52 protein-coding genes, 1 tRNA gene and 2 pseudogenes (1 of these 55 running past the window's edge) are annotated in these 57,671 nt (G+C 52.4%); 20 read left to right on the top strand and 35 right to left on the bottom strand.

Features of this window, described 5'->3' with window-relative positions; all coding sequences use genetic code 11:
* Positions 1-165 precede the first annotated feature (165 nt).
* The 4 genes from PYR66_06900 to pdxB all read right to left on the bottom strand — a co-directional run bounded on the left by PYR66_06900 (position 166) and on the right by pdxB (position 3,901).
* Positions 166-825 (bottom strand): DedA family protein, encoded by a 660-nt coding sequence (locus tag PYR66_06900; GenBank protein WEF29432.1) that lies wholly within the window; start codon positions 823-825, stop codon positions 166-168.
* A gap of 51 nt (positions 826-876) precedes the next feature.
* Complete coding sequence (truA, locus tag PYR66_06895; protein ID WEF29431.1) at positions 877-1,689, bottom strand: tRNA pseudouridine(38-40) synthase TruA; 813 nt, start codon at positions 1,687-1,689, stop codon at positions 877-879.
* A complete protein-coding gene (locus tag PYR66_06890) occupies positions 1,689-2,702 on the bottom strand; it encodes an aspartate-semialdehyde dehydrogenase (GenBank protein WEF29430.1) in 1,014 nt (337 codons plus the stop codon). The genes truA and PYR66_06890 overlap by 1 nt, the downstream gene beginning before the upstream one ends.
* 62 nt (positions 2,703-2,764) lie before the next feature.
* Positions 2,765-3,901, bottom strand: coding sequence for a 4-phosphoerythronate dehydrogenase PdxB (pdxB, locus tag PYR66_06885; protein WEF29429.1), 1,137 nt, complete (start codon positions 3,899-3,901; stop codon positions 2,765-2,767).
* A gap of 109 nt (positions 3,902-4,010) precedes the next feature.
* Here pdxB and flk point away from each other — a divergent pair, with 109 nt between their 5' ends.
* On the top strand, positions 4,011-4,994 hold the full coding sequence (flk, locus tag PYR66_06880; protein WEF29428.1) for a flagella biosynthesis regulator Flk: 984 nt from the start codon (positions 4,011-4,013) through the stop codon (positions 4,992-4,994).
* Between the two features lie 42 nt (positions 4,995-5,036).
* Here the strand turns inward: flk and PYR66_06875 are convergent, their stop codons facing one another.
* Both PYR66_06875 and fabB read right to left on the bottom strand, forming a co-directional pair.
* A complete protein-coding gene (locus tag PYR66_06875) occupies positions 5,037-6,212 on the bottom strand; it encodes an MFS transporter (protein WEF29427.1) in 1,176 nt (391 codons plus the stop codon).
* A gap of 132 nt (positions 6,213-6,344) precedes the next feature.
* Positions 6,345-7,562 carry a beta-ketoacyl-ACP synthase I gene (fabB, locus tag PYR66_06870; protein WEF29426.1) on the bottom strand — a complete coding sequence of 406 codons (1,218 nt, stop codon included), beginning with the start codon at positions 7,560-7,562 and terminating at the stop codon, positions 6,345-6,347.
* 160 nt (positions 7,563-7,722) lie between these two features.
* On the opposite strand from fabB, the gene mnmC reads away from it, so the two are divergent.
* Positions 7,723-9,711: a bifunctional tRNA (5-methylaminomethyl-2-thiouridine)(34)-methyltransferase MnmD/FAD-dependent 5-carboxymethylaminomethyl-2-thiouridine(34) oxidoreductase MnmC gene (mnmC, locus tag PYR66_06865; GenBank protein WEF29425.1), complete on the top strand. Its 1,989-nt coding sequence runs from the start codon at positions 7,723-7,725 to the stop codon at positions 9,709-9,711.
* 136 nt (positions 9,712-9,847) lie between these two features.
* Here mnmC and PYR66_06860 read toward each other — a convergent pair whose 3' ends face one another.
* From PYR66_06860 to prmB, 6 genes are read right to left on the bottom strand one after another with little or no spacing between them, the layout of a single operon-like run.
* Positions 9,848-10,129, bottom strand: a complete 282-nt coding sequence (locus PYR66_06860; GenBank protein WEF29424.1) for a YfcL family protein — start codon at positions 10,127-10,129, stop codon at positions 9,848-9,850.
* A gap of 32 nt (positions 10,130-10,161) precedes the next feature.
* Positions 10,162-10,710, bottom strand: a complete 549-nt coding sequence (locus tag PYR66_06855) for an elongation factor P hydroxylase (protein WEF29423.1) — start codon at positions 10,708-10,710, stop codon at positions 10,162-10,164.
* On the bottom strand, positions 10,710-11,519 hold the full coding sequence (locus PYR66_06850) for a sulfite exporter TauE/SafE family protein (GenBank protein ID WEF29422.1): 810 nt from the start codon (positions 11,517-11,519) through the stop codon (positions 10,710-10,712). The genes PYR66_06855 and PYR66_06850 overlap by 1 nt, the downstream gene beginning before the upstream one ends.
* Positions 11,519-12,343 (bottom strand): penicillin-insensitive murein endopeptidase, encoded by an 825-nt coding sequence (gene mepA / locus PYR66_06845; GenBank protein WEF29421.1) that lies wholly within the window; start codon positions 12,341-12,343, stop codon positions 11,519-11,521. Before mepA ends, PYR66_06850 begins: the two co-directional genes overlap by 1 nt.
* A 3-nt stretch (positions 12,344-12,346) precedes the next feature.
* Positions 12,347-13,432 carry a chorismate synthase gene (gene aroC / locus PYR66_06840; GenBank protein ID WEF29420.1) on the bottom strand — a complete coding sequence of 362 codons (1,086 nt, stop codon included), beginning with the start codon at positions 13,430-13,432 and terminating at the stop codon, positions 12,347-12,349.
* Between the two features lie 39 nt (positions 13,433-13,471).
* Positions 13,472-14,404 (bottom strand): 50S ribosomal protein L3 N(5)-glutamine methyltransferase, encoded by a 933-nt coding sequence (prmB, locus tag PYR66_06835; GenBank protein WEF29419.1) that lies wholly within the window; start codon positions 14,402-14,404, stop codon positions 13,472-13,474.
* 166 nt (positions 14,405-14,570) lie between these two features.
* Here prmB and smrB point away from each other — a divergent pair, with 166 nt between their 5' ends.
* A complete protein-coding gene (gene smrB / locus PYR66_06830) occupies positions 14,571-15,122 on the top strand; it encodes an endonuclease SmrB (GenBank protein WEF29418.1) in 552 nt (183 codons plus the stop codon).
* Positions 15,123-15,147: 25 nt separating this feature from the next.
* On the opposite strand, the gene sixA is transcribed toward smrB, so the two are convergent.
* The 4 genes from sixA to PYR66_06810 all read right to left on the bottom strand — a co-directional run bounded on the left by sixA (position 15,148) and on the right by PYR66_06810 (position 19,741).
* Positions 15,148-15,633: a phosphohistidine phosphatase SixA gene (sixA, locus tag PYR66_06825; GenBank protein ID WEF29417.1), complete on the bottom strand. Its 486-nt coding sequence runs from the start codon at positions 15,631-15,633 to the stop codon at positions 15,148-15,150.
* A 209-nt stretch (positions 15,634-15,842) separates the two neighbouring features.
* A complete protein-coding gene (fadJ, locus tag PYR66_06820) occupies positions 15,843-17,987 on the bottom strand; it encodes a fatty acid oxidation complex subunit alpha FadJ (GenBank protein WEF29416.1) in 2,145 nt (714 codons plus the stop codon).
* Positions 17,987-19,297, bottom strand: a complete 1,311-nt coding sequence (fadI, locus tag PYR66_06815) for an acetyl-CoA C-acyltransferase FadI (protein ID WEF29415.1) — start codon at positions 19,295-19,297, stop codon at positions 17,987-17,989. The genes fadJ and fadI overlap by 1 nt, the downstream gene beginning before the upstream one ends.
* Before the next feature lie 159 nt (positions 19,298-19,456).
* Positions 19,457-19,741, bottom strand: a complete 285-nt coding sequence (locus tag PYR66_06810; protein ID WEF29414.1) for a YfcZ/YiiS family protein — start codon at positions 19,739-19,741, stop codon at positions 19,457-19,459.
* A 371-nt stretch (positions 19,742-20,112) separates the two neighbouring features.
* Here PYR66_06810 and fadL point away from each other — a divergent pair, with 371 nt between their 5' ends.
* Positions 20,113-21,435: a long-chain fatty acid transporter FadL gene (gene fadL / locus PYR66_06805; protein WEF29413.1), complete on the top strand. Its 1,323-nt coding sequence runs from the start codon at positions 20,113-20,115 to the stop codon at positions 21,433-21,435.
* 63 nt (positions 21,436-21,498) lie between these two features.
* On the opposite strand, the gene mlaA is transcribed toward fadL, so the two are convergent.
* Positions 21,499-22,260, bottom strand: coding sequence for a phospholipid-binding lipoprotein MlaA (mlaA, locus tag PYR66_06800; protein WEF29412.1), 762 nt, complete (start codon positions 22,258-22,260; stop codon positions 21,499-21,501).
* A 360-nt stretch (positions 22,261-22,620) separates the two neighbouring features.
* Between mlaA and PYR66_06795 the strand changes: the two genes are divergently transcribed.
* Both PYR66_06795 and PYR66_06790 read left to right on the top strand, forming a co-directional pair.
* Positions 22,621-22,695: transfer RNA gene (locus PYR66_06795), tRNA-Arg, on the top strand.
* Positions 22,696-22,846: 151 nt separating this feature from the next.
* Positions 22,847-23,377: pseudogene (locus PYR66_06790) on the top strand (transposase).
* A 115-nt stretch (positions 23,378-23,492) separates the two neighbouring features.
* Here PYR66_06790 and PYR66_06785 read toward each other — a convergent pair.
* Positions 23,493-23,891, bottom strand: coding sequence for a hypothetical protein (locus tag PYR66_06785; GenBank protein WEF29411.1), 399 nt, complete (start codon positions 23,889-23,891; stop codon positions 23,493-23,495).
* A gap of 445 nt (positions 23,892-24,336) precedes the next feature.
* Positions 24,337-24,726 (bottom strand): Rap1a/Tai family immunity protein, encoded by a 390-nt coding sequence (locus PYR66_06780; protein WEF29410.1) that lies wholly within the window; start codon positions 24,724-24,726, stop codon positions 24,337-24,339.
* 117 nt (positions 24,727-24,843) lie between these two features.
* Here PYR66_06780 and PYR66_06775 point away from each other — a divergent pair.
* Positions 24,844-24,951, top strand: a pseudogene (locus PYR66_06775) (IS3 family transposase).
* 143 nt (positions 24,952-25,094) lie between these two features.
* Here PYR66_06775 and PYR66_06770 read toward each other — a convergent pair.
* The 6 genes from PYR66_06770 to PYR66_06745 form a co-directional block, all read right to left on the bottom strand.
* Positions 25,095-26,198: a fimbrial protein gene (locus tag PYR66_06770; GenBank protein ID WEF29409.1), complete on the bottom strand. Its 1,104-nt coding sequence runs from the start codon at positions 26,196-26,198 to the stop codon at positions 25,095-25,097.
* Positions 26,199-26,262: 64 nt separating this feature from the next.
* A complete protein-coding gene (locus tag PYR66_06765) occupies positions 26,263-28,908 on the bottom strand; it encodes a fimbrial biogenesis outer membrane usher protein (protein ID WEF29408.1) in 2,646 nt (881 codons plus the stop codon).
* A 32-nt stretch (positions 28,909-28,940) separates the two neighbouring features.
* Positions 28,941-29,624, bottom strand: coding sequence for a fimbria/pilus periplasmic chaperone (locus PYR66_06760; protein ID WEF29407.1), 684 nt, complete (start codon positions 29,622-29,624; stop codon positions 28,941-28,943).
* 68 nt (positions 29,625-29,692) lie between these two features.
* Complete coding sequence (locus PYR66_06755; protein WEF29406.1) at positions 29,693-30,259, bottom strand: fimbrial protein; 567 nt, start codon at positions 30,257-30,259, stop codon at positions 29,693-29,695.
* 91 nt (positions 30,260-30,350) lie between these two features.
* Complete coding sequence (locus tag PYR66_06750; GenBank protein WEF29405.1) at positions 30,351-30,923, bottom strand: hypothetical protein; 573 nt, start codon at positions 30,921-30,923, stop codon at positions 30,351-30,353.
* A 59-nt stretch (positions 30,924-30,982) separates the two neighbouring features.
* A complete protein-coding gene (locus tag PYR66_06745) occupies positions 30,983-31,348 on the bottom strand; it encodes a winged helix-turn-helix domain-containing protein (GenBank protein WEF29404.1) in 366 nt (121 codons plus the stop codon).
* 720 nt (positions 31,349-32,068) lie between these two features.
* Here PYR66_06745 and PYR66_06740 point away from each other — a divergent pair.
* The 3 genes from PYR66_06740 to PYR66_06730 all read left to right on the top strand — a co-directional run bounded on the left by PYR66_06740 (position 32,069) and on the right by PYR66_06730 (position 34,600).
* Positions 32,069-32,866: a winged helix-turn-helix domain-containing protein gene (locus tag PYR66_06740; protein ID WEF29403.1), complete on the top strand. Its 798-nt coding sequence runs from the start codon at positions 32,069-32,071 to the stop codon at positions 32,864-32,866.
* Positions 32,866-33,324, top strand: coding sequence for a hypothetical protein (locus PYR66_06735; protein ID WEF29402.1), 459 nt, complete (start codon positions 32,866-32,868; stop codon positions 33,322-33,324). The genes PYR66_06740 and PYR66_06735 overlap by 1 nt, the downstream gene beginning before the upstream one ends.
* A gap of 784 nt (positions 33,325-34,108) precedes the next feature.
* Positions 34,109-34,600, top strand: a complete 492-nt coding sequence (locus PYR66_06730; GenBank protein WEF29401.1) for a WbuC family cupin fold metalloprotein — start codon at positions 34,109-34,111, stop codon at positions 34,598-34,600.
* A 192-nt stretch (positions 34,601-34,792) separates the two neighbouring features.
* Here the strand turns inward: PYR66_06730 and cynR are convergent, their stop codons facing one another.
* Positions 34,793-35,680 carry a transcriptional regulator CynR gene (cynR, locus tag PYR66_06725; protein ID WEF29400.1) on the bottom strand — a complete coding sequence of 296 codons (888 nt, stop codon included), beginning with the start codon at positions 35,678-35,680 and terminating at the stop codon, positions 34,793-34,795.
* A 146-nt stretch (positions 35,681-35,826) separates the two neighbouring features.
* On the opposite strand from cynR, the gene PYR66_06720 reads away from it, so the two are divergent.
* The 3 genes from PYR66_06720 (at position 35,827) to ypdK (ending at position 37,916) form a co-directional block, all read left to right on the top strand.
* Positions 35,827-36,282, top strand: a complete 456-nt coding sequence (locus PYR66_06720; protein ID WEF29399.1) for a nucleoside deaminase — start codon at positions 35,827-35,829, stop codon at positions 36,280-36,282.
* Complete coding sequence (locus tag PYR66_06715) at positions 36,282-37,478, top strand: cyanate transporter (protein WEF29398.1); 1,197 nt, start codon at positions 36,282-36,284, stop codon at positions 37,476-37,478. Before PYR66_06720 ends, PYR66_06715 begins: the two co-directional genes overlap by 1 nt.
* Before the next feature lie 366 nt (positions 37,479-37,844).
* Positions 37,845-37,916: a membrane protein YpdK gene (gene ypdK, locus PYR66_06710; protein ID WEF30374.1), complete on the top strand. Its 72-nt coding sequence runs from the start codon at positions 37,845-37,847 to the stop codon at positions 37,914-37,916.
* A 44-nt stretch (positions 37,917-37,960) separates the two neighbouring features.
* On the opposite strand, the gene alaC is transcribed toward ypdK, so the two are convergent.
* A complete protein-coding gene (alaC, locus tag PYR66_06705; GenBank protein WEF29397.1) occupies positions 37,961-39,199 on the bottom strand; it encodes an alanine transaminase in 1,239 nt (412 codons plus the stop codon).
* Positions 39,200-39,580: 381 nt separating this feature from the next.
* Between alaC and PYR66_06700 the strand changes: the two genes are divergently transcribed.
* Genes PYR66_06700 through PYR66_06690 form a run of 3 tightly spaced genes read left to right on the top strand, consistent with a single transcriptional unit; the run spans position 39,581 to position 42,901 of the window.
* Positions 39,581-41,278: a sensor histidine kinase gene (locus PYR66_06700; GenBank protein WEF29396.1), complete on the top strand. Its 1,698-nt coding sequence runs from the start codon at positions 39,581-39,583 to the stop codon at positions 41,276-41,278.
* 11 nt (positions 41,279-41,289) lie between these two features.
* Positions 41,290-42,030: a LytTR family DNA-binding domain-containing protein gene (locus PYR66_06695; GenBank protein ID WEF29395.1), complete on the top strand. Its 741-nt coding sequence runs from the start codon at positions 41,290-41,292 to the stop codon at positions 42,028-42,030.
* A 13-nt stretch (positions 42,031-42,043) separates the two neighbouring features.
* Entirely contained in the window at positions 42,044-42,901 is an 858-nt protein-coding gene (locus PYR66_06690) for a helix-turn-helix transcriptional regulator (GenBank protein WEF29394.1), read from the top strand.
* A gap of 175 nt (positions 42,902-43,076) precedes the next feature.
* On the opposite strand, the gene ptsP is transcribed toward PYR66_06690, so the two are convergent.
* The 6 genes from ptsP to glk form a co-directional block, all read right to left on the bottom strand.
* Complete coding sequence (ptsP, locus tag PYR66_06685; GenBank protein ID WEF29393.1) at positions 43,077-45,572, bottom strand: phosphoenolpyruvate--protein phosphotransferase; 2,496 nt, start codon at positions 45,570-45,572, stop codon at positions 43,077-43,079.
* A gap of 22 nt (positions 45,573-45,594) precedes the next feature.
* The gene (gene ypdE, locus PYR66_06680; GenBank protein ID WEF30373.1) at positions 45,595-46,635 is read right to left on the bottom strand and encodes an aminopeptidase; all 1,041 of its coding nucleotides are present in this window, start codon (positions 46,633-46,635) and stop codon (positions 45,595-45,597) included.
* Positions 46,635-47,717: an aminopeptidase gene (ypdF, locus tag PYR66_06675; protein ID WEF29392.1), complete on the bottom strand. Its 1,083-nt coding sequence runs from the start codon at positions 47,715-47,717 to the stop codon at positions 46,635-46,637. The genes ypdE and ypdF overlap by 1 nt, the downstream gene beginning before the upstream one ends.
* A gap of 17 nt (positions 47,718-47,734) precedes the next feature.
* A complete protein-coding gene (locus tag PYR66_06670) occupies positions 47,735-48,979 on the bottom strand; it encodes a PTS fructose transporter subunit IIC (GenBank protein ID WEF29391.1) in 1,245 nt (414 codons plus the stop codon).
* 20 nt (positions 48,980-48,999) lie between these two features.
* Positions 49,000-49,326, bottom strand: coding sequence for a PTS fructose transporter subunit IIB (locus PYR66_06665; GenBank protein ID WEF29390.1), 327 nt, complete (start codon positions 49,324-49,326; stop codon positions 49,000-49,002).
* A gap of 231 nt (positions 49,327-49,557) precedes the next feature.
* Positions 49,558-50,523 carry a glucokinase gene (glk, locus tag PYR66_06660; GenBank protein WEF29389.1) on the bottom strand — a complete coding sequence of 322 codons (966 nt, stop codon included), beginning with the start codon at positions 50,521-50,523 and terminating at the stop codon, positions 49,558-49,560.
* A 264-nt stretch (positions 50,524-50,787) separates the two neighbouring features.
* On the opposite strand from glk, the gene PYR66_06655 reads away from it, so the two are divergent.
* Positions 50,788-52,023, top strand: coding sequence for an ion channel protein (locus tag PYR66_06655; GenBank protein ID WEF29388.1), 1,236 nt, complete (start codon positions 50,788-50,790; stop codon positions 52,021-52,023).
* On the opposite strand, the gene PYR66_06650 is transcribed toward PYR66_06655, so the two are convergent.
* Positions 52,020-53,681, bottom strand: coding sequence for a thiamine pyrophosphate-binding protein (locus tag PYR66_06650; GenBank protein ID WEF29387.1), 1,662 nt, complete (start codon positions 53,679-53,681; stop codon positions 52,020-52,022). The two genes, PYR66_06655 and PYR66_06650, sit on opposite strands and share 4 nt — an antisense overlap.
* A 177-nt stretch (positions 53,682-53,858) precedes the next feature.
* Here PYR66_06650 and mgrA point away from each other — a divergent pair, with 177 nt between their 5' ends.
* Both mgrA and PYR66_06640 read left to right on the top strand, forming a co-directional pair.
* Positions 53,859-54,851, top strand: a complete 993-nt coding sequence (gene mgrA / locus PYR66_06645) for an L-glyceraldehyde 3-phosphate reductase (GenBank protein WEF29386.1) — start codon at positions 53,859-53,861, stop codon at positions 54,849-54,851.
* 127 nt (positions 54,852-54,978) lie between these two features.
* Positions 54,979-55,335: a DUF2502 domain-containing protein gene (locus PYR66_06640; GenBank protein ID WEF29385.1), complete on the top strand. Its 357-nt coding sequence runs from the start codon at positions 54,979-54,981 to the stop codon at positions 55,333-55,335.
* A 40-nt stretch (positions 55,336-55,375) separates the two neighbouring features.
* Here the strand turns inward: PYR66_06640 and PYR66_06635 are convergent, their stop codons facing one another.
* Positions 55,376-56,608, bottom strand: coding sequence for an Nramp family divalent metal transporter (locus PYR66_06635; protein ID WEF29384.1), 1,233 nt, complete (start codon positions 56,606-56,608; stop codon positions 55,376-55,378).
* 346 nt (positions 56,609-56,954) lie between these two features.
* Here PYR66_06635 and nupC point away from each other — a divergent pair, with 346 nt between their 5' ends.
* Positions 56,955-57,671, top strand: the 5' portion of a protein-coding gene (nupC, locus tag PYR66_06630; protein ID WEF29383.1) for a nucleoside permease NupC. Its footprint extends 486 nt past the window's final position; 717 of the gene's 1,203 nt are visible here — the first part of the coding sequence; its start codon is at positions 56,955-56,957; its stop codon lies beyond the right edge, outside the window.

Here is a 57,671-nt window from a genome sequence, read left to right as displayed (position 1 = left end):
GTTTTGTCGCAAGGGGCGCATAATGCCACTTTTGCCCCTTACAGACCATGAATGTGACACATTAAATCATAACATCCCGTAACATGGGATAAAAAAGTGGTCGAACCGCTCACACTTTGCGCGCCGGACGCCACATTGACGCCCGGCAAACATGCCGCCGAGGGCTTATTTAGCCTGTTTTGCCGCCGCACGACGGTGGCGGATCACTTCGATGACGCCTGGCAGCACAGACAGGACGATAATCGCCACGATCAGCAGCTTCAGGTTTTCCTGAACAATCGGTAAATCACCGAACAGATACCCGGCGTAGGTGAACAGCAGCACCCACAGCAGCGCGCCAACCACGTTGTACGCTGCAAAATGACGATAGGACATATGGCCCATTCCCGCCACAAACGGCGCGAAGGTTCTGACGATCGGTACAAAACGGGCCAGGATAATGGTCTTGCCGCCGTGACGTTCATAGAAGGTGTGGGTTTTGTCGAGATAGCTGCGACGGAAAATCTTCGAGTTCGGATTACTGAACAGCTTCTCGCCAAACACTCTACCGATGGTGTAGTTCAGAGCATCGCCGACAATTGCAGCAATGGCCATCAACGTGACCATCAGGTGTACGTTGAGATCGTTAGTCGGCAGCGCGGAGAGCGCACCGGCAACGAACAGCAGAGAATCTCCGGGCAGGAACGGCGTCACCACCAGGCCGGTTTCACAGAACAGAATCAGGAACAGAATGGCATAAACCCAGACGCCGTACTGCGCGACCAGCTCCGCAAGGTGCACATCAATATGCAGGATGAAATCAATCAAAAAATGAATCAGGTCCATATTTATCTTAGCCTTTAGTGACAACCGCCCCCAGACGCGAGAGCGCTGATATTAGTCCGCCAAAAACAGCGGGCCCATCGGCATCACCGGCAGGTCGAAATGGGCCGGATAATCCACCGACACCAGGTACAATCCTTCCGCTTTTGCCGTCGCGGCAGCCAGAGTCCGATCCTTAGCCGCCAGCAGTTCTGCAATCCAGCTCTCTGGCTGGTTTCCGGCGCCTACTTCCATCAGGCTGCCAACGATGTTCCTTACCATATGATGAACAAAAGCATTCGCTTTGATATCCACCACCACATAAGCCCCATGGCGAGTCACGTGAATGTGCATCACGTTGCGCCACGGCGTGCGCGACTGACATTGCACCGCGCGAAACGAGGTGAAGTCATTCTCGCCAATCAAACACTGAGCGGCGCGATCCATCCGCTCAGCATCCAGAGGATGGTAATAGTGCGTCACCCCCTGGCTTAACACCGCCGGTCGCAGGCGGTGATTATAGATAACGTAGCGATAGCGGCGAGCTGTCGCGCTGAAGCGGGCGTGAAAATCGTCCGCTACATGCTTCACCCAACGCACGGCGATGTCACCAGGCAAATTCGCATTTACGCCCAGCGTCCAGGCAGCGTCTTTGCGCTGAGCGCGAGTTTCAAAGTGCACCACCTGGCCGGTACCGTGAACGCCGGCATCGGTACGCCCGGCGCAGAACACGTGCACCGGTTCGGCAGCCACCTGCGACAACGCCTTTTCCAGCTTTTCCTGCACGCTGCGTACTTCGTTCTGCCGCTGCCAGCCGTAATACTTGCTGCCGTCGTACTCGATGCCCAACGCGATTTTATAAACCGGCTGTTGCTCTACCTCAGACATCAGTACAGATACTCCTGGACCAGCTTCTCCGCGATCTTCACCGCCATCAACGCACCGCCGAAGCGGACGTTATCGGCGACCGACCAGAACTGAATCTGTTCCGGCATCCCGTAATCGTTGTGTACGCAGCCGATGGACAGCCGCGCGTTGCCGGAAGCATCGCCGACCTGGGTCGGAAACTCGCCTTCTTCAGAAAGCTCGATATCCTCAACGCGGGTAAAGGCATCCCGCGCCTCTTCCGCCGCCAGCGGACGCAGCGCTTCAAAGTTCACCATCTGCGCATGGCCGTAGAATACCGGCGACTGTACGACGCTTGCCGAAATCATCAGACCGTCATCCTGCAGAATTTTGCGCGCTTCATCGACAATACGTCGTTCTTCACGCACGCTACCTTCGCGATCCGGCAGGATCGGCAGCATGTTAAAGGCCAGTTGGCGACCAAAGAAATCGTCTTCATCGATCGGAATACCGTTCAGCAGTTTGGCGCTCTGCCCTGCCAATGCATCTACCGCTTTTTTACCGTGCGCCGAGGCGGAAAGCAGGCTGGTGACGGTAATACGTGACAGGCCGCCATCATCAATCAGCGGTTTCAGCGCCGTCAGCAGCTGGCTGGTCAGGCTATTCGGCACCGCAATCACGTTGCGGTTACGGTAATCGCCCAACACAAACGGGTTAACGTCCGGCACCACCAGCGGCACGTCCGGCTCCAGCGCGAACAGACCGCTGAGATCGATAACCAGACAACCGGAGTTGGCCGCCTCTTCGACATATGTCGCGCTGGCTTCAGCGCCTGCGGCGAAGAAAGCCAGTTGAGCCTGAGTCCAGTCAAATTCTGCGGCGTCCTGCACGATGACTGATTTGCCACCAAAACGCAGATGCTCGCCCGCGCTTTCATTGCGCGCCAGCGCATAAATTTCGCCTACCGGAAACTGGCGTTCAGCAAGGGTTTCAAGCAGAGCTTCGCCTACGGCGCCGGTTGCGCCCAGTACGGCAATATTCCAGCCTTCAGACATGGTGGTGTACTCCAGAAAAAAGCGACCCTGCCGGATTATCCAACAGGGTCATTAAGAAGATATTAACGAACAGAATGATGTACGGCATTAAAACCGAGCTGACGCAGCAGCGTCGCCGCTTTTTCGTCGCTGCACTGCACGTACAGCGAAGACCATTCGCGGCGTTCCTGATAATTTTTGCGCAGCTTGTCGAATTCACCGGCAATGCTGGCCACTTTGCGCAGCGGTGCATCATCGCGGCGCACATCATACACCAAATGGACCAGCCTTTTCAGCGTAGCCTGATCGAGCGGACCATGCAGGGTAATGCGGCCAAATTCCGGCGCGGGCAGTAATGTATCCAGCGCTACCTGCTGCGGATGACCGATGAACGCGCTGTAGGCTTCGAAAACCTGAGTGGTGCCGCGGGCTTTGCCTTCTAAGGTATAACCGGCGATATGCGACGTGCCGATATCGACACGCGCCAGCAAATCAGTATTCAGATCCGGTTCAGGTTCCCAAACATCAAGCACTACGCTCAGTTTCTGCCCGGCCTGCAGACGCCTGAGCAGCGCCGCGTTATCCACCACTGGCCCGCGACAGGCGTTGATCAGGATTGTCCCCGGCTGCAGACGGCTAATCAGCGCTTCATCGGCCAGATGCAGCGTTTTATACTGTCCGTCTTTAAACAGCGGCGTATGGAAGGTCAAAATATCCGCTTGCTGCACTACCTCATCCAGCGTGCGGAAATCGCCTTCATCGCCACGATCGGCGCGCGGCGGATCGCAAAGCAGAGTCTTAATCCCCAGCGCCTCCAGCCGTTTTTGCAAGCGTCCACCGACGTTACCGACGCCGACAATACCGACGGTGCGGTCAGCCAGCGCGAATCCATCGCGTTCGGCAAGCATCAGCAGCGCCGAGAAAACATACTCTACCACCGCGATCGCATTACAGCCTGGCGCGGCGGAAAATCCAATCCCCGCTTGCTGCAGCCAGGTCTGGTCAACATGATCGGTGCCCGCGGTAGCGGTGCCGACAAATTTAATCGTCTTATCGGAGAGTAGCGCTTCATTCACCTTAGTGACGGAACGCACCATCAGCGCGTCGGCATCGGTTAACGCTTCCTGCGGAATGGGACGACCAGGGACGGCCTGCACATCTCCCAAACGGCTAAAAAGTTCACGCGCATAGGGCATATTTTCATCAACGAGGATTTTCACGGTTCAGTACCTGTCTGAGAACGAGAGTAAACCGGGGAAGTGTGCCATAATCTGGCCGCCAGGAACATCATCGCCCGGCTTCAGTACAGCATTACGGCAAGGATTAATCATGACACCACCCATTTCAGGTATGTCCGATCGCCCTCCGGGGACAGGCCCATCCGGCGCATCCGCCGTGGGTCCAAACGCGCTCACCATGCAGCAACGCACCGTTCTGGAGCGGCTGATTACACGACTGGTGACCCTGACATCGCAGCAAAATGCCGAAGTGTGGGCCTGCGTGAAGCACGACTTGGGTCTGAAAGGCGACACGCCTCTGCTGGCGAGCCATTTCACCGCCGCTGAAAGCAATTTGAATCAGCGCTTGAGCGTCGCGCAGCAAAACCACCACCACCGGCAAATTCTCGCCCAGCTCAGCGAACTGTTGACCCAGGGTAATAACCGCCAGGCGGTCAGCGATTATATCCGTCAGAATTATGGCCAAACCGTGCTGCACGCTCTCACGCAGGCGCAGTTGGAAAACGTACTGCACCTGCTGCAAAACGGCCAGTTGGCGATCCCGCAGCCACAGCAGCGTACGCCGACGTTGCGCCCTCTGCTGCCAGCGGAACATAACACCCTGAATCAGTTGGTCACCAAACTGGCCGCCGCGACCGGGGAGTCCAGCAAGCTTATCTGGCAATCGATGCTTGAGCTATGCGGTGTGAAATCCGGTGAACTCATCCCCGCCACTCATTTCACCCCGCTTTCTTACTGGCTGCAGGCGCGACAAACGCTGAGCACGCAGACGGCGCCGACAATGAATTCACTGCAGGCGGCGCTTAAGCAACCGCTGGAGGCGCAGGAGTGGCAGAAAATCGCCGATTTTGCACAAAATAGCTGGCACGTGACGCCAACGACGACCTTAACCAGCCCGCAGGTATTAACGCTGTTAAATAAAGTCTTTGCGCTGCGCGTAGCCCGCGCTCAGGCAACGCTGCTGATTTCCCCGGTTGAACCAACGCCCGTTTCTCAGGCGGTATATAGCAAAAAAGCGTGGGCAATCGCGATCGCGATTCTGGTGGCGATTATCCTGCTGTGGCTGGTACTGTAAGCCTTATGCAATAACGGCGGCCAGATAGCCGCCGTTATGCGTTTATTTACGCAGCGTCAACAACGTGACCACAATGCCCAATACCGCGCAAATCGCGCCGGCAAGGAAAACGGAAGCGTAGCCGAGCGATGTAGCCAGCAGGCCGGTCAGCGGGCCAGTGACGCCGTAGGAGATATCCTGAAATGCGGCATAGCCGCCAAGTGCGGTGCCGCGTACCTGAGCCGGAACCCGTTTTACCACCTCGACGCCCAGCGCCGGAAAGATTAACGAGCAGCCGCACCCGGTCAGCGCGGCGCCCGCCAGCGCCACCCAGGCTCCCGGCGCTTGCCACAGCATCATCAGGCCGATAGCTTCAATCAACAACGACACCATCGCCACTTTTATCCCGCCGAAGCGATCCGGCATCCAGCCGAACAGAATACGCATCAGGACAAAAGCGCCGCCAAACGCGGTCAGCGTAAAACCAGCCATCGCCCAGCCGTGGCTGGCGAAATAGAGCGATACGAAAGTGCCGATCACCGCGAAGCCAACGCCCTGCAAGCCGAGGCCAATTCCCGGACGCCAGATCATGCCGATGACGCTCCAGAGCGAAGGTCGCTCGCCGCCATGAGCCGGAACTTTACGTACCGTGCCGTTAATCGCCCACGCCAGCAGCGGCAACGCCATTGTGACGCAGGCCAGTGCCGCCACGCCGAAGCGGCTGTAAATTAGCAGCCCCAGCGGTGCGCCGACAGCCAGCGCGCCGTACATCGCCATGCCGTTCCACGACATCACTTTGCCGGAGCGCAGCGGGCCCACCAGGCCTAACCCCCAGCTTAAGTTGCCGGTCAGGAGCTGGCTTTCGCCAAAGCCGAGTATTAAGCGCCCCAAAACCAACAGGCCAAATTTTGCTATCACCGACACCGGCAGTAGCGCCGCCGCCAACCAGGCACCGCCGGCCAACGCGCAGGCCAGCATGCCTTGTAGCACAGAACGTTTCGCGCCGTACTGATCGGCCAACCGCCCGGCATAACCACGGGTTAGTACCGTGGCGAGAAACTGGATACCGACGGCCACGCCGACCATGGTGTTGCCAAAGCCAAGATCGTGGTGCACAAACAACGGAATAACCGGTAACGGCAGCCCCACGGTCATGTAGGTCAGAAAAACTGCAAAGGTAATACGAAAGAGCGAGAAATTCGCTGTCGAAGTGTTTGTCGTTTCAGTCGCTGCGGACATGTTTTACTCCAGTTCGCAGGGCAAGGCGAGGAGATGATAATGATTCGCGGCAGTGTGCCTGCTCTCGCCGGACCCTGTCAAGAAGCCAAAAAAAAGGGGAGCCTCAGGCTCCCCTTTTTCAATCGCTGCTGATTACGCGTTGTATTTACGCATCACCAGAGTTGCATTGGTGCCGCCAAACCCGAAGCTGTTGGACATGACGGTCGTCAGCTGAGCATCGGTCGGTTTGGTCACGATATTCAGGCCGGCAGCCTGCTCGTCCATTTCTTCGATGTTGATGCTCGGGGCGATAAAGCCGTGTTCCAGCATCAGCAGTGAGTAGATAGCTTCCTGCACGCCAGCAGCGCCCAGAGAGTGACCGGTCATCGCTTTGGTTGCAGAAATTGCCGGGCTGTTGTCGCCGAACACTTCCTGAATTGCGCCGAGTTCTTTCACGTCGCCTACCGGGGTAGAAGTTCCGTGAGAGTTCAGGTAGTCGATTGGGGTATCAACGCCGTGCATCGCCATCTGCATGCAGCGCACTGCGCCTTCACCGGACGGAGCAACCATGTCCGCGCCGTCAGAAGTTGCGCCGTAACCGACGATTTCCGCATAGATATGCGCGCCGCGCGCCAGAGCGTGTTCCAGCTCTTCAACCACAACCATACCGCCGCCGCCTGCGATGATGAAACCATCACGGTGTGCGTCATAGGTACGGGACGCTTTTTCTGGGGTGTCGTTGTATTTGGTGGACAGTGCGCCCATCGCATCGAACTCACAGGCCATTTCCCAGCCCAGCTCTTCGCCGCCGCCAGCAAAAACGATGTCCTGTTTGCCCAGCTGGATCTGCTCTACCGCGTTACCGATGCAGTGTGCGGAGGTCGCACATGCGGAGCTGATGGAGTAGTTCACACCGTGAATTTTGAACGGCGTTGCGAGGCACGCGGAAACCGCAGAACCCATCGCTTTGGTCACAACGTATGGACCAACCGCTTTCAGGCCACGCGGGCTACGCATTGCGTCAGCACCGAATACCTGAGCTTTAGAAGAACCACCGGAGCCGGCAATCAGGCCTACGCGCGGGTTGTTCTGATAATCTTCTGCTTTCAGGCCAGAGTCTTCAACCGCCTGCTGCATGGAGAGATAAGCGTAGATAGAGGCATCGTTCATGAAACGGACCACTTTGCGGTCGATAAGACCGGTGGTGTCCAGTTTGACGTTACCCCATACGTGGCTACGCATACCAGAATCTTTGAACTCTTGAGAGAAAGTGATCCCCGAGCGTCCTTCACGCAGGGATGCCAGGACTTCCTGCTGGTTGCTACCGATGCTGGAAACGATACCCAGGCCAGTAATCACTGCACGTTTCATTCAATACCTCTGTAAGTCATCACTATTTTAAAGTTTCGAGTCGCAAGATAGCGTACACTTGTACGCCGAACAAGTCCGATCAGCCATTTTGTGTATAAATTTGCGCCTTCCGGCACACATCGTTAAGATCGTGCTACGCCTTGTGATTCGAGTAACTTACGTGAAACAAAATGCCATACAACCCGCCAACCTGGAATTCAACGCTGAGGGTACACCTGTTTCCCGAGATTTTGACGACGTTTACTTTTCTAATGACAACGGTCTGGAAGAGACGCGTTACGTTTTTCTCGGCGGCAACCGCCTCGATACGCGTTTTCCAACCCATCCGCGCCCGCTGTTTATCGTTGCGGAGAGCGGGTTTGGCACCGGACTCAATTTCCTGACGCTGTGGCAGGCGTTTGATGTTTTCCGCCGTGATAATCCGCAGGCTACGCTGCAAAGATTACATTTCATCAGTTTTGAAAAATTTCCGCTGAAAGCTGACGATCTGCGCCGGGCGCACCAGCACTGGCCGGAACTGGCGCCGTGGGCAGAACAGCTGCAGGCGCAGTGGCCGCAGGCCATCGCCGGTTGTCACCGCCTGCTGCTTGACGAGGGCCGCGTGACCCTGGATTTATGGTTTGGCGACATCAATGAACTCACCGACCAGCTCGACGATTCACTCAATCGCCAGATCGATGCCTGGTTCCTCGACGGCTTCGCGCCGGCGAAAAACCCGGACATGTGGACGCCGGGGCTGTTTTCCGCCATGGCGCGCCTGGCCCGTCCCGGCGGCACGTTAGCGACCTTCACTTCCGCCGGCTTTGTCCGCCGCGGACTGCAGGACGCCGGTTTCACCATGCGGAAAAGCAAAGGCTTTGGCCGTAAGCGCGAAATGCTGATCGGCGAATTGACCGCCGATGCGCCGGTTCCTGCCCGGTCGCCATGGTTTGCCCGCCGCGGCAGCAACTCCCGTGAAGCGGCGGTGATCGGCGGCGGGATCGCCAGCGCCCTGCTCTCGCTGGCGCTGCTGCGCCGCGGCTGGCAGGTCACCCTGTACTGCGCCGACGCGGTGCCCGCCAACGGCGCTTCCGGGAATCGCCAGGGAGCGCTATATCCGTTATTAAGCCAACACGATCGGGCGCTAACGCGCTTTTTCCCTGCGGCGTTTACCTTCGCCCGCCGTCTCTATGACGCACTACCGGTGATGTTCGACCACCAGTGGTGCGGCGTCACGCAACTCGGCTGGAATAATGCCAGCGCGGATAAAATCGCCCGGATGCTGGAACTGAATTTGCCGCCGGACATTGCCTGCGCAGTGACCGCAGAGCAGGCGGCGGAGCTTACCGGCGTCGCGACCGGCTGCGGCGGTATCACCTATCCCTCCGGCGGCTGGCTGCACCCGCAGCAGCTAACCGCAGAACTGCTGGCGCTGGCGGCGACCCGCGGTCTGCATGTTCACTACGGCTATCACGTTGAAACGATCGACGCCGAGGACGATGGCTGGCTACTCAACCAGCAGCACCGCCATCAGGCGGTGGTGCTGGCGAATGGCTATCGGATGACTGATTTTGCCCAGACAGCGCGGCTACCGGCCTATCCAGTCGGCGGTCAGGTCAGTCACATCCCCACGACGCCGGGGCTTTCCGCACTGCGCCAGGTACTGTGCTACGACGGCTATCTGACGCCACAGAACCCCGTTAACCAGCAGCACTGCATCGGTGCCAGCTACCATCGCGGCAAGACGGATACCGACTTTAGCGTGGAAGATCAGCAGCAGAATCGCCAACGTCTGATTGATTGCTTCCCGCACGCGGACTGGGCAAAAGAAGTGGATGTCAGCGCCAATGACGCCCGCTGCGGCGTGCGCTGCGCGACCCGCGACCACCTGCCGATGATCGGCAATGTTCCGGACTACGAGGCAACCTTGAGTCAGTACGCCAGCCTCCACGAGCAGCAGCTCGACGCCGACAGCGCGCCGGTCTATCACAACTTGTTTATGCTGGGCGCATTAGGGTCTCGCGGGCTGTGTACCGCGCCGTTAAGCGCAGAACTGCTGGCCGCGCAGATGAGCGATGAACCGCTGCCGCTGGATAGCGAAACGCTGGCGGCGCTGAATCCGAATCGACTGTGGGTAAGAAAATTGCTGAAAGGAAGAGCGGTAAAATAACCGCGGCGACAGAGATAATCCCCGGATAGCAGCTAACGCCTCATCCGGGCTACGGTTTGGTAGCCCCGGTAAGCGCAGCATGACCGGAGAGAGCGCCCGGATGCCGGTTAACGTCTCATCCGGACGACATCATTGATCAGGCCGGGGTTTTCGCCTGCTGATACAGGTTATCCCACATGCCTTGCACCAGAATCTGATCCGGCGGCGACAGCTCACCCGCGCTGATAGCCTTCTCCAGACTGCTGGCGACTTTGTCGTTAATCGCCTGCGCTGAATGCTCCCCTTCCCCTTCCAGCTCAGCCACCGCCAGCGTCAGGTGGCCGCGCAGATAACCGCCAGCAAACAGTTCGTCATCACTGGCGTGGTCTACCATATCGTCAATTAACGCCAGAATGCGTGATTCAAACTCCGCGATCATCGTCTTTCCTCTTTCATTTGTAGAACGTGGCCTTAGCGCAGGTCTTCCGGCCACGGAAATTGTTCTGCCGTCAGCGGCGGCGTTTGATAATACTGTTGCAGCGCGCGAATAAAACGCGCCGGACGCTCCGGGATCCCCTGCTCCAGATAAGTCATCACCTGGGCATGCACGCGCCGTTGAAACGCGATGCGGTCGGGCTCGACGTCCCCTTCCAGGTTGTCGCAACTGACGTTAAACGGGAATCCCGCCGCCGTGCAGAATAACCACTCAAAAGCCTGAGGTTTAACCTCGACGTCTTCGAACTTGCTTTGCGTCATCGCATCGCGGCCGTCCGGGCAGTACCAGTAGCCAAAATCCACCTGCTCGCGGCGCGCTTTACCGGCGATGCTCCAGTGGGAAATCTCGTGCAGGGCGCTGGCATAAAAGCCGTGAGCAAACACGATCCGGTTATACGGCGCCTCGCTATCTGCTGGAAGATAGATCGGTTCGTCGTCGCCTTTAATCAGACGGGTATTAAAATCATCGGCAAAACAGCCGTCGAAGATATCGACCAGCTGCTGATAATGGTGTTGCTGTTGCATTAATGAATTCCCAACCACTGCAAAATCTCAGCTCCATGGCTGTCGTAAAGAAGTTTAGCGCTCATCACCGCGGAGACGACAACGATCATTGGCCGGATCAGCGACTGCCCTTTACTCAGCACCAACCGTGAACCGGCGCGGGCGCCAATGAACTGTCCAGCCATCATCACGAAGCCGGTCGCCCAAATCACCTTCCCGCCGATAATAAACAGCAGCAGACCGCCAATGTTGGAGGTGGCATTGAGCAATTTGGCGTGGGCGGTTGATTTCGCGAGGTTAAACCCGGCAAGAGTCACAAAAGCCAGCGCATAGAATGAACCTGCCCCCGGGCCGAAAAAGCCGTCGTAAAAACCGACGCTGCCGCCAGCGACCAGCGCGAACGGCAAGCCGTACAGCCGACGCTGGCGATCGGACTCGCCGAGACGTGGCATCAGCAGGAAGTAGAGGCCAATGCCTATCACCAACAGCGGCAGAATCTGCTTGAGAATATCGGACTGGACGTGCTGCACCAGCAGCGCGCCGACAGTTGATCCGATAAAAGTCATCAGGATATTGAGTTTCTGGTCAGCAAGATTAACCACCTTGCGGCGGATAAAATAGAGCGTGGCGGAGATAGAACCGCCGCAGGCCTGCAGCTTGTTCGTAGCCAGCGCCTGAGCGGGCGGCATACCGGCCGCCATCAGCGCCGGAACGGTCAACAGCCCACCGCCACCGGCTAATGAATCAATAAAACCGGCCAGAATCGCGACAAAAAAGAGCGCCACCAGAACCATCGGCGACACCATAAACAGATCGACAAAACTATCCATTAAAGAAGATGCTCATCCAGTAACGCCTGGCAGGAAGGCGGCAGCGGAGGCGGCGTCTTCTTCACAGGTGGGGTTGATCCAGGTTTAGGCGGCTCGAACCAGCTCTGTAGCTCGGCGCCGCAGCCATCGCCAGCCGGCGGCGGCGCTTGATCTTCGCACTCAAGACTACCCGCCGGGCAACGCAGGCGCACGTGCATATGGGCGCGATGCTGGAACCACGGGCGAACTTTGCGCAGCCATTGACGATCGTTGCCGGCATCCAGACACAATTGCTGCTTGATAGCCGGGTTGACGAAAATACGCGTCACGTCGTTATCTTCCGCCGCCATTTTAATCAGATTGCTGATTTGCGGGCTCCACAGCGACGGCACCACGCGCTTACCATCGCGCGCGACTAAATCGAGCGCCTGCGGTTTCAGCAGCTGTGCTGAAGTCCAGCGGGTCTGCGGCAGTTGCAGGAAAATATCAACATCCAATCCCGATTGGTGGCTGGCGTGGCCGCCATTGAAGCGCCCGCCCGCAGGCATACCCATGTCGCCAATCAGCACGGTCCCCATCCCTTTATTATGCGCCTGCATGCTCAGACGCTGAATAAACTGCACGAGATCCGGATGGCCGAAGTAGCGACGCTGGTCGGTGCGCATCACCTGATAATCGGTTGAGTTCAGCGGCAGCGCCTCGGCGCCGACGATACAGCCGTTCGCGAACGCGCCGATAGACTGCGCGCTGCCGCTAATCGGCTGCGATATTTTCTGCCATGGCGTCGCCGCCAGACTGGCGGTGCTGGCCAGGAGCGCCAGCAGAGCGATAACGGTTTTTTTCATCTCTTACCAGCGTGGAATTGATGTCGTCACGTCGCCATTCTGCGCGCGTTGACGCATAAAATGATCCATTAACACGATAGCCAGCATGGCCTCGGCGATCGGCACCGCACGAATACCGACGCACGGATCGTGGCGCCCTTTAGTGATCATTTCGACTTCTTCACCAAAACGGTTGATCGTATGACCAGGAACGGTAATGCTGGAGGTCGGCTTCAGCGCGATGTTGGCGATAATCTGCTGCCCGCTGCTAATGCCGCCAAGAATGCCGCCGGCGTGGTTGCTCTGAAAGCCCGCTTTGGTGATTTCATCGCGGTTTTCGCTACCACGCAGTTTGACCACTTCGAATCCGTCGCCAATCTCCACGCCTTTCACCGCGTTGATGCTCATCAGCGCGTGGGCAATATCGGCATCCAGACGGTCGAAGACCGGTTCGCCGAGACCCGGCGGTACGCCGTCAGCCACTACCGTCACTTTCGCGCCGATGGAGTCGCCCTCTTTTTTCAGGCCGCGCATCAGTTCATCCAGCGCGTCGATTTTATCCGGATCCGGACAGAAGAACGGGTTCTGCTCAACCTGATCCCAATCTTTTATTTCCAGCGGAATATCGCCCATCTGCGTCAGACAGCCGCGAATAACAATGCCAAACTTAGCGGCGAGGAATTTTTTCGCAATTGCCCCGGCAGCCACGCGCATCGCAGTTTCACGCGCGGAAGAACGGCCACCGCCGCGATAGTCGCGCAGACCATATTTCTGCTCGTAGGTGTAATCCGCGTGTCCCGGACGGAACAGATCTTTGATCGCGCCATAATCCTGCGAGCGCTGATCGGTGTTCTCAATCAGCAGACCGATACTGGTACCGGTGGTCACGCCATCGAAGACGCCGGAGAGAATTTTCACCTGGTCCGGCTCGCGACGCTGGGTAGTGTAGCGCGATGTTCCCGGACGACGACGATCCAGATCGTGCTGCAGGTCAGCTTCGGTCAGCGGGATACCTGGCGGCACGCCATCGACGATGCAGCCCAAAGCCAGGCCGTGCGACTCGCCGAAGGTGGTGACGCGAAAGAGTTGTCCAATTGTATTTCCTGCCATCACGGCTCCATTCTTTTCGTTATGTTTGCGTGTTGTTTTTTAGTCTTTATAAATACCGAAATGCGCGCGCGCGTCGATCAACTGCTGTTTGGTCAGCATGAAGACGCCGTCGCCGCCGTTATCAAACTCAAGCCAGGTAAACGGCACGTCCGGGTACTGCTCCATCAGATGTACCATGCTGTTACCGACTTCACAAATCAGAATACCGTCGTCATTGAGATAATCCGGCGCGCAGCCAAGAATGCGGCGAGTCAGCTTCAGACCATCGCTACCAGAGGCCAGCCCCAGCACCGGCTCATGCTCGTATTCGTCCGGCAGGTCAGCCATATCTTCTTCATCAACGTACGGCGGGTTGGTGACAATCAGGTCGTACTGCAGCTTCGGCAGGTCGCGGAACAGGTCGGAACGAATCGGCGTAACATGATGAATCAGGCCGTGTTCTTCTACGTTCTGCTCAGCAACGGCCAGCGCGTCCGGGGAGATATCGACAGCGTCGACTTCCGCTTCCGGGAAGGCGTAGGCGCAAGCGATGGCAATACAGCCACTGCCGGTACACATATCGAGAATATGCTGCGGTTTATGGTTAATCAGCCCGGCAAACTGGTTATTGATCAGTTCGCCAATCGGCGAACGTGGTACCAGTACGCGCTCATCGACATAAAATTCATGGCCGCAGAACCACGCTTTGTTGGTCAGATAGGCCACGGGAATACGCTCGTTGACGCGGCGAATCACGCGCTCGACGATACGATGTTTTTCACTGGAGGTCAGGCGCGCGGTGCGCATATCTTCCGGAATATCTAACGGCAGGTACAGCGACGGTAATACCAGCTGTACAGCCTCATCCCACGGGTTATCGGTACCATGACCGTACCAGATGTTGGCGGCGCTAAAACGACTTACCGCCCAACGCAGCATGTCCTGAATGGTCTGCAGCTCATTGACCGCTTCATCAACAAAAATTTTATCCACGCAATCCTCCAGGGCACGCTCTGCTATAAATTCGGCGGCTAGTTTGCCACGACGGCGGCGATAAATCAGCATTCTTACATCGTGGGAGCAGGGAAAAATAGGTTTTCCTTGCCTGAAGCGCGGGCGAGTCGGGTAAACTAACGAAAAGAAATAATGAGAATGGGCAATGAAAAAGAAAACATCGCTAAGTGTGGAGGATCAGGCACTGTTCCGCCAACTGATGACCGGCACGCGGCAAATCAAACAGGACACCATCGTTCACCGCCCGCAGCGCAAAAAGATCAACGACGTGCCGCCCAAGCGTTTATTGCAGGAACAGGTTGATAATAGTCACTATTTTTCCGATGAATTTCAGCCGTTGCTCAATACTGAAGGGGCGACAAAGTATGTGCGTGCGGACGTCAGCCATTTTGAATTGAAAAAGCTGCGCCGCGGCGACTATTCACCGGAGCTGTTTCTCGATCTGCATGGTTTAACCCAGCAGCAGGCGAAACAAGAATTGGGCGCGCTGATCGCCGCCTGCCGCCGCGAGCACGTTTTTTGCGCCTGCGTGATGCACGGGCACGGTAAACACATCCTCAAGCAGCAAACACCGCTGTGGCTGGCGCAACATCCGCATATTATGGCTTTTCATCAGGCGCCAAAAGAGTACGGCGGTGATGCCGCACTATTGGTGCTGATTGAGGTAGAAGAGTGGCTGCCGCCGGAGCTTCCGTAACCGGAAGCTCCGAGGGTGGAAAAGCTTAGATTGCTTTCGCCATCTTCAGATTGCAGGGACTCATCTGCCAGGTGAACTCGCCTTTGCCGTCAGCGTCCAGGGTGACGCAGGCAATCGCCGAGGTGGTGAACATCGGGGGCGTTTCCCCCGGGCACAGCTCTGAGACGAGGTACCCCACCAGTGGCAAGTGTGAAACGACCAGCGCCGTTTTCACGCCTTCATTCGCCAGCGCCTGAAGATAAGCGCTGACCATCCCTACATCGCCGCACGGCGTGAGTTCCGGCATCACGTCGACATCTTTCGGCAGGTTCATGCACTCCCTTACGACATCCAGAGTCTGCTCTGCACGCAGGTAAGGGCTGACAAGCACCCGCTCAATATCCACTTTTTGACCTTTCAGCCAAGCCGCCATTTGACGAGATTCGTCACAACCGCAAACGGTTAAGGGACGAACGGAGTCACTGGCTGCATCGAGGGCAGCGTCGCCGTGACGCATGATAAAAACTTGCATATTGCACCGCTTTTGTTAACCAGAATCACCGCAATCCGCGCTGCGAAAACAATACGCAGGCGACCCGGTGGCCGGGCATTGTGCCTGATCCATCCAACGAATGAAACGCTGTTTTTTACCTCAATGGCGTAAGTATAGTCAATATTTGTTTACAAAACAGCCAATCGACAGCGTCATTCAACGTCAGATTTACCTTTTTTGACCACAACTTAGGTCGTCCGTTCACCAGTGGGCCAAAAGGTTGCCCTCTGCTCGGCCATGCGTAATAACGTGTCGCACGGGGAAAAACGAGGGCCGTACTGTGCGGCCAGGCGCTGCAAGATCGCGGCGACTTCACCCGCGCCGAGGCTATCCATATAGCGGAACGGGCCGCCGAAGAACGGCGGAAAACCTATACCGAAAACGGCGCCAATGTCGCCGTCGCGCGCGCTGCGCACAATACGCTCATCAAAACAGCGCGCCGCCTCATTGAGCATCATCATGACGCAGCGTTCCGCTACCTGCTGAGCAGACAAACGCGCCTGCGGACCGGCTACGCCCAGTAACGGGTAAATAGCGGAGTCAGCCCGTTTTTTGCTTTTACGCCCTTTTGTCTCGTAAAGATAGAAACCGCGATTATTTTTTCTGCCTTTGCGATCGTCCTTCAAAATCGCGTCAATGATGTTTGCAGGCGGGCTAAAACGCTCTCCAAAAGCGCTCTCCAGCACCGGGATAATTTTGGTGCCGGTATCGATGCCAACCTCATCCAGCAGCTGAATAGGTCCAACCGGGAAACCGAATTTCACCAACGCACTATCAATATGTTCAACCGGCTCACCTTCCACCAGCAGGCGCATCGCTTCATTGATATACGGCGCCAGAATGCGGTTAACGTAAAAACCGGCTCGGTCTGCCACCACAATCGGCGTTTTCCCCTGACGTTTCGCCAGCTTGACCACCGTTGCGATGGTCTGTTCATCGGTTGTCGCGTGTGGAATCACCTCTACCAGCGGCATTTTTTCTACCGGGCTGAAGAAATGCAGACCAATCACCTTATGCGGGCGGGCGGCTTGAGCTGCGATCTCGCCGATCGGCAGCGAAGAGGTGTTTGAAGCGAAGATCGTCTGCGGGCCGCAGTGTTGTTCGATTTCACCAACCATTCGCTGCTTCAGCGCCAGATCTTCAAATACCGCTTCGATCACCACATCGCGATGCGCGAAGCCCTGGTAATCCGTCACGCCAGAAATAAGCGCCAGCTGACGATCGCGTTCACCTGCGCGCAGATAGCGACGGCGCACCTGTTTATCAAGCAGATCCCAGCTGTACTGCAGCGCGTGGTTGATCCCGCGCGCCTGAATATCTTTAATACGCACTGGCAGACCGCCTTTACAAGCGGTGACATAAGCGATGCCGCCGCCCATCAAGCCGCCGCCTAATACGCCAATGCTATTCAGCGGACCGGATTCGGCCTGCGCGCCGCGATCTTTTTTCAGGTCGGTGCTGGCAAAGAATATGGATCGCAACGCTTGCGATTGCGGGGTCATCGCCAGTTCGCCAAACGCCCGCGCTTCTTCGGCATAGCCGCTACTGCAACCGTGCGCCAGTCCATTTTCAATCACCTGCAAAATGCGTTCTGCCGCCGGGTAATTACCCTGCGTTTTTTGCCGCGTCTTTTTCGCCGCCATGCGGAACAGCAGCTGGCGGCCTAAAGGCCCGGCAAGCACCCGTTCACGCACCGGTATAGTGCGGCTGGCCGGCCGCCCTTTCATCGCCAGCTCAACGGCAGCCTCCAGCAAGATAGAGTGCGGGACGACATCGTCCACCAGCCCGGCTTTCAGCGCCTGACGCGGACGAAGCTGCTTACCGGTCAGGATCATGTCCAGCGCCGTACTAACGCCAATCAGCCGCGGCAGACGTTGGGTGCCACCGGATCCCGGCAGCAGCCCCAGTTGGACTTCCGGCAGCCCCAGTCGGGTCTTGTCGTCATCGCTGCACACTCGTCCGTGGCAGGCCAGCGCCAGCTCCAGACCACCGCCAAGGCAGGCGCCGTGAATGGCGGCAATCACCGGGATAGAAAGAGCGTGGATCTCCGCCATGATCTGCTGTCCCTGGCGTGCCAGCGCTTCGGCCTCTTCGGCGCTGGCGCAGCGGGCAATCATGTTGATATCGGCGCCAGCGATAAAGTTGTCGGGTTTGGCGGAGATAAACACTGCGCCACGCAGCGTTTTATTCTCGCGGATCTGGCGGATAATCGCCCTGACCTCGCCGCCAAATTCGGCTTTCAGGGTATTCATTTTTTCGCCAGGCGCGTCGATCGTTATCACCGCGATGTTGTCCGGGCGGGTTTCAAGGGTAAATGCTGATGCCGTTTCCATTATTCGGCCTCCAGAACCATAGCGGAACCTAAACCGCCCGCCGCACAGGCGGTGACCAGACCGAACCCACCGCCGCGGCGACGTAGCTCGTGCAGAGTCTGCGTAATCATCCGTGCGCCGGTCGCCGCGAAGGGATGGCCATAGGCGATAGAACCACCGAGGACGTTGAATTTGCTGGCATCGACTTCACCGGTCGCCTGTGGACGACCCAATACTTCACGCGCAAATCGATTGCTGGCTAAACACTGCAAATTAGCCAGCGTCTGCGCAGCAAAGGCTTCGTGCATATCGATAAGCGTCAGGTCGGCAAGAGTAAGCCCTGCTCTATCCAGCGCCAGCGGCGTGGCCCATGCCGGTCCCAACAGCATATCCTGCCAGACATCAATGGCGGTGAAAGCATAACTACGCAGGTAACCCAGCGGGGTGAGCCCCAGCTCTTTGGCCCGGGATTCGGTCATCATGATAACCGCCGCCCCGCCATCGGTCAGCGGCGTACTGTTCGCCGCCGTCACGCTGCCGTGTTTACGGTCGAACGCCGGTCGTAACTTTTGGTAATCAGCCAACGTTGAATTTTTACGAATATTGTTGTCCTGTTCCAGCGGTTCGCGATAAGGCGGCACGTAGGCCGTCATCACTTCGGCGGTAAGTTTGCCCTCTTCCCAGGCGCGGGCGGCGAGCTGATGCGAACGTAGCGCCAGCGCATCCTGATCTTCGCGGCTGATGCCCCAGGTTTTCGCCATCTGCTCTGCGGTATCACCCATCCGCAGGCCGGTCGAATACTCCGCGACCGCAGGCGGTACAGGTAAAAGGTCGCGTAAACGCAAGCGGGAAAAAAGCTTCAGCCGCTGGCCAAGCGTGCGTGCCTTGTTGGCATCGACCAGCGTGCGAGCCAGTTTTTTACTGACGCCGATGGGAAGAACAGAAGAGGAGTCGGCACCGCCAGCAATGCCTGCGCGGATCGTTCCGGCCATCAGGCTTTCGGCAATATTGGCCACTGCCTGGAAACTGGTCGCACAGGCGCGGCTAACACTGTAGGCATCGGTGTGCACATTCATGCCAGTGCCAAGAACAATTTCGCGAGCAATGTTCGGCGCTTCCGGCATCTGCACCACCTGGCCGAAGACCAGCTGTTCAATCACTTCCGGGGGAACATCGCTGCGTGCCAGCATTTCGCCGACGACCATTTTTCCCAAATCAACGGCGGGAACGCCGTGATACGCCGTCGCCTGACGCGCAAACGGGGTACGTAAACCGCTGACAATGGCAATGCGATCGCCCTGACGGGTGATAAGCGGTAATGCCTGACTCATAACACTCCCCTGTTAACCGATAAAACCAAGTGGTCTGACCTGATAATTAGTCTTAACTAATTTTTTACATTAAGCCAATCGGGGAAGAGAAAAAGTGGGAGCCAAAACACATTGAATAGAAAAGGTAACGCCCCTTTTCAGGGGCGTTAAGGGAGAGGATTAACGTAAACCCAGTTGGAAAATCAGCGATTCCGCTTCGCAGCAGAATACAAAATCGATATCCAACTGCACGCCGCCTTCAACATCGCTGAAAGTCGGCGTGATTTTGCACGGCTCAGATTCCGCATTGCGCGCTTTTTCGCTCAGAGCGGCGAGCGTCGCTTCCGCTTCAGCGCGGTTAGCAAATACGCGGCTGTAAGAAGCGGTGCAGTCGGTGTTGTCCACAATGGTGCCAACATCCATACAGCAGCAAACCGGGGTTTCATCAGCGCTACATTTACTCATCGTAGATTTCCTCTGCATAGGCACCTTCGGCGCCAGACAAATAATGTGTCTATTTTACGCCCGCCAGCAGCCCCTCTCCAGTTGTTAATGACGGGAAGAGGGTTAAGTGACAGAAATCACACTTAAAAATGATCCAAAACAAAAATGCTCCAAATTGGGTATGACCGTAAACGGCAATTTTGCCAGCTGGATCGCGTTTTTGTTATCACACTTGAAAAATCTCATAAACAAACTTGCAACAAATCATCTGGTCAGACCTATACTCAGCCCACTGGTCTGATTTCTCTGTCGTAAAGCAGACCCTACACTTCGCGCTTCTGTTACGGCATGTAACATAGTTTAAATAAAAATAACTCAATGAGGTTATGGGCATGAGCCAGAAAACCCGCTTTACCCAATCTGCCCTTGCAGTGGCTGTAGCACTTGTTTCAACCCAAGCCTGGTCCGCAGGATTCCAGTTAAATGAATTCTCCGCATCTGGTCTTGGCCGTGCCTATTCCGGTGAAGGGGCAATCGCTGACGATGCGGGCAACGCCAGCCGTAACCCCGCGTTAATTATGATGTTTGACCGTCCTACGATGTCGGCGGGCGCCGTCTTTGTCGATCCGGACGTTAATATTTCAGGTAGATCTCCGACGGGTAGAAGCCTGAACGCAAATAACATCGCACCGACCGCCTGGGTGCCGAATCTTCATTTTGTATCGCCAATTAACGATCAATTTGGTTGGGGGGCTTCTATTACCTCTAACTACGGTCTGGCGACCGAATACAATGATGATTATGCTGCCGGCAGCATGGGCGGGAACACTGATTTAACCACCGCTAACTTTAATATCAGCGGTGCCTATCGTCTGAACAGCAACTGGAGCTTTGGTTTAGGCTTCGATGCCGTGTACGCAAAGGCAAAAATCGAGCGCTACGCAGGCGATTTAGGTCAGATCGTTGCAGGTTCCGGCCAACTGCCGCCAGCGCTGGCAGGACAGGTTGCACAGATCCCCGCCGACACTCAGATTGCCCATTTGAATGGCAACGCCTGGGGCTTCGGCTGGAACGCCGGTATCCTGTATGAATTGGATAAGAATAACCGTTACGGTTTCACCTACCGCTCTGAAGTTAAAGTCGACTTCGATGGCAACTATAAGAGTAATATGCCGTCAGCATATAACCAGATCCTTGGTAATTTTGGCCTACCGGCAGGTACCGATGGCCGTACTACTAACGGTTCTCTGACTCTCAATCTCCCTGAGATGTGGGAACTGTCAGGTTATAACCGCGTCGCGCCGCAATGGGCAGTCCACTATAGCCTGACCTACACCAGCTGGAGCCAGTTCCAGGAGCTGAAAGCTACCGGCAGCAACGGTCAGACGCTGTTCTATAAAGATGAGAGCTTCAAAGATGCTTACCGCATCGCGCTGGGTACCACCTATTACTATGACGATAACTGGACCTTCCGTACCGGTATCGCCTTCGATGATAGCCCGGTTCCGGCTGGCACCCGCTCCATCTCTATCCCGGATCAGGATCGTCTGTGGCTGAGCGCCGGTACCACTTACGCGTTCAATAAAGACGCCTCTGTGGATGTGGGTGTTTCATACATGCACGGCCAGCACGTAGAAATTAAAGAAGGTCCTTATACCTTCCGTTCAGAAGGGACCGCGTGGCTGTACGGCGCGAACTTCAACTACCGCTTCTGATAAGCTGACGGTATAAAAAAGGGTGAACAATATGTTCACCCTTTTTTTTCTATCTGCCACGAATTACTGCGAGTCGATATCTTTTAGCTCATCCTGAATCGCCTGAGCGTTCGGGTTATCCGCCGGGGTCAACTTACCGCCGTTGGCGATAAAGTCATGGCGCTGGAAGTAGGCTTCACGCACCATAATGTACGGATCGGAAGACTGACGCAGCAGACCATCGGAATCCAGCAGTTGAGCTCGAGTTTCAATCCCCTCAACCGCCCACTTGCCGATAGACATCGGCCAGGTCAGCCAGGAGAGCACGGGATACAGGTCATCGGCCATATCGCCGCCTTCGTCACGCAGCGTGAAACTACCGTAGAATGGCAACTGTACATAAGGGCCATAGCCAACACCATAATGACCCAGCGTGCTACCAAAACGATGCGGTTCAACACGCTGCAGTTTTGGGTTCGCCATACCGGCGACGTCGATCAGACCGCCCATCCCGAGAATGGTGTTAAGGAAGAAGCGAGTGAAGTGCACCATCCCTTTGTAGGGGTCGCCCTGCAGGAAGGAGTTGACCATCACCGCGGGTTCTTCAAGGTTGCTGGTGAAGTTGCTTAAACCGTTACGCGCCGGCTGCGGCACATAATCACGCCAGGCGACGGCAACGGGGCGCAGTACATAAGGATCAACAACATTAAAGTTGAAGTTGAACATGGTACGGTTAAACCCTTCAAGCGGATCCGAACGCCCCTGTGGCTGATCGCCAGAGCTTGAACTGGCACATCCCACCAGCAATGTGGCGCCAAGCGCAAGCGCCGACAGGCGATAATTCATAGGTGTCTCCCTGTTAATTCTGACTATCGCTAGGGGCATCCGGGACGGTGTCCCCCATTTGTATATTATCGTTGGGTAGCTGATTTCAGCATAGCCTTCTTTGGCATCATTGCTGCTCTCCGATTCTATACATATTTCGCAATATTCGTATTACTATTCTTGCCATTGTGCTGAATTTAGGAGCTTATCCTGGCGCGCAGTGCGGAATGCGCTCGATGTCTGAACCCCACCCCACCTGCGGTGATTTACGTTGACAACGGAAAGCTGAAACAGAAAAAAGGGCTAAACGGCTGCAAATTAAGCAATTAATCGCAATGCGCTTAACGGACGGTGGAAAAAACGCTATAATCCCGCCGCCTTGTCCCCTTAGTTAAATGGATATAACGAGCCCCTCCTAAGGGCTAGTTGCAGGTTCGATTCCTGCAGGGGACACCATATACATCTCTCCTGAATCAATAACCCCCCCTTATAATCAGTGATAAGCCCTCTATTCTGGCTATGTGACATTGTAAGTATCCCGGCAAAACGGCCCATTCACTTGTAGAGATCTTCCGACATACTGATTATGTCCCCTGAGGAGATCACCATGCGTAAAGCCCGATTCACCGAACACCAGATTATTGCCGTTCTGAAGTCCGTCGAAACCGGACGTACCGTCAAGGATGTCTGCCGTGAAGCCGGTCTCTGAAGCTTCGCACTACAACTGGAAAGCAAAATATGGCGGTATGGAAGATCTGGAGGATGAAAACCGACGCCTCAAACAGATGTTTGCTGATCTCAGCCTTGAGTGCCGGGCACTTAAAGATGTCATCGAAGGAAAGCTTTAAAACCAGCGATAAAGCGTGAACTCGTCGAAAGAGACGATGAGTGTACGCCAGGCATGCAGGACGTTATCGCTGAGCAGGACGGTGTATTTTTAGCAGCCCGGCGTGATGAACCGGTGATCCATGCGCTGACTGAACTGGCAGAACGCTATCCGCGCTACGGTTTTAAGAGGCTGTTCCAGCTGCTGCGCAGACAGGGTAATACCTGGAACCATAAACGTTTTCACCGGATTTACTGCCTGCTGAAACTGAATTTCCGTCGTAAGGGAAAACCGCGGCTGCCAGTGCGTAATAAGAGTAGAGTAAGGGAGATCATTGCTAAGTCAGAAAAACCGTGTTCTCTGATTTCATAAATATAAAACTTATTGGGTAGCTACAGGCCATAAATACAGTATGATTAACCTTAGATTACTTATCTATGTATACTTTCTTATTAATATTTACACTGGTCGTCCCAAGTACATTCCCGGATTTATCCATCAAAAATAGTATAGTATCATTGTTTCGTTTTAACTGTTTTAGAATAATAGTTAAACCATTTTTGCATAAGAAAGATGTACCCACATACGCTTCAGCATCATCATCGACGCCATTCATAGCATCTGAAAAGTTACACCTAACGGTTGTTTTCCCATCTTTGGACTTGTAGACAGCGCCACCATCTGACCAGACAAACTTAAACTCTCCGGAGCTTGGATACGCAGTTATAACAGTTTGGTCCGCAATAGCAGCTGCACAAAAAAACAGAGGAGCGAGACCTAAAACCCAGTTAGCCATTTGTTTATTAATATATTTTAAAAGTGTCATTGTAATTTCATCATTCCATTTTTTCCATTGTCCAACTTTCTTGCTTCTATGTCATGTATTTTTTCCAGAAAGTTGAGTGGTTCATCAGAGCTTCCCCGGTCTCTCCAATGATGAAAGTGAAAAGAAGGCTGACATGCACTTTTAGAGAATATAGCAATAACAGTAACGGCAATCTGCAGATGCGTCTGGGTATTAAGGGATACAGCACGATTGATGACGGCAGAATATGTGAGTTCCAGCAGTTTATCGAGGCAAACTGGCTCTATAACTCGCACACTCATGGGATGACAATGAACGGAGAGTGAACAACCAGGACGGCACGCGCAATATTTGGGGATAAAGGCTACAGCAATCCATAGGGGATGCTGAGAATTAAATACGCGTTCTGAAGGCAGCACGCGTCTCTCATATGCGGGCAATCAGCTGACTTCCCGCGGGTTTTTATTTATCTTTCGCAGGGATACTGTGCCCTGAGCGCTTCAGGAATCAGTACAGTAAAGGGTTTATTCACGGCATCAGGTACGGACAAAATATATCCAGCTACTTTCTGAGTAATCTCTTTAACAGACCCCTGCGGGCAGTAATTGACCGTACTTTTGTCTTTACTCCCGAGTGCATAATCCATGTCAAGATAAGCCATCACATAGCCCTGTAAAACAGATGCAGCTATCACGCTATTTTCTTTTGTAACCTGCCCCAGTGCCGCTTTTGCTGCATTACGTTTTTCCGGGTTATAGCCGTTCCCCAGCACGGACTGTATCTGGTTTTGTGCAGCATACGTACCCGATGCGGTTAACGTCAGAAACATGATAAGACCTGATATAACTTTTCTCATACGAGCTCCGTAATTTCGTTAGGAATATTTTTGAAAACAGTATGGTCGCAGGCTGTCGCTATCCATGACCCTGACACAGGGAAAAGTCTGAATCAAAATACCTGACACCCGAGAGCAGCCAGCGCGGATATCTTCGATTACATTGAAGTGTTCTACAACCAGGCCCGGCGCCACAGCCATCTTGGCGGCGTCAGTCCAGAGGCCTTCGAACAGGCCTCGTCGTGAGGACAGAATTTGTCTACTGTCGTGGGATCAGCCCATAGAAACGATCAGCAGTCAGGATAATCTGAATACATACAGCTACGCAAGCAACCCAAAATATTCATACCTGACATCTTGCCAAGATCCTTCATGTAACGATGAACATATTAATTATAATTAATGGTATACGTTAGAATCCCATTCGCCGTACCTGGTGTAACTGTAGAACTTGTCTGAATATATCTGGCTAAAAGCGGAACCTTAACAGTACTACCGCTAATGTTTGTCCCTGTCATCTGAGGGATTGTATTAAAATTTATATTTACAGGCGACCCTGGTGCATCTGAAGCAACCTGAATACCAACTCCAGTAGCTGTCGAATCCGCTGATAATTTAAAAACACCATTGGTGGCATCTATAAAGTCACTACCGGGTGTCAAGTATACATTTATAGTATTTGGTGAGATGGTCGCAGGCGTGTTTATGCCTGTATCATAAGACATGCCACCACTTGCAGTTCCATAGCCAGTACTACACCCAGTCAGGGTAATACCTGCATCTATCCATTGTGTTGTGGAGTTTATGCCAGAAAAGGATTTCCCTATAGAGTATATCCCCATAGGTACCGTGACACTTGTCGGTGTTGTACAAGTATAGGTACTTATTGCTACAGTACCTGTAAAACAAGCCCGCGCAAAGGTGGCCATTGTTGATGGGCTTTCTGATAGGCCTAATTTAAACACGACACAGGGAATTATGTCGCTCATGTTTAATACTGTGCCAGCGGGTATATCACCAATTTTTACTAAATTAACACCAAGGTACCATGTTGAAGCAGAAGCTTGACATACGTTTTTACCATCACATGCAGTAGATGCAAGTGAAGTGTTGATATTCGATCCTGATGGTCCTATAGGCATGGATACACCAAACAAATAAAACCCGACGCCAGGGATCTTAGATTGATAAACAGGGCCACCAACATAACCGGTATAAGGCGATGGTGTCAAAACAGCACCAGAGTCATATTCACGGCTTATTATCCATTTACTTGATGATGTTGCTTCCGTACATGTCACAGATTTGGTGGATGCATTCGGAGCGCGACTGTTCTGAGATAAGAAGGTCGCAGGCAATGCGGCATTGCTTCCAACTGATAACTGCGATGCAGTCATCACATAATTAGGGTTATCAACCGTGCCTGATGTAACGGTACATGCAGAATAACTAAAGTGGCTAAATAGCAAAAGTAAAGAAAAAATAAATCTCATTATATTATCCTATATAAACAGACACTCATAACATTGAATCGCATCAGTGAATATAAATATCACTTCAACTTTTATTCATACTTAGCAACTGCGGTTGGATTGCGTCACCATTGATATGCTCTCCACCACCTATATGGACGGGTTTACATTGTTGATTAAATGTTTGCAGTGCCTTATTCTGCTGCGATTTTGAAACTGGTATCAGTCTATAATTTAATAAGCATCGTTTATCTGAAGCATTTCCCCAGCGGACAGAGAGAATGCCACTTTGTTTAGCTACTCGGGCATATACCTGGCCACTCTGGCCGACAACCCCAACAACACGCCCCGAATCGTCAAGAACATCCGCGCCAAAAGGTACAGGGTCAACCCCATTGGTTGTTGCATTAATAAGCACAGGGGTTCCTTTATTCGTGGTATATTTAAGTTTTACAATTGCACCATCATAGGGTGCTACTTTTTGTTCGGTAGATGAAAATTCAACATCATCTTCAACATCGCCAGGATCAATAGTAATGCTGTTCATCTGATAAGGGTTCAGATAGGGAACTAAAGCATATCCGAAAGAATCGACATAAATTCCAGGATAAGATGTAATTTTTGCCCCTGTGGCACCCTCAGCATCAACCAGTGCAAAAGTATCTGAAATATATGGTGACAACGTTATTCCGCCACTATGAGCAACCAATGAGCCCATCATGCCAAAAGTAGATGAGCGATATTGCCTCCCTGTGCCATATGATGTCGATAATGTTGTATACTGGGAAGTATATTGGCCATTAATTGAAGTATTCACCCCAGCATCTTGCGTATTCCCTGTTATAACACTGTAGTTAAACTGGTTATTATTCCCTACACTACCTGATAATGCGGCTTGCTGTACATTTTGACCATTACTATTTTGCCCGGCCTGTAATCTGAGCATTGACCTGTTATCATCACCGCCAAGAGGGAAAAACATGCTCAACATGAAACTATCCTGAGCATGACCATGTATATCATAGGTTCTGCCACCGGAAATACCATAGCTTATTGATCGATAACGATTATTGTATCCAATCTGGTATTGTTTATTTGTATAATCAGAATTCCAGTAATCCTGCATAGACCCACTGGCATAAAACTGCCCCCATCCATCTGAAAGCGATTGTGAAAGTGAAATAATATATCTATTTTTTACACGATAAGTTCCTTCCAGTGATCCATTAGTATTTTGGTTTTCTTTCGCCTGCATCGCAGTAATGAAATCCATATACCCGGATGTCGAAAATCGATATGCTGCAAGCGATATTTGACTATTTGTTTCAGCAATAATTTTACTGTAACTGACTCTGTAGCTTTGCCCTTCTGACTGCGTTTTCTTATCCTGCTGTTCATCTGTCAGGATTGTCCTGGCATGGGTTATATCAAGTGATAACGCACCAAGCGGGGTGCCTAATGCCCCGCCGAATTGCGCGGAGTAGTATCCATCACCGATCTGAGTGCCACCATACGCAGTCACCAGGTTGGTCAACCCACGCTGGTATGTAAGCTGAAATAATTCAGGATTACTTTTAACTAATGGGCTATTAAGACGCCCCCCAGTAACAGAGTATCTTGCCAAACCTGGACGTAATAATTGTGTCACCGAAGAATATGCTACACTGAATGTTTGTACAGTTCCGTCTGCTTCGTATATTTTCACATCCAGATCGCCACCATAACCAGAGGGATACATATCATTAATAAGAAATTCCCCTGGGCTGACATTTACTTCTCTAATCACCCTGCCATTCTGGCTAATCGTCACGCGTGCATTAGTTCGTGCAATCCCGCGAATGTCTGGCGCATAACCTCTTTGCGACTGTGGTAACATCCGGTCATCTGAAGCAAGTTGCCCACCAGAAAATGGTAACGTATCGAATACTATTCCGGACGTGTTTGATTGACCAATAAGCATACGTCCTGAGATCGCAGGAATATCATGCTGCAAGTAAGTATCTGAAGCATCATAATTAGTTACCCCGGCACTTTTCATATAATTTCCATTATGACGAAAATACCAGCTACCGATATTTATTCCAGCGTTAAATCCTGCATACAGTGAATTATCCTGCCTTCCGTTGCTTTCATTAAAGTACTGATTGAGAGTGTAGCCAAGAATTCCAGCAGGAATACCGCTATCCCATAGCGCAGGTCTGACGCTGCCCTGAGCTTCTCGCTCTATATATATTTGGGGAATTGATATATAGAGTTTCTGCTCATTACTATCAAAATATTCCGTAGCATCTGGAATAAATTCAGATATCTGAGAGCATGTATTGCTATCACTATTTTCACTTGCTAATAATTTACCATCTAACTTTTCAAACTTTAAGGGAAATTGTTTTATCAATGCATAATCAAGACAGGATACAATGGTACCGTTGCCGCTATCCTTGAATAAAACATCACTGGTTGTTATTTGTGCATCATTAACATAGACTGTTACGTTGTATGTCCCTGGTGTAATAGCAGCGCCATTAGCAAAGCGAGAGAGATCAACATCCCCTCCATTCTCAGTATTTAAAAAAAGAGCATTAAAATCGACATTTTGCGCAACACTAGTTCTTTTTTCATCGTTAGTGTCAACCGCATATACCATACATGAGTATAGCGTTGAGCTAATAATAAGTACTAATGGTGATATCTTTATTAGCTTCCCATTGATAAATAAATTTTCCAGGAACATGATTCTCTCTGCCTGCATTTTAGTCATATATATCAAAATGAGTACTGATTATTAATTATTGCACCATAATCGTTCAGAGAACTTGCTATAAGTGTATTGGCACCTTTAGCATAAGTAGTTTTAAATACCGTACTGGAAAATGGAGCAATCATCTGACCATCTAATGACTTATTTCCTATTTTAACTTTAATCAATGAAATATAAAAAGGTGTGGGGTTATATGCACGAATCCCGTCAGATACAGGGGACCATTGTAATTTACTGGCTGAATCACTTGCTCCTTCAAGACCTGCTGGCCGATAGAACAACTTAATTCGACTCCTGAAAGCAATTTGAATGTAGTTTTTGCTTTTTAAATCCTTACTTACAGGGGGAATTTCGAGTACATTTAGCCAAAAGATTGATTCACGATCAGTGGGCAATGATGGAGATAATGCCTGAATTTTTAACGTTTGACCTTTTCCAGGTTCAATACGATTGATAGGTGGATTAAGTAAAAATGGAACAGTAATTTTTTCCGGGCGAGTTTGTTGCTCACCTTTATCAATCCAGCTTTGAATAAGTGCAGGTTGCTTGCCTTCATTACTTACATGTACGCTGACATTTTTTGCATCAGAAGGATAAATAACACGTGTACCAGTAATGACAATACTAGCTGAAGTAGTTACTGACCACATCAAAGAAGAAAATAATAAAAAATAAGATAAGTAACGCATAAGCACCTCAGAAAGCATTGATTGAGAGGGCTAAAAGCCCTCTCTTAACCGGAATATCTGAAAAATAATTAGTTATACTGGATAGAATAAGTTACCTGACTTGCAACTGTACCTGCGGTTGCACCACCAGTAGCGGAATAATACTGAACCGAATATGGTAGGTTTGTAACCGTGGTATTGCTGTCTGTAGTATCAATATTCACCATCGTTGTAGATGCAATTTGAGCAGGGTCCCCAGCTTTGATTGGAGCATTAGAATTAGACCCATCAAGCAATTGCAGGGATACCTTGGTCGCAGCACCTGCACCAGTATCTGTGTTATTAAGCAAACCAGTGGTAGGCTCAACGGTAGGGCCAGCTTCAAAATAGGCTGATGCTCCTGTCGCAGACCCGGAACAATTGCTAAGACTAATTACAAAACCAGTGGTACCTGCATGTGAATCTGTTGCATTCAGGAGGCTGGCAGGCAAAGTTGGAAGTACCACGTCATTAGCACCAGTACTGGTAACAGCCACGTCACAGGTGGTGTCTGTCAACAATCCACTGAAGTTAATCACGCCATCAGATGAATAAGCACTCATAGATGTAATAGAACCAGTAAGCAGTAATGCCGATAATACATATGATAATTTCACGATTAAATACCTTTTCTAATTATTAAGCATACAAAATATATACGTTATTATGTTCACATACCCATTTCAGATTGATACAGTCCCTCCTGTTTCAAGTAGATACCCTGTGCATGTGCTGTAAATACGCACAGAAGAATCCTGTCTTCGCAGTCCAGCGTGAGAAGCCACATTTCTCTAATGCCCTTTGTCGTTTTGTATAAATAGTTTTATAATTTATTTGTACCTTCCTTGCCAAATCATGAACGCTTTCCCCGTTAAATAATTGTTTTATTAAAAACATCTCCTGATGCGTAAAACATACTCTCTTAACTATTTTATTTTTTGAAAGCCATAGGCCGACTGATTTAAAGTCAGACTTTTTGGACAAATAGTAATCCTTACTGCTATTCCTGGAATGTAATTTATGCATAGGGTTAACATCAAGCGTTAACAAAACACAGCAGACAGAGTCCAGGTAGTTTAAGACTCTTTCATACTGCTCAAATGCAACCCCATCAACGTCAAATATAAAAATATCATTGTGTTTCAACTTAAGCCCTTCAAGAAACGAGGAATTATTTTTATTTATTAAGATAAAACCAAAACCTCGTTTCTCACAAAACACTTGAATACCTGACGAGTAATAAATGTCATCACTGTATAAATATACCAGCCCGTAATCCACAGTGTCAGTACTCCTGAAACAAGAAAATAAACGCGTGCAATATTGTAATCACAAATAATTTACTTAGCGTAAAGCGTCAGTACATATTTATTATCCAACATATATCCTCGCCCCATTATTCTATAAATAACAGGCTCCAAAACTCCAGCTTTCGTGAGTATTGTCTTAAGATCATTGATTACACGTCCGAGCCGCTGAGTCGATGAACTTAACGAATGTGCTTCCCACACATTCAACATCAGCTCCTCATCGGAAACCATTTGCCCATTTGCATGGATCAACAAATACACCAGCAAATTTTCCATAGTTCTTCGGATTTTAATTGGCCCATTGGTTCCAGATATATATCCACTACCGGCATGATATTCCACCTGACGGATCTTCCCAAAAGTACCTGAATACAGAATAAAAGATTGTTCATCCATCACTTATCAACCTGCTAGCTTTTATTCAATCTCTCTCAGACATAGCCAGAAAATGCTACAATACCTTTACATAGTTAAGAACTCGATTCCCGATGGCCCCATATTAGCTACGGTCTTTCTTCTAAATCAACAGCACCTTTTTTAAAAATCGATAGTCATTTAATCTAAAAATGGTAAAATTAGTAGCAATAAATTCTTTGAAAACAAAAAACAACAAGCTCATTATCTTTTTTTAAAAATATCCCTTCGATCAATTCTTACTATTTTTAATAACAAAAAAAAATCATTTTTTTTCTTTTATGCTGTAATACGAACAAGCCGTTATCAGTTTTAGCTTTTATTCCTCGTTTGTCTCTTTGGACTCCTGGTTGAGTACGAAAACCTTATCGTTTCGCATTAACAGGTACAATTTAACATTTCTTTCATTACCTTAACTTGGATCTTAATTACCCTATAGCATTGAAATTGTTAATATTTAATGAATCCTTATGTTATCTTAAGTACTGTCTGAGTCTCGGCATAAGCAATAAAAAGCAAGAATAAATCGATAAGATGTATTCACTAAACCTCTGCGATTAACCACTTTCCATGAGTGGTTATATATAAGTATGACCATTGATGTTTTAATAAAATGTTAAGAACGCATAATAAGGAAAATCTAACTGCTGATGCGGTATTGTTCTATAATGGTATCTGCCACATAAATCCATGCATACATTAATGATGATTTCTATTAACATGAACGATATCCAAGCGACTGAAGGAGCACAGTCTGAACGTACAAACGAAAACACACCATCTTATATATTAGGTGATTTTGCTATTTTCACCCCCTCTCAAAGATTACTTAAATCATTAAAAACAAATAAGACTGTTGTTTTGCAAACCCCTGCAAACTATTGTTTAAAACTATTACTTATAAACAAAGAAAGAATGCTCTCCAAGGACGAGTTGATTGTATACGCCTGGGGTGAGAAATTTTCGGGGGTTATTACCAATAATAATTTCTATCAAGCCATGCACCATTTAAGGAAAAGCTTAAAAGATATTGGATGTCCGGATTTTATTATAACTACTCCTCGGAAAGGATTATCCATTGATCCTAAATTGAATATATCTATATATAATAAAAGCGATTCATTTTCAAAAAGTGAAGAATCGAACTCAAAAGTCCATACTAAATATAAAGTATCAAAACCAAATATTATCTTTTTACTCAGCATCATTATAGTAATCACGATCCCGTCATATTTTATGATCTATCATCGCAACCGGCAAAATGCCTTTGATAATTATAAAAAAACAGTCCTGAATAAATGTAATATTTATGAAAAAGACAGTTATGAAACCGATATGAAAATGGCTATTATTAACTCTAACAGGATAAATTGTCAGAAGAGAAATGATATCTACATTGCCATAAATGAGCATACTCAAAGAAGCTCAGTCATCACATGTTCATATGACTCAGACAATCACCGTAGATGTAATTCTTTAATAAAAATAGGAGCGATGTAATGTTTAAGTATACCATGGTAACCCTGGTTTTTATCATATGCATTTCCTTTTATTATATCCAGCGTAATTCAGACACTGAAAAATTCTCATGTGAATCTGTATCGGAAGTTTCTCATGCGGGCCTGAAAATCCATATGAGATACAACATTTCCATTGGTAATGGTTCCGGGAATATAAGAATGAATGGTTCATTTGACGATAAAGGATATAAAACCCCTATAAGCAGGCAAATTGCATTTAGTTATAAAACAATAAACAGTGAGTATAGTTTAAAAAGCGAGCATATTTTGATTTTTAGTAATGACCAGGGTACATCCAATCAATTTAATATGCATTTCCCTGATTTTTTCTATAAAGAAAATAAATTCGTAAACTTTAAAATACTAGATGATAAATATAAAAACAAAATATTTATCATCGATGACGTACCGATTCTATATTGTGATATCCATAGATAGCTAAAATTTGTCCCGTGTCTATTTTCTGAATAGTACTAATCGTTCAATACAGGCGTAATGCTTATGTTTATTCATTGAATATCTGATGATGCTAACATCTATATAAAGCAACCCGTTTCGCGCCACTCCCCCCTACTCCTATACAAATATAAACTTTCAGAATTTTTCTCAAAAAAATGACTTGATAGTTTACTGAATCAAATGCATTCTTAATACATGATAAAAATGTAGAGACACTGAGTTCCATTAGGCCGAATCTTCGGCCATTTTTTCCGTTATACGCTACTAAAAAATATAGACTAATCGCTGATGTATATACGTAATCTTTATTCTTAAATAGTGGACTACTTGTATGACCGGAATGATTTTTCACTAACACCTCATTCAGCTTGACTCCTGGTGCATGAAATACGGCTGTAAACATATTTTTCATTTTTTGCTTCTCCGGTATTTTGTGCAGGAAAGCGAACGCCATACCTGAGGGCCCAAGCGTTAATCAGATTGCGCTACGTGAAAGCAGTCCGGGTTACAGGGGTGTACCCAGAACAGATTTCGCGTAGCGCATCCCCTCCGTCACTTTTCCCACACTCCTGGTCACATCAGCCAACAGCGGAAACAACACTCTTCGTGATTTCAGAAAAGATACGCTGTGACAATGCTGTTGAATGTGCATAATCAAGCAACCGGGGATTAACCTGTGCATCGCTACGGAAGTGACCCGATACGTTAATCATAGATACAGGCACAAGCCTTTGTTGATCAGTTTTTGAAGCAGGCGGTTTACATGAAACAAATCACTATCAGTGATATGCAGCAGCAGAGCGCAGCCGCGGCGGCCGCGCCCCGTCTACGGGCGCATCGTAATTTCCATCCGGAATTAAGCGATCCGGTTCAGCGCCTGGCTATTGCTATGGAGCCGGGCACCTATATTCGCCCCCATCGCCATCCGCACACTTTTGAGCTGCTACTGCCGTTGAGCGGTCGGTTTGTGGTGTTAACCTTTGATGGGCAAGGTACTGTGACCCAGCGCGTGGTACTCGGTGAAGAATGCACAGTGCTGGAAATGGCAGCCGGGACCTGGCATGCAGTACTGTCGCTGGATCACGGCGGCATCATCTTTGAAGTCAAGCATGGAGGCTATCAGCCGGTTGCTGAACAAGACTCCGCGCCATGGGCGCCAGCCGAAGGCGCGCCAGGTACCGCAGAGCTGATGGCATGGTACGCCATAGCGCAGGTGGGGGATGGTGGTTTTACTCTCCAGGGTCATGCGCGCTAATTTGCGATCTTAACTGTCACCGTAAAAAAGACGCTACGGCGTCTTTTTATTTACCGCTATTATATTTAACGCACTAAACATTCAAATTTAAAATTATAGCGGTACCGTTTACTCCCTCTACATCGTTAATTAAGAAATACTCTTTGTTCTTATTAAAGAAAAGTGTAATCGGGCAACAGCACTGATGCGCTGTTAATCAGACACGCGTGTGGCGGCCTGCCGTGCCATCGCTATAAACTCGCGAGCCGCTGCGCTCTGCCATGCCTCTTTACGCTGCAGCAGGCTGGCAGTCCTTTCTAATAGCGTTGGCGTCAGCTCCAACGCCACCAGATCGTCATATTCACGAACGATCGCAGCCGGAAGCAGCGTCGCAAGCCCGGTTCGCTGAACCACATTCAACACAGCGCTGATTGAATTAGCTTCCATCTGCACCTTCGGCTGAATACCGTGCTGCCGGCAGTTACGATCGATCTGAGCGCGGGTCGCAAATTCGGCACTGAGTAGGATCAACGCCTCTTGATTCAACACCGAGAGGTTGGCCTGATGTGTTGAAGCCAGTGGGTGCTGGCGGTTAACCACCAGCGCCAGCGTTTCAATCAGCAGCGGCTGGCTGACAATATCCCGCGACGGCGTGTCGCCAAAGGCGATACCAACATCCAGTTCATCATTCAACAACAGCGCTTCCATACGATCCTGATCCATCTCGCGCAGGGTGAGGCTAATGCCAGGGTAACGCTGATAAAAATCAGCAATTAACGGGCCAATAAACCAGTTTGTAAATGTCGGCGTCATCGCCACTCGTAGCGTACCGCGCTGGAGATTTTCCACCTCGTAGAGCGCCCGCTTGCCCTCTTCGAGGTCGCGCAATACGCGCTGTGCATAGCTAAGCCACACCACCCCGGCATCGGTTAAGCGCGTAGTACGCCCGCTACGGTCAAAAAGCGCTACGCCGAGGTTCTCCTCTAGCTGGCGGATCTGCTGTGAAAGCGCTGGCTGTGAGACATGTAGGGCCGCCGCCGCGCGGGTGAAGCCGCGGTGCTCGGCAACAGCAATGAAGTAGGAGAGATGACGCAGCAGCATGGTAATAACCTATAAGTAAATCCAATTGACTCAATCATAAATAAGTCTTTTAAGTTATGGAATAAGCTCAGTACCCTGTATCAATATTCAATCCCGCAGTCTCCCGCCGATTGAGCCCTTTTACTCTATCCCTACAGGAGCCGATAATGTCTGCCCATGATAACCATCTTCAGCACGCCATTACGCTTGCCGCCAATAACGTTGTAAATGGCGGACGCCCCTTTGGCGCCGTCATTGTGCGCCACGGTGACGTGATTGCCGAAGCGGTGAATACGCTACACCAGAGCGGCGATCCTACCGCGCATGCCGAACTCAACGCGATCCGCGACGTTTCTCTGCGCCTTGGCAACGCGGTATTGCGCGAATGCGTGATATACGCCAGCGGCCAACCCTGCCCGATGTGCCTGAGCGCGATGTATTTAACCGGCGTGCGCGAAGTCTATTTCGCTAACAGCAATCAGGATGGCGAACGCTTCAATCTCTCTACCGCCGCTATCTACCAGCAGTTGCAGCAGCCACTGGATAAACAGTCGCTGTCGATTCACCATTGCCCACAACCTGACGGCCTGGCCCTGTACCAACGCTGGGCAGGGAAAGCGTAATGAACCAGACCCAACGCAATGCGCTGACGCTTTTAGTGCTCGTGCTAATTGGTATCAATATGCGGCCGTTGCTGACCTCAATAGGCCCGCTGCTGCCGCAGTTGCAACAAGCGACCGGCATGAGTTTTACCCTGGTTTCTCTGTTAACCGCGCTTCCGGTCATCGCAATGGGAGTCCTGGCGCTCGCCGGAGGCTGGATTAACCGCCACATGAGCGAGAACTTCAGCATCGCGTTGAGTCTGCTGACGATAGGTATTGGCGCGATACTGCGCGAGTTGGCGCCGCAAAGCGGGCTGTTGCTTAGCAGCGCGCTGCTTGGCGGGATCGGCATCGGCGTGATTCAGGCGCTTATTCCCAGCGTGATTAAGCGTCTGTTTCATCGCCGCACGCCGCAGGTGATGGGACTATGGTCGGCTGCGCTGATGGGCGGAGGCGGTCTTGGCGCCGCCATCACTCCCTGGCTTGCTCAGCATAGCGCACTCTGGCATCACGCGCTGGCATGGTGGGCGCTACCTGCCGTAGTGGCATTGATAGGCTGGTTGCCGCTCAGTAAAACGTTACCCGCTGCGCCGGCCGTCGCAACGGCCCATGCCGCGCCATCAGTGTTTCGCCGTCGTCGTGCCTGGACGCTCGGACTCTACTTCGGTCTGATTAACGGCGGTTACGCCAGTCTGATCGCCTGGTTGCCGCCCTACTATATGCAGCTCGGCTACAGCGCCCAGTTTAGCGGCACGTTACTGGCGTTGATGACCGTCGGCCAGACCGCTGGTGCTCTGGTATTGCCAATGCTGGCTCGCCATGAAGACCGGCGAAAACTACTGATGTTCGCGCTGGCGCTGCAGTTACTCGGTTTCTGTGGTTTCATCTGGCTGCCGCAACAGCTGTCTCTGCTGTGGGCAATAAGCTGTGGTATCGGGCTGGGCGGCGCCTTTCCGCTGTGCCTGGTACTGGCGCTGGATCATTCGCCGCAACCCGCAGTGGCCGGTCGGCTGGTAGCCTTTATGCAGGGTATCGGCTTTATTATCGCCGGGCTATCGCCGTGGCTTTCCGGGTTGTTACGCAGCCTGAGCGGAAACTACCAGTTGGACTGGGAATTCCATGCCGTATGCGTTTTTGTTCTGATGGCGATTACCTTGCGCTTTGTTCCTGCACGCTACCCGCATCAGTGGCGTACGCCGTCGACATCCGCCCATTAACCACTCCGCAATCAGGTGCAGAAAGCAATTTCTGCGCCTGCCCGCCAATAGAAAAAATCCCAAAATCAAACAACTACAGACTGTCCGGGTATCGGTATAAACCTCCGTCGCCGTAATCAAATTTAATACCGAATGAAATTAATGTGTCGCCTATTCACGACACTCGTAAGTAACTAAAAATTAATAAAAAAATGCTTCTTGTTTCCTCCATTTTTTAAGCGTACATTAGCGCCATCTGGAGCAGTTAGCGCACAGAATTTCGGACTGCCGCAGCCGCCAGAATGTTCTGGTTTTTCCTGCGACAATCCAGCAACGGTAAAAGTTAAATTCATTTAGGCGTTTCGCTGAAACGCGGAGTGACAAGTCGTGAAATACTTTTTGATGGGCATTTCTTTTATGGTCATCGTTTGGGCCGGTACCTTCGCCCTGATGATTTAACCTGCTACGCAATAAAAAATGGGAGCCTATCGGCTCCCATTTTTTTATTCGTGGTTTTCAGCCGACGATTTACTGGCCGCCGGTAGTAACCCATCGGCGCGGAACATCGATTTAATACCGCGGATAGCCTGACGGATCCGGTCGCGGTTTTCGATTAAGGCAAAACGTACGTGAGTATCGCCATAGTCGCCAAAGCCAATTCCCGGCGAAACGCACACCTTCGCGTCCTGCAGTAGTTTTTTGGCGAACTCCAGCGAGCCCATCGCCGCATACTGCTCAGGAATTTTGGCCCACACGTACATTGAGGCTTTCGGACATTCGACCATCCAACCCGCTTCGTGCAGCCCCTTCACCAGCACGTCACGACGGCGCTTATACTGCTCCGCGATATCGCGCACGCATTGCTGATCGCCTTCCAGCGCGGCGATAGCAGCTACCTGCAGCGGCGTGAAGGTACCATAGTCGTGGTAACTTTTGATGCGCGCCAGCGCGTTAACCAGCGTTTTATTACCGACCATAAAACCAATCCGCCAGCCGGCCATATTATAGCTTTTCGAGAGGGTAAAGAATTCAACGGCTACGTCGCGCGCACCGGGCACCTGCATAATCGACGGCGCCTTCCAGCCATCATAGACGATGTCGGCATAAGCCAAATCATGCACCACCAGCACATCGTAGCGCTTCGCCAGCGCCACCACTTTCTCGAAGAAATCCAGCTCAACGCACTGGGCGGTTGGGTTTGAAGGGAAACCCAAAATCATCATTTTCGGTTTCGGATAGCTTTCGCGGATCGCGCGTTCCAGTTCATTAAAGAAATCAACACCTTCCACCAGCGGGACGGAACGTACCTGCGCCCCGGCGATAACCGCGCCGTAAATATGAATCGGATAGCTGGGATTGGGCACCAGTACCGTGTCGCCATGATCGAGCGTCGCCAGCATCAGATGTGCCAGCCCCTCTTTCGAACCGATGGTGACAATCGCTTCCGATTCCGGGTCGATATCAACGCCATAGCGTTCCTGATACCAGCGCGAAATCGCGCGGCGCAGACGAGGAATACCACGGGAAGTTGAGTATCCGTGGGTATCCGGGCGCTGGGCAACCGTACAGAGTTTTTCGACGATATGCGGCGGCGTCGCGCCATCCGGGTTGCCCATACTGAAATCGATAATATCTTCGCCGCGCCGACGCGCAGCCATTTTCAGTTCGGCGGTGATGTTAAAAACATACGGAGGGAGACGATCGATACGCGTAAAACGGCGTTCAGGACTGAATTCAGCCATAGATTCCTCAGATTAACGTTAGCGCCCGGACCGTCCGAGCGACGCGGCCACCTGTGTGGCACGCTTAGAAAATAACCTGAAAAAAAACGCGCTGTCGAGAGGATCGATAAAAAATAATCGCCGCCGCTAAAAACGGGCTATCGTGTGCGAAAATGCGGTAGCATATTTCCCTGGCCGCATTGCAGAGCACAAATCAAGCAACATATTGATATCTTTTATTATACTCAATTTCATCATCAATACCCCAGTCTTCACTCATACCGGGAGTTTGTCATTTATCCCCTTTTATTTATATGTCTGTTCCTCATTCTTTTCTACGGCTGGCCTTCTGGCGCGAGGTTTTTTATCATATTGCTTTCCCGCGAATCACACGGCGCACCCATGCACGATATCTTTACTATGCTGCTGGCGGTTTTTGACCGCGCGGCATTAATGCTCATTTGCCTTTTTTTCCTCATCCGCTTGCGCCTGTTTCGCGAGCTGCTGCATAAATCCGCGCATACCCCCCGCGAGCTGCTGGCCGTTACCGCTATCTTTTCCATGTTTGCGCTATTCAGCACCTGGTCCGGCGTTCCGGTAGAAGGCTCGCTGGTCAACGTACGTATTATCGCGGTGATGTCCGGTGGGATTCTGTTCGGACCGTGGGTCGGGGCAATCGTCGGGGCGATTGCCGGCGTGCATCGCTACCTCATTGATATCGATGGTGTTACCGCCATCCCTTGTTTTATCACCAGTATCGTCGCCGGGCTGCTTTCCGGGCTGATTAACCGCAAAATCCCCAAAGCGCAGCGCTGGAAGGTTGGTATTCTGGCGGGCATGCTGTGCGAAACCCTGACGATGATCCTCGTGGTGTTGTGGGCACCGACGCTGGCGCTGGGGGTAGATATCGTCTCTAAAATCGGCATTCCAATGATCCTCGGTAGCATTTGTATCGGGTTTATTGTCCTGCTGGTACAGAGCGTTGAAGGGGAGAAAGAGGCCAGCGCAGCACGCCAGGCGAAGCTGGCACTGGATATCGCCAACAAAACGCTGCCGCTGTTCCGCCACGTCAATAGCGAGTCGCTACGCCAGGTGTGCGATATTATTCGCCGCGATATCAATGCCGACGCGGTAGCGATTACCACAACTGACCGCGTGCTGGCCTATGTTGGTTACGGTGAAAATAATTATCACAACCGCAATAATGACATCAGCCCAACCACCCGTCAGGCGATTGAAAGCGATACCATCATCATTAAAAATAACGATGAGGCCTACAGGACGCCGGAAATCCACTCAATGCTGGTGATCCCGCTGCGCGAGAAAGGCGTGGTGACTGGCACGCTAAAAATTTACTACTGCCACGCGCATCGAATAACTTCCTCATTGCAGGAGATGGCGATCGGCTTGTCGCAGATTATCTCCACCCAGTTAGAAGTCTCACGCGCCGAGCAGTTGCGTGAAATGGCGAATAAGGCTGAACTACGCGCGCTACAGAGTAAAATTAATCCTCATTTCCTGTTTAATGCCCTTAACGCCATCTCCTCATCTATTCGCATGAATCCGGACACCGCGCGCCAGCTAATTTTCAATTTGTCGCGCTATCTGCGTTACAACATCGAGTTAAAAGATGATGAGCAGATAGACATCAAGCGAGAGCTGTACCAAATTAAGGATTATATTGCGATCGAGCAGGCACGCTTCGGCGACAAGCTGACGGTCATTTATGATATTGACGAGGACGTTAGCTGCGTCATCCCCAGTCTGCTGATTCAGCCGCTGGTAGAAAACGCCATCGTCCACGGTATTCAGCCCTGTCGGGGTAAAGGCGTGGTGACCATTGCCATCAACGAATGCGGAAATCGGGTACGCATCAGCGTGCGCGATACCGGTAACGGCATTGACCCGGCAGTCGTCGCCCGCGTCGAGGCCGACGAGATGCCAGGTAATAAAATTGGCCTACTCAACGTCCATCACCGGGTAAAATTGCTGTATGGCGAAGGGCTGCATATCCGCCGTTTAACGCCAGGAACCGAGATTGCTTTCTACGTTCCCAACCTGCACGCCCCGGCGACTGAACCGGTGTCTCTGTTGCCATGAGCGGAGAAAAGATGAAAGTCATCATTGTTGAGGATGAGTTCCCGGCACAGCAGGAACTCAGTTGGTTGATTAACACCCACAGCCAGATGGAAATCGTCGGTACCTTCGACGATGGTCTCGATGTGCTGAAATTCCTTCAACACAACAAGGTCGATGCCATATTTCTCGACATCAATATTCCGTCGCTGGATGGCGTACTGCTGGCGCAAAATATTAGTCAGTTTGCGCATAAACCGTTTATCGTTTTTATCACCGCGTGGAAAGAGCATGCGGTGGAAGCCTTTGAACTGGAAGCGTTTGATTACATCCTCAAGCCTTACCAGGAATCGCGGATTATCAATATGCTGCAAAAACTGGCCAGTGCCTGGCAGCAACAGCAGCAGTCTGGCAATGTTAACGTTGTCAGCAGCGCACCGCGTGAAAATGACACCGTTAACCTGATTAAAGACGAGCGCATCATCGTCACTCCGGTTAACGATATCTACTACGCTGAAGCGCACGAGAAGATGACCTTCGTCTATACCCGGCGCGAGTCATACGTGATGCCGATGAACATCACCGAGTTTTGCAGCAAACTGCCGACCGCGCACTTCTTCCGCTGCCATCGTTCCTTCTGTGTGAACCTGAATAAAATACGCGAGATAGAACCGTGGTTTAATAACACCTATATTCTGCGCCTGCGCGACCTGGAGTTTCAGGTGCCGGTAAGCCGCAGTAAGGTGAAAGAATTCAGGCAGATAATGCATTTATAGCGCAGGATGGGGAATGAAAGCATCGGAACTACCAGCAGACCAACAGTTTTTTGCCGATCTGTTCAGCGGCCTGGTGCTCAATTCACAGCGGCTAGGCCGCGTCTGGTTTGCCCCCCATCCCACCAGCCTGCCGAACGGCAGTCTGTGCCTCGACCTCCCGCGCCTCGACGTAGTGTTACGCGGCGAGTACGGTAATCAACTGCATAAAGATCAGCATCGCCTGACCGAGGGCGAAATGCTGTTTATTCCCGCTCGCGCCGCCAATCTGCCAGTGAGCGATAAACCGGTGATGTTGTTAAGCCTGGTTTTTGCTCCGGCCTGGCTGGGGCTTTCGTTCTACGATAACCGCACCGCCTCCCTGCTCCGCCCGGTTCGTCGTATCGAACTTCCGCATCTACAGCGCGGCGAAGGCGAAGCCATCCTCACCGCCCTTACCCATCTGAGCCGCTCGCCGCAGATGCAGGATGTTATTCAACCGCTGATGCTCAGCCTGCTGCACCTGTGCCGGAGCGTCGTTAATATCCGCCCGGAAGCGCAACGCCCGCGTTCAGAATTTCTCTACCAGAGCATGTGCAACTGGGTCCAGGACAACTATGCGCAGCCGCTCACCCGCGACAGCGTGGCACAGTTTTTTAATATCACGCCCAACCATCTCTCAAAGCTGTTTACCCAACACGGCACCATGAGCTTTGTCGAATACGTGCGCTGGGTGCGCATGGCGAAAGCAAGGATGATTCTGCAAAAATACCATCTGTCGATTGCGGAAGTGGCACAGCGCTGCGGCTATCAGGATAGCGACTATTTTTGTCGACTTTTCCATCGCGAGTTTGGACTCACGCCGGGAGAATACGGCGCACGATTTAAGGCATAGACCTGATACAGCGTAATAAGGGAAAGCGTGAGGCGGTCATCAAAATACGGTAACTAATACTGAGTTCACCGATAAACCGTGGTCGGCTAAGGCGGTTACGCCGCCATCCGGCATTATGCTCCATGATTGCCGGATGGCGCTGCGCTTATCCGGCCTACAGGGTTATGCGTTCACCTCAGAACACCAGTTCCGACTCCAGCAGCGTCAAAATACCGTTAGCATCTTCTGCCGCAAACAGCGACTGGCGGAACTGCTTATTCACCAGTTTCCGCGCCAGCTGTGAGAAAACCTTCACATGGTTCATGCCTTCGTCGGCACCCAGCGTCAGCATAATCACCAGCTCCACCTCGCCCATTTCAGACTGCCAGTCTATCGGCTGCGATAAACGTGCAATGCTGATACTGGAATGACGTATCCACTGCGATTTGGTGTGCGGTATGGCCACGCCAAACCCTACGCCGGTGGTGACAATCTCTTCACGCTGCCAGACATCTTCCTCCAGCTCGAACGGATGCTCTGTACGCCCATTCACGCCGAGGTTGCCGCAGAGGAACTGAATCGCCTGCTCTTTGTTGGCAAACGACTCGCCGACAAAGATATTCTCTCGCGCCAGCAGCGGACGTACGTCTTTTTCCGGCGCAAACGCGTTCAGCAGCGTTTCAATCTCCTGTGCGCTCCGGCATTCGCACGCCTTAAGCGCCAGTTCGCGGCAGGTGCTGGCATCCAGTTGGCGAATCTGGCTTTTTACCGCCGGGATCCGCGGGCTACTCATGCTCAGTTCATCAAGGCCGAGCCCCAACAGTAGCGGTAGATAGCGGCTTTCTCCACCCAGTTCACCGCAAATGCCCACCCATTTCCCGCGATCGTGCGCCACGCGAATAATCTGCTGCAACATGCGCAGGAACGATGGCGTAATCGGGTTATACAGCGGAGATACCCGTGGGTTATTGCGGTCGACCGCGTAGAGGTACTGCGTCATATCGTTGGAACCGATACTGAAGAAATCCACCTCATCGCAGAAATGGTCAATGATGTAACAGACCGAAGGCACCTCAACCATAATGCCCAATGAAATATTTTCAGCATGCCGCAGCCCTTCCTGCTTGAGCGCCGCGGCGGCTTTCTGCAGCTCGCTTTTGACCCACAGAATCTGATCAAGGCTGTGTACCATCGGAATCATCAGCCGCGCATTGCCGAAGGCTGCCGCACGCAGAATAGCGCGCAGCTGGCTGCGAAATAGCCCGGCAAATTCGGGATAGATTCGCACCGCTCGATAGCCAAGGAACGGGTTTTCTTCCTGCGGAATATTGAGATAGGGAATATTTTTATCCCCGCCAATGTCCATGGTGCGGAAAATAACCGGCTTGCCTTCAGCCGCCAGCAGCACCTGCTGGTAGGCTTCAAACTGCTCCTGCTCGTCAGGAGCGCTGTCCCGGTCCATAAACAGCATTTCAGTGCGGAACAATCCAACCCCTTCGGCCCCATTGGCGAAGGCTCCGGGTGCTTCCAGCGCGGTGCCGATATTAGCGGCAACGTCGATGCGTTGGTTATCTTTGGTAAGCGCTATCTGCGCGGCATCCCGCGCCTGCTGCTGCTGGCGCTTCTCCGCCAGGCGTTGCGCTATCGCGTAGTAGCCGCTTACTGCGGCATTGGGATTCACCGCCAGCACGCCGCACTGCGCGTCCAACACCGCCGGTAGGCCGGCGTAGCCCGCAATCGCCGCCAGAGGTAGCCCGCTGAGCACCGGAATAGCGGAGGCGCGAGCCAGAATTAGGGTGTGGGAGGTACGCCCGGTTTTTTCCAGAATCATGCCGGAAAGATGTTGTAAATCAAGGCTTAAAAACTGGCTAGGCGTCAGGTCTTCCGCCACCAGAATCGTCGGTTTATCCAGCACCAGCGCGTTACGCGGGCTGCGGTCGGGCCAGGTGATATACAGCAGCTGTTCGCTGATATCGCGAATATCACTCACCCGCTCACGCAGGTAATCGCTGGCGGAGGCCAGCAGCTTGTCGCAGACCTGTTCCATATTGGTGATGATGGCATCGCCAAGCCCCTTCTGCTGCCCCGCCATCAGACGGCGGATGTTTCCGGCAAATTCATCGTCCTGGATGAGCGATAAATGGGCGCTAAGAATGGTTTTGCTTTCCCCCCCGCGCTCACGAAGCTGGAGATTCAGGCGCTCGGCAAGCGTCGCAAGACTGTGTTCCAGCCGCGTCGTGTCTTCGGCGCTGGCGGGAATGGCCCGATAAATATCCAGACTGTCGCTTTTGCACAACGTCAGCACTCCCGCGCCCACCCCTGCGGCCAGCACGTTGCCGTACAGCAGGTCCGGATTAAGACGAATCAGCGAGCGCGGCAGCGGGTGTGCCGCCAGCTCCGCTGCCGTCGGCTGAATGCTATCACTGTCAATAAAGCGGTTGTGGATGTACTCCTCCAGCGCGCGCCTGGCCTGTTCGGCATCGCCACCGGTAATGTTCAGACTGCAACTATCATTGAACAGCGTGCCGGTGCCAATCAGCGCTAACGAGCTTTTCGCATCAGCCTGCGCATTCTGACGATGGTTGATAAAAGTCACATCGCTTTGCCACTGACTGCACTGTTCTTTCAGCTCCCATGCGGGGCGAGCGTGCAGGCCATTCGGCAGCGGGCAGAGAAATTGAATCGTTAACATAACCACTCCTGTTAGCGCGAGATCAGCACCTGAAGTCCGTCAGGCGAGCCACGGTCTCACGCGTAAAGCTGGTAATCAGCGCGGATAACAGCGCCTGGGTTTGCATGATGTCACGACAGTCCGCAATAGACGCCGCGCAATGCCCATGACGGGTGGCCGGGCCAATCACTACCGTCGGAACCCCGGTTCCGCTAAGGTGTACCGCACCGCCATCGGTGCCGCCGTTGCTGAACATATCGAGCTGTAACGGAATATCGGCTTTGGCGGATACGCGTTCAATTAAGGCAATCAGCTTCGGCGGCGCAATCAGTGATTTGTCACTCAGCACCAGCATTGGGCCTTTACCCAGTTGGCGATGATTTGCCGCTCCGTAGTCAAAATTTTTCGCCCAGCAGGCGGTATCCAGCACAATCGCCACATCCGGAGCCACCGCGCGCGCGGCCGTTTGCCCGCCACGTAGCCCGACTTCTTCGCTGGAGCTGGCCACCAGCCAAACTTCGGCCGGTAATTCGGTCTCGCTAAGTTCACGCAGCAGCGCCACCAGCAGATAGCAGCCCAGCCTGTCGTCGAACGCTTTGCCCATCACCCGCTGATGCGGCAGCACCTGAAAAGGGGTATCAAAGGTCACACGATCGCCCGGACGCACGCCGGCTTGAACAACTTCGTCATAACAGCGCGCGCCAATATCAACCCGCAGAGACCCCACGTCGTTGCCGTTACGTTCACCATCGAGCAGGCCGGGAATTTTGCTTTCCTCACGGGTGGTGATGCGAACCGGCTGGAGCTGACGCGCCGCCATGCGGACATTGCCGATAGGCAGCACATCAATCGCCCCTTCAGAAGAGATGCTACGAACGATAAAACCCACTTCATCCATATGCGCGCAGATCATCACCTTCGGGCCATCGGATTCATTTAATCGGATCAGTACCGATCCCAGGCCATCGAAGCGTACCTCTTTGTGCAGACGATCCGCTTCATCCAGCAGGATCTGACGAACTTCTTGTTCTGAGGAGGCGATCGCATCCGCTTCGCTCAGGGCTTTCAGTAGCGATAAATCCATCATGCCTCTCCCGTGCATAACAATGTTTTTGGCATGCTATAGAGCACTTCGCCGCCGTCAGGCGTTACCAGCACGATATCTTCAATTCGCACGCCCCCCTGACCCGGAAGATAGATGCCGGGTTCAACGGTCAGCAGCATCCCCGCCGCAAGCGCGGTGGCATCCGTCGGCGAGAAACGCGGATCTTCGTGAACATCAATGCCAATCGCGTGACCCGTATTGTGTCCAAAGTATTCCCCGTAGCCCGCTTCATTAATGACGTGACGTGCGGCGAAATCCACATCACAGCAGCACGCGCCCGGATGAATGGCGGCAATGCCTGCAAGCTGGGCCTGAAGTACCACCTGATAGACCGAAAACAGCGGATGCGCTTCGGGCGCCATCGCACCAGAAACCAGAAACGTCCGTGTCATATCAGAGCAGTAGCCCTGATACTGAGCGCCGAAGTCGAGCGTGATAAGCTCTCCCGCTTCCACACGTTTATCGCTGGCTTTACCGTGCGGCAGCGCGCCGCGCCAGCCGCTGGCGACAATGGTATCGAAAGCGGCTTTTTCCGCACCGAGCGTACGCATGTACCATTCGAGTTCGGCGGCAATCTCCCGCTCAAGCATTCCCGGTTGAATAAAGCGACGAATATGCTCCACGCTCTGGTCCGCAATCCGGCAGGCCTGGCGAATCAGATCAATTTCCTGCGGCGTTTTGATTTGCCGTAGCGCGTCAAGAGAAGTCCCTACCAGCGTAGCTTTAATGGACGCTTGCCAGCGCTGGGCGGTGTGCCAGCTTACCTGTGCCCCTTCAAAACCAACGGTGTAAAGATGCTCGTCGGCCACAATCTGGTTCACAATGTCTGCCAGCGTTCGCTCGGCGTTCAGCAGATGAAGCTGGTAGCCGTCGGCGCGAGACTGAATATCGGCGTAATAGCGTGAATCAGCCAGAATATGCGCGCTGTTGCGCGCAATCAGCACATAGCCAGAGCCAGTAGAAATGCCCAGGTGCGGCTGCTTATTCTGCCGCGATGAAATCAATACCGCGTCAAGCTCCTGTTCAACCAGCCACTGCCGCAGCGATGCCAATAACGTCATGGTTTTCGTCCTTATCCTTAGAGGCTTTCAATCAGTAGTTTGCCTCTGCGGTACTGCAGGTTACGCAGGAACACCACCATCAGCGCGGTAATAATCGCCCCCAGCGCAATCCCCGCCATGTAGACGCCAAGGTTGCTCACCAGCGGCCACGCCCAGATAGCTGACTCAGGGAACCACTGCACCGCCCCCAGCCAGACGGCGGCGGTTGAACCCACAATCGCCCCTACCATGTAGGACGGGATCGCGGTAATCGGGCTCTCCAGCGCAAACGGAATCGCCCCTTCGCTGATGCCCATAAATGCGAGGAACATCGCCGTTTTACCCTGCGGATAAAGCTGGGCGCTGAACAGGCGTTTGCCGGTTAAGCGACGGTCAAGGATGGTCGCCAGACCCAGGCCAATCGGTGGGATGACGATAGCAATCGAACGTGCCGTCACCGGCAAGACGTGATCGGTGGTAAAACTAAAGGCCACAAAGCCCGCCGCTTTGTTGATTGGGCCGCCGAGGTCAATCGCGGTTGCTGCAGAAATGCCCATGGCGTACATCAGCGTGCCCTTCTCGCCCGCCGTGGTCAGCAGCGTACGAATACCGCCGTTGATCCAGCCGCCGAAAGGGGTAATGACGTAATACATCGCCAGCATGACGAAAATCGCGGAGAGGATCGGCAGTAAAAAGGTTGTTTTGAACGCCAGCAGGAAATCAGGCAACTGGATCTTCTGGTTCATCCACTTCACCAGATAACCGGCAACGATGGAGATAATCAGCGCGCCAATAAAGGTGGAAGGAACCGGTGCGGTTGTCACCCAGTGCAGCGTATTGGGGTCAAAGTTAAGCATCTGCGTCGGCTGAGTGGACATCAACCCGCCGATAAACCCGGCCGGAAATGCCAGCTTACCGCCAATGGAGTTCGCCACAAACGCGGCAAACATTGGAATCGCAAAACCAAACAAGACGCCGCCGAAGGACTGCGACAGCCAGGCAAACTTTAACAAAGAGAGGTTAAAGCCCGAAAATTGCCCGCTATTGAGCGCATCCATAATACCGGTGTCGGCAGGGATCTTCAGCCAGCTATAAGCAATTAGCTGGCTGAAGGCGAGGATCACCCCACCCATGATAAGCGTCGGTACCATGCGCGAAATCCCTGACATCACATGCTGAGGGAGTTCGCCCCAAAAGCTGTTACGGGCGGCTGGCGGCGTTTTTATCGCGGCAGCACCAGATGCGCCTGGCACAACGGTTGCACTGCGTTTTTTTATGGCCATAGTGGTATCCCTGTCGACAATTATTGTTGCTCAGCCGCAACCATCTCTTCGATTTCTTTAATAATGCCCGCGGCGTTTTTGATGGCATCCTGTAGGGTAATTTCGTACACGTCGCGCGTTTCGAAACGCTCGTTGTCTTCCGGCGTGACGGCAACGGAGTGGATAATTAAGGTCGCTTCGGCAATATCCTGCGCGGTCAGGCGGTTCTGAATACCGTCGGCGCCCTGCGTTTCAATTTTGACTTCGTATCCCGCTTCCACCGCCGCTTCTTCCAGCGCCTGGGCAGCCATAAAAGTGTGTGCCAGCCCCATCGGGCATGCGCAGACGGCAATCAGTTTCTTAGTCATCACAAACTCCTCCAGATAGTTAACGAGAGGGATTATGGCTAAGTCACCTCGGTCATTGTTAGCAGACGAACAATGCTTTTACTGGACAAATAATCCTGCCTGACAGAAGTGTGACGCGTGTCGGAATGACAGAAGACGGGCGAAAAAAAACCGCGAAATGAACGCGGTTTGGAGATGTGCTTCCCGGCGTCGCTACGCTCGGCCGGGCTACGTGTTTTTTCATCAGGCAGTTTACAGAATGTGCCCCAACGTCTGACGCAAGTGCGCGCCGGAACCGAGCAGGCCCGGGTTATCATGGACAATCAGATAGACCGGGATATCCTGCACAAACGCTTTAAAACGCCCTTTATCTTCAAACCCGCCGCGGAAACCCGACGCTTTAAAGAAGTCGAGGAAGCGCGGCACGATCCCGCCTGCGATGTACACACCGCCAAAAGTGCCCAGGGTCAGCGCCAGGTTACCGCCAAAGCGCCCCATGATGACGCAAAACAGCGACAGCGCACGGCGGCAATCAATGCAGGTATCCGCCAGCGCACGTTCGGTTACATCTTTCGGCTGCAGGTTTTCCGGCAGGCGGCCATCGGATTTCACAATCGCGCGGTACAAATTGACCAGCCCGGGTCCGGACAGGACGCGTTCAGCGGAAACATGGCCCAGCTCGGTACGTAGCTCTTCGAGAATGATGCCCTCTTCCTCGCTATTCGGCGCGAAATCGACGTGACCGCCCTCGCCCGGCAGACTCACCCAGCGTTTATCGACGTGTACCAGATGCGCGACGCCAAGGCCAGTACCCGCGCCATAAACGGCGATCGGCTTACCTTCTACCGGCTGCGCGCCGCCGAACTGAATCAGATGCTCGGCTTTCAGCATCGGAATCGCCATCGATACCGCAGTGAAATCGTTAATAATTTCCAGATGAGTGAATCCGAGGTTCTTTTTCATCTCAGCGATAGAAAATGCCCAGGTATGGTTGGTCATCGCCACCCAATCACCGGTAATCGGGCAGGCAATCGCGATGCAGCCATCATCAACCTTCACCTCATGCTCTTTGAGGTAAACCTGCACAACAGCCTCAAGACTGGGATAATCGAGCCCGGAATAGGTTTTAGCGCGGGTGATTTCCCCCGTTGCGATATCACATAATGCCAGACGGGCATTGGTTCCGCCGACGTCTCCTACTAAAGCAAATTTTGTCATTCCGTTACGGCTCCGCTAAAGTCAAAATGATTCTTTTCGCACACTGTAAATTCATGGCGACTTAACAACAACGACCAACGTACAGCTACCGGTATTTTAGCGACATAGGTCACATTTAACTTATAAGCCATGTAACAGGGCATCAAATGTGCCGCACGGAGCATCAGACCCGGCCTTAACTTTCTCGTTTCAGCACCATTTGCGCCGAAGCTCCTCGCGGAGACAGGCAAAGTAGCGTTTCAGGACATTTAAAAGGAACTCCTCATGCTGCATCCGCGCGCCAGAACGATGCTGTTGTTATCGATACCCGCCATCATTATCGGTATCGCTTCCAGCCTGGTATTGGTTGTGGCGATGAAGATCGCCACTATATTGCAAGGCATCTTATGGCGCGATCTGCCAACGAATTTTGGCATTGCCGCCGATAGCCCGCTGTGGATCATCGCCATGCTTACCGCCACCGGGATCGCCGTTGGGCTGGTGGTCCGTTTTAGTCCCGGCCACGCAGGGCCGGATCCGGCTACCGAATCCTTAATTGGCGCGCCCATCGCCACCAGCGCGTTACCGGGGCTACTGGCGGCGCTGATTCTCGGCCTGGCGGGCGGCGTTAGTCTCGGGCCGGAACATCCCATTATGGTGGTCAATATCGCCCTGGCCGTCGCGCTTGGCTCACGGCTGTTTCCACGGGTAAGTTCGCTGGACTGGACAATCCTCGCCGCTTCGGGAACCATTGGCGCCCTGTTCGGTACCCCGGTTGCCGCCGCGCTGATTTTTTCGCAAACGCTCAATAGCAGTAGCGATGTTCCGCTTTGGGACCGCCTGTTCGCCCCCCTACTGGCAGCCGCCGCCGGCGCCCTGACCACCGGCCTGTTCTTCCATCCGAATTTCACGCTGCCTGTTCCCCATTATCCGCATCTGCGCATTGTCGACATCATCAGCGGCGCGATAGTGACGCTTATCGCCATTGCCGTCGGCATGGTCGCCGTCTGGTGCCTACCGCGCCTGCACGCGCTGATCCATCGCCTGAAAAACCCGGTGTTGATGCTGGGCATTGGCGGTTTTTTGTTGGGGATTCTGGGCGTGATTGGCGGGCATATCACGTTGTTTAAAGGGCTGGATGAAATGCAGCTGCTGGCATCAAGTCAGACGCTCGGCGCCGGTGATTTTCTGCTGATCGCGGTGGTGAAACTGGCAGCGCTGGTGCTGGCGGCCGCCTGCGGTTTCCGTGGCGGGCGAATCTTCCCCGCAGTATTTGTCGGCGTGTCGTTGGGATTGATGCTGCACGCTCACGTCGAGGCGGTACCGGCGGCGATTACCATCTCCTGCGCGATTCTCGGTCTTGTGCTGGTGGTCACGCGCGACGGCTGGCTAAGCCTGTTTATGGCGGCAGTCGTGGTGCCGGACACCACGCTACTGCCGTTGCTGTGTATCGTCATGCTCCCGGCCTGGTTGCTGCTGGCCGGGAAGCCGTTGATGATTGCCAAACGCCGCGGCGATTAGCTGCGGTTATTGCGCTCTTCCAACGCCTGGGTGACCGCGCGTAAGAAGTCAGGAATATCCATTTTCGGCAGCATCACTTCGACCATGGTTAACCTGTCGGCGTTGACGCTGTCGGCCATCGCCTCCTCCAGCTCGCTGGTTTGCGATACCCGCCAACAGCGAGAAGGCGTCTCTGGCGCAAAGGCGTCCGGGAAGCGGCTCCAGTCCCACAGCGCAATATCGTTGTAGCGCTGTTCCGGCCCGTGAATCGCGCGCTCGACGGTATATCCTTCATTATTAAGCAGCAAAATCAGCAGCTTTTGCTTATCACGCAGCATCGAGCTCATCTCCTGAATAGTGAGCTGCGCGGCGCCGTCGCCGATAATCAGCACAACCCTTCTGTCCGCGGCGGCGGTCTGCGCGCCATAGGCGGCCGGTAGCGTGAAACCAATCGATCCCCATAGCGGCTGTACTAATAACGTGGCCTGCGACGGCAGTTTTAACGCCCCGATACCGAATGCCGAGGTGCCCTGATCGGCGAGGATAATATCACCGGGGCGCAACTGCTTCTGTACTGTGCTCCAGAAACTCCGCTGCGTCAGGCTGCCTTCTGGCGCGCCGGAAGCATCAGGCGCAACAACGGTGGGCGGCGTCCATTCTGCCGATAATTTGGTAGATACATCGATCAACGCCGCCAGCGCCTGATCCATCGGGATCCGGCTAAACCAATGTTCGCCGACGCGGGCGGAAAAAGGCTGAATTTCGATGGTTTTCTCGTCCGGCAGATTGTGGGTAAAGCCAGCGGTAATGGTATCGGTAAAGCGCGTACCCACACAGATAATGGTATCGGCGCTTTCCATCACCTCGCGGGTTTGACCCGCGCTGGCGATCCCGCTATAGGTGCCGGCAAAACCAGCCCCCTGCTCGTCAAATAATCCTTTCCCCATCAACATGGTAGCGTGGGTGAGCGGCGCGGATTTTACCCATTTTTGCAGCGTTTCCTGCAGGCCATAGCGCTGGGCAAGGAAATCCGCCAACAGCGCGACCCGACGGCTGCTTCTTAACATTTTGGCCGCATGCTCGCGGAATCCGGCAAGGTGATTTTCATCGGCCGGTGGTCCTTTTATCTCTAAAGCGCGAGCCGGCGGAACCGCATGGGCTTTGGCGACGTCGGCAGGTAGCATCAGATATCCGGGGCGATGATGGGTCAGCATTTCGCTAAGCACGCGGTCAATTTCATGGCAGGCGTTGCCCGCCGTTAACGTGGCCTGGGTACAGGTAATTTGTTCGCTCATGCGCGCAAAGTGGGTGAAATCGCCATCGCCCAGCGTATGGTGCAACAGCTCACCACGCTGCTGAGCGCCGGTCGCTGGCGCACCAACGATATGCAGCACCGGAATATGTTCAGCATAGCTACCAGCCACACCGTTCAGCGCGCTCAACTCACCGACGCCGTAGGTCGTCAGCAACGCGCCAGCGCCTTTGATTCGCGCATAGCCGTCGGCGGCGTAGGCCGCGTTCAGTTCATTAGCACAGCCGACCCAGCCCAGCTCTTGATGGGCGATGACGTGATCGAGAAACTGTAAGTTGTAATCACCAGGTACGCCAAACAGGCGATCGATACCACAATCTACGAGACGATCCAGCAGGTAATCGCCAATGGTGTAAGTCGGTTGCATATCCATAGTCCTTATTCTTGTGCAGGTAATCTGAGTATTAGATATGCGATTTAACTGTCCAGATTGTGAGCGACAAAGTGGGTGGAAAGCAAAATTTACGCGTTTTCCCCATGTACTCCACTGCTGACATTGATTAGTGTAAACGTATACACACCCTGCTTTTGTTACGGAGGAAGTATGGTTTACCAGGCAAATACCACGCGATATCAGACCATGGAGTACCGCCGCTGCGGGCGCAGCGGTCTGAAGCTACCGGCAGTCTCTCTCGGTCTGTGGCATAACTTCGGCGATGAGACGCAGCTGGAGATCAGCCGGCAGTTATTGCGTCACGCTTTCGACCTTGGCATTACTCACTTTGATTTGGCCAATAACTACGGGCCGCCGCCAGGTTCCGCAGAAAGCAATTTCGGACGGATCTTCAAGGAAGATTTCCTGCCCTACCGTGACGAACTCATTATCTCCAGCAAAGCCGGTTATACCATGTGGGACGGTCCTTATGGCGACTGGGGTTCGCGCAAATATCTGGTCGCCAGTTTAAACCAGAGCCTGAAGCGAATGGGCCTTGAGTATGTCGATATCTTCTATCACCACCGCCCAGACCCGGAGACGCCGCTGAAAGAGACCATGTGCGCATTAGATCATCTGGTGCGTCAGGGGAAAGCGCTGTACGTCGGTTTATCGAATTACCCGCCTGAGCAGGCGCATCAGGCAATCAACATTCTTAACGACCTGGGTACCCCCTGCCTGATTCATCAACCGAAATACTCGATGTTTGAACGCTGGGTTGAAGACGGCTTGCTGGAGATGCTGCAGGCCGAGGGGGTGGGAAGTATAGCGTTTTCACCGCTGGCCGGCGGGCAACTGACCAACCGCTATCTGAACGGTATTCCGCCAGACTCGCGTGCCGCCAGCAGTAGCCGCTTTTTACAGCCGGAACAGCTGACCGCCGAGCGGCTGGAAAAAATCCGCCAGCTCGACGCTATCGCTGAACGCCGCGGACAGAAGCTGTCGCAGATGGCGTTAGCATGGGTACTGCGCGAAGATAAGGTCACTTCCGTGCTGATCGGCGCCAGTAAAACCACCCAATTGGACGATGCCGTCGGCATGTTAAACAACCGTCAGTTCAGCGTTGAAGAACGTGCCGCCATTGACGCGATCCTTGCGGTGTAAACTCATTTTTACTTTGGCAAAAAGTGCTATTTCTTGCGATTTAAGAGTTACCCGATGCTACAGCGCTTTACCGGCTCGTAATATCTGGTTAACAGGTCATTTAAGACCCGATCGTGAGGAGAAGAGTATGTTCAGGTCACTGATTCTGGCAGCGGTACTACTGGCCTGCGCGCCGGTTATCGCCAATGCTGGTGAAATCACCCTGCTGCCATCGGTAAAATTACAAATTGGCGATCGTGACGGTTACGGTAACTACTGGGACGGTGGCGGCTGGCGCGACCGTGATTACTGGCGTCGTCATTATGAATGGCGCGATCACCGCTGGCATCGCCATGATAACGGCTGGCATCGCGGTTGGGATAAACGCGGCTGGGACCACGGTCGCGGTAACGCTTACGAGCGCGGCTATCGCGAAGGTTGGAATGACCACCGCGGCGGCTGGAACCGGGGTGGCGGCCGTGGACATGGTCACGGACATCACTAATCAACAAGGGGAGCGAAGCGCTCCCCTTTTTCTTGTGGGGTTATAACGCCGAACCGATAATCAACCAACCGTTGAGCACCACCACAATCGCCACAATGACCCAGCCGATACGTTTTATCCACGGTGTATTAACTAAATCCCCCATCAGTCGCGCATCGCTGGTAAAAATCAGCAGCGGCACCAGCGCGAGAGCAATACCAAAACTCAGCAACACCTGACTCATCACCAGAATACGGGTCGGATCTAATCCCATCAGAATCACAATAAACGACGGCATCATGGTAATGGTTCGCCGGAACCACAGCGGAATATGAAAACGGATAAAGCCCTGCATCACCACCTGACCGGCAAGGGTACCAACGACCGTCGAAGAGAGACCGGCGGCAACCAGACTCAAGCCGAAAATGGTGGCGGCGGCATGGCTAAGCAACGGTTCGAGAGTTAAATAAGCCTGATCAAGATCGGCAATACCGGTGTGGCCGTTAAAGTGAAATACGGCGGCGGCGGTCGCCATCATCGCCAGATTCACAAAGCCGGCAATAGTCATCGCAATAGAGACATCCCAACGAGTCGCGTTATAGCGCTCTTTACGCGAGCCATCATGCAGGTTTTGCGTTAGCGACGAGTGCAGATAAATAACGTGCGGCATAATCGTCGCGCCAAGCACCCCCGCGGCGAGGAAGACCGCTTCGCCGTTCGGCAGGCTTGGGATAATCATCCCTTTGGTTAACGGTGCCAGCTCCGGTTGCGAGAAGATAAGCTCAACCACATAGGCCACCGCGACAAACAGCAGTAGCCCGCCAATCACCTTTTCCAACGGTTTCTGCCCCCGGCGCTGCAGCATGAGGATGAGGAAAGTCGCAACCCCTGTCAGTACCGCGCCCTGCAACAAGGAAACGCCGAGAATGAGCTTAAAGCCGATCGCCGCGCCGATAAACTCGGCCAGGTCCGTGGCCATGGCGATAATTTCCGCCTGCACCCAATAGAACCACACCACCGGGCGCGGATAGTGGTCGCGGATCTGCTCTGCCAGATTCTTGCCGGTTGCAATACCCAGCTTCGCCGACAACACCTGAATCAGCATCGCCATCAGGTTCGCCCATACCACCACCCATAGCAGTTGATAGCCAAAGCTGGCGCCCGCCTGAATGTTAGTGGCGAAGTTACCCGGATCGATATAACCGATAGCCGCAACGAACGCAGGTCCCATCAATGCGAGCTTCATCTTGCGCGCTGCGCGACCACTGCTATTCTCAACGCGACTGCTAGTCATTTTCTGCCTCTGGAAATATAGCCTTTGCTATGTTTAATGCTATCAAAATGCGAATGATTATCAAGTTCATTTGAAATGGTGATAATGATTGCTTTGATAGGAGGGAACGATAGCTAGCCGGGTAATGAAACGGGCGTGAGTATCTATTACGACGCGCCTTTCATCAGATTAGTACACTAATGCAACTTTTAGTACCTTTGCATAACATAACAAAAATGTACGATTGATCACTATTTTTGTTATTAGTCACAGTTCCTTGCAATAGTGTGGATTCGATCTCGTTTTCTTTAGGCTTGTTGCATAGAATGTGCACGGAAATTTAACCTGCCTCATATTTGGAGCAAATATGGACCGCGTCTTGCATTTTGTCCTCGCGATCGTTGTGGTGGCTATACTGGCCTTACTGGTCAGCCACGACCGTAAGCAGATCCGCATTCGTTATGTTATTCAATTACTTGTCATTGAAGTTTTGCTGGCATGGTTCTTCCTGAACTCCGATGTTGGTCTGGGTTTTGTGAAAGGATTCTCCGAGATGTTCGAAAAACTTCTCGGCTTTGCCAACGAAGGTACCAACTTCGTCTTTGGTAATATGAACGATAAAGGTCTGGCTTTCTTCTTCCTGAAAGTTTTGTGCCCGATTGTTTTTATTTCCGCGCTAATCGGTATTTTGCAACATATTCGCATTCTGCCGATTGTCATCCGCGCCATCGGTACTGTGCTGTCTAAAGTTAACGGTATGGGCAAACTGGAGTCCTTCAATGCCGTTAGCTCACTGATCCTCGGCCAGTCTGAAAACTTCATCGCCTATAAAGACATCCTCGGCAAAATGTCGCGCAACCGCATGTACACCATGGCGGCAACCGCGATGTCTACCGTATCCATGTCTATCGTCGGTGCGTACATGACCATGCTGCAGCCGAAATATGTTGTTGCCGCACTGGTGCTCAATATGTTCAGTACCTTTATCGTCCTGTCGCTGATTAACCCGTACCGCGTTGAGCAGAACGAAGAGAACCTGCAGATGTCTAACCTGCACGAAGGACAGAGCTTCTTCGAAATGCTG

This window comes from Klebsiella aerogenes (assembly GCA_029027985.1).
GTDB lineage: Bacteria > Pseudomonadota > Gammaproteobacteria > Enterobacterales > Enterobacteriaceae > Klebsiella > Klebsiella aerogenes_A.
This window is presented reverse-complemented; position numbering and strand designations above follow the sequence as displayed.

Coding starts and splice junctions, on each gene's coding strand:
- PYR66_06900 (WEF29432.1), bottom strand. CDS start 825: ATGGACCTGATTCATTTTTTGATTGATTTCATCCTGCATATTGATGTG.
- truA (WEF29431.1), bottom strand. CDS start 1,689: ATGTCTGAGGTAGAGCAACAGCCGGTTTATAAAATCGCGTTGGGCATC.
- PYR66_06890 (WEF29430.1), bottom strand. CDS start 2,702: ATGTCTGAAGGCTGGAATATTGCCGTACTGGGCGCAACCGGCGCCGTA.
- flk (WEF29428.1), top strand. CDS start 4,011: ATGACACCACCCATTTCAGGTATGTCCGATCGCCCTCCGGGGACAGGC.
- PYR66_06875 (WEF29427.1), bottom strand. CDS start 6,212: ATGTCCGCAGCGACTGAAACGACAAACACTTCGACAGCGAATTTCTCG.
- fabB (WEF29426.1), bottom strand. CDS start 7,562: ATGAAACGTGCAGTGATTACTGGCCTGGGTATCGTTTCCAGCATCGGT.
- PYR66_06860 (WEF29424.1), bottom strand. CDS start 10,129: ATGATCGCGGAGTTTGAATCACGCATTCTGGCGTTAATTGACGATATG.
- PYR66_06855 (WEF29423.1), bottom strand. CDS start 10,710: ATGCAACAGCAACACCATTATCAGCAGCTGGTCGATATCTTCGACGGC.
- PYR66_06850 (WEF29422.1), bottom strand. CDS start 11,519: ATGGATAGTTTTGTCGATCTGTTTATGGTGTCGCCGATGGTTCTGGTG.
- mepA (WEF29421.1), bottom strand. CDS start 12,343: ATGAAAAAAACCGTTATCGCTCTGCTGGCGCTCCTGGCCAGCACCGCC.
- aroC (WEF29420.1), bottom strand. CDS start 13,432: ATGGCAGGAAATACAATTGGACAACTCTTTCGCGTCACCACCTTCGGC.
- smrB (WEF29418.1), top strand. CDS start 14,571: ATGAAAAAGAAAACATCGCTAAGTGTGGAGGATCAGGCACTGTTCCGC.
- sixA (WEF29417.1), bottom strand. CDS start 15,633: ATGCAAGTTTTTATCATGCGTCACGGCGACGCTGCCCTCGATGCAGCC.
- fadJ (WEF29416.1), bottom strand. CDS start 17,987: ATGGAAACGGCATCAGCATTTACCCTTGAAACCCGCCCGGACAACATC.
- fadI (WEF29415.1), bottom strand. CDS start 19,297: ATGAGTCAGGCATTACCGCTTATCACCCGTCAGGGCGATCGCATTGCC.
- PYR66_06810 (WEF29414.1), bottom strand. CDS start 19,741: ATGAGTAAATGTAGCGCTGATGAAACCCCGGTTTGCTGCTGTATGGAT.
- fadL (WEF29413.1), top strand. CDS start 20,113: ATGAGCCAGAAAACCCGCTTTACCCAATCTGCCCTTGCAGTGGCTGTA.
- mlaA (WEF29412.1), bottom strand. CDS start 22,260: ATGAATTATCGCCTGTCGGCGCTTGCGCTTGGCGCCACATTGCTGGTG.
- PYR66_06785 (WEF29411.1), bottom strand. CDS start 23,891: ATGACACTTTTAAAATATATTAATAAACAAATGGCTAACTGGGTTTTA.
- PYR66_06780 (WEF29410.1), bottom strand. CDS start 24,726: ATGAGAAAAGTTATATCAGGTCTTATCATGTTTCTGACGTTAACCGCA.
- PYR66_06770 (WEF29409.1), bottom strand. CDS start 26,198: ATGAGATTTATTTTTTCTTTACTTTTGCTATTTAGCCACTTTAGTTAT.
- PYR66_06765 (WEF29408.1), bottom strand. CDS start 28,908: ATGTTCCTGGAAAATTTATTTATCAATGGGAAGCTAATAAAGATATCA.
- PYR66_06760 (WEF29407.1), bottom strand. CDS start 29,624: ATGCGTTACTTATCTTATTTTTTATTATTTTCTTCTTTGATGTGGTCA.
- PYR66_06745 (WEF29404.1), bottom strand. CDS start 31,348: ATGGATGAACAATCTTTTATTCTGTATTCAGGTACTTTTGGGAAGATC.
- PYR66_06740 (WEF29403.1), top strand. CDS start 32,069: ATGATGATTTCTATTAACATGAACGATATCCAAGCGACTGAAGGAGCA.
- PYR66_06735 (WEF29402.1), top strand. CDS start 32,866: ATGTTTAAGTATACCATGGTAACCCTGGTTTTTATCATATGCATTTCC.
- PYR66_06730 (WEF29401.1), top strand. CDS start 34,109: ATGAAACAAATCACTATCAGTGATATGCAGCAGCAGAGCGCAGCCGCG.
- cynR (WEF29400.1), bottom strand. CDS start 35,680: ATGCTGCTGCGTCATCTCTCCTACTTCATTGCTGTTGCCGAGCACCGC.
- PYR66_06720 (WEF29399.1), top strand. CDS start 35,827: ATGTCTGCCCATGATAACCATCTTCAGCACGCCATTACGCTTGCCGCC.
- PYR66_06715 (WEF29398.1), top strand. CDS start 36,282: ATGAACCAGACCCAACGCAATGCGCTGACGCTTTTAGTGCTCGTGCTA.
- alaC (WEF29397.1), bottom strand. CDS start 39,199: ATGGCTGAATTCAGTCCTGAACGCCGTTTTACGCGTATCGATCGTCTC.
- PYR66_06700 (WEF29396.1), top strand. CDS start 39,581: ATGCACGATATCTTTACTATGCTGCTGGCGGTTTTTGACCGCGCGGCA.
- PYR66_06695 (WEF29395.1), top strand. CDS start 41,290: ATGAAAGTCATCATTGTTGAGGATGAGTTCCCGGCACAGCAGGAACTC.
- PYR66_06690 (WEF29394.1), top strand. CDS start 42,044: ATGAAAGCATCGGAACTACCAGCAGACCAACAGTTTTTTGCCGATCTG.
- ptsP (WEF29393.1), bottom strand. CDS start 45,572: ATGTTAACGATTCAATTTCTCTGCCCGCTGCCGAATGGCCTGCACGCT.
- ypdE (WEF30373.1), bottom strand. CDS start 46,635: ATGGATTTATCGCTACTGAAAGCCCTGAGCGAAGCGGATGCGATCGCC.
- ypdF (WEF29392.1), bottom strand. CDS start 47,717: ATGACGTTATTGGCATCGCTGCGGCAGTGGCTGGTTGAACAGGAGCTT.
- PYR66_06670 (WEF29391.1), bottom strand. CDS start 48,979: ATGGCCATAAAAAAACGCAGTGCAACCGTTGTGCCAGGCGCATCTGGT.
- PYR66_06665 (WEF29390.1), bottom strand. CDS start 49,326: ATGACTAAGAAACTGATTGCCGTCTGCGCATGCCCGATGGGGCTGGCA.
- glk (WEF29389.1), bottom strand. CDS start 50,523: ATGACAAAATTTGCTTTAGTAGGAGACGTCGGCGGAACCAATGCCCGT.
- PYR66_06655 (WEF29388.1), top strand. CDS start 50,788: ATGCTGCATCCGCGCGCCAGAACGATGCTGTTGTTATCGATACCCGCC.
- PYR66_06650 (WEF29387.1), bottom strand. CDS start 53,681: ATGCAACCGACTTACACCATTGGCGATTACCTGCTGGATCGTCTCGTA.
- mgrA (WEF29386.1), top strand. CDS start 53,859: ATGGTTTACCAGGCAAATACCACGCGATATCAGACCATGGAGTACCGC.
- PYR66_06640 (WEF29385.1), top strand. CDS start 54,979: ATGTTCAGGTCACTGATTCTGGCAGCGGTACTACTGGCCTGCGCGCCG.
- PYR66_06635 (WEF29384.1), bottom strand. CDS start 56,608: ATGACTAGCAGTCGCGTTGAGAATAGCAGTGGTCGCGCAGCGCGCAAG.